Source organism: Actinoplanes sp. NBRC 101535, assembly GCF_030269225.1.
In the GTDB taxonomy this organism is placed as follows: domain Bacteria; phylum Actinomycetota; class Actinomycetes; order Mycobacteriales; family Micromonosporaceae; genus Actinoplanes; species Actinoplanes rectilineatus.
In genome coordinates this window covers 1-57,671 of the sequence record NZ_BSSY01000002.1, presented here as the reverse complement: position 1 = coordinate 57,671, position 57,671 = coordinate 1, and the positions used below count along the sequence as shown (strand labels likewise).

The window sequence follows — 57,671 nt, the reverse complement described above, 5'->3', positions numbered from 1 at the left end:
AGCAGATCCCGCATCCAGGTGCGCATCTCCGACCAGCGGGTCGAGGTGACGATCACGTGCACGCCGAACGACAGACCACGCGAGGCCAGCTCCTGGAACTTCTGCTCCAGGTCCTGGAAGTCCTGCTTCATCGTGTACCAGCCGTCGATGACCAGGAAGACGTGACCGAAGTTGTCCTCGATCACGCCCTCGGCCACCTTGGCCAGGTAGCTGGTCATCGAGTCGAGGCCGTGGCTGGTGAACTCCGCCTCGCGCTTCTCCATGACCTGCAGGACCTCTTCGACGGTACGCACCACGCGGTCGCGTTCCATCCGGGTCGCGATCGAGCCGACGTGCGGAAGACCGGAGATCGAGGCCAGACCGCCACCACCGAAGTCGAGCCCGTAGAACTGGACCTCCTTCGGGGTGTTCGCCAGCGACAGCGCCAGGATCAGGCTGCGCAGCAGGGTCGACTTGCCGCTCTGCGGGGCACCGGCGATACCGACGTGACCGTCCGCGCCGTTCAGGTCGACGAACAGCAGCTCGCGCAGCTGCTCGGCGGGCCGGTCGACGATGCCGACCGGGACGCGCATGCCGCCCCGCAGGTACGGGTCCTCGATGGTCATGCCCCGGACCGGGTCCGGCACCACGCTCGGGAGCAGCGAGTCCAGGCTGGGCGCGGCGGACAGCGGCGGCAGCCAGACCTGACGGGCCGGCGGGCCGGAACCGGAGAGCCGGTCCAGCAGCACCTCGACCAGGCTGGGGCCGTTGGCGTCGGTGGGCGCCTCCTCCACGACCGGCTCGTCGGCGCGGTCCGGACCGGGGTCGTGGCGGACCGCGACCTGCCGGGTGGTGAACGGCACCACATCGGCGGCCAGCTCCTCGGCGGCCTCCGTGGTGATCGCCGGGCGGCCCGAACCGGTGTAGTTGCCGGAGACGTACGCCGCCTTGAACCGGACCAGGTTGGTGGTGTCCACCTTCAGGTAGCCGTTACCGGGCTCGGGCGGCAGCTCGTACGCCGCGCCCACCCCGATGACCGACCGCGACTCCATCGACGAGAACGTCCGCAGCGCCAGCCGGTACGAGAGGTGACCCTCGACCCGGTTGATCCGGCCCTCGTCCAGTCGCTGCGAGGCGAGCAGCAGGTGTACGCCGAGCGACCGGCCCAGACGACCGATCGAGACGAACAGGTCCATGAACTCGGCCTTGCTGGAGAGCAACTCGCTGAACTCGTCGACGATGATCAGCAGTACCGGGAACGGCACCAGCTGGGCGCCGTTGCCGCGCGCCTTCTCGTAGTCGAACAGCGACGAGTACCCGCTTGCCCGCAGCATCTCCTGGCGCCGGGTCATCTCGCCGTTGAGCGCGTCCTGCATGCGGTCGACGAGCGGGAGTTCGTCGGCCAGGTTGGTGATGACCGCCGAGGTGTGCGGCAGCTTCTCCATGCCGATGAAGGTCGCGCCGCCCTTGAAGTCGACGAGCACCAGGTTGAGGATCTCCGAGCTGTGCGTCGCGGCGAGACCGCAGACGAGCGTACGCAGCAGCTCCGACTTGCCGGAGCCGGTGGCACCGATGAGCAGGCCGTGCGGGCCCATGCCGCCCTGCGCCGACTCCTTGAGGTCGAGTTCGATGACCTCGCCCTCCTCGGTGACGCCGATCGGCACCATGAGGCGGTTGCGCTGCGCGGTCCGGGTCCGCCAGAGCGCCTGCACGTCGAAGGTCATCGCGTCGCGGATGCCGAGCAGCGTGGTCAGCTCGAAGCTGGTCTCCATCGGCTCGTCGGAGACCTCGAGGGTGCCGCTGGTCCGTTTCGGCGCGATGATCCGGGCCAGGGTCTCGCACTGGATGTCGTCCAGACCGTCCCGCTGGGCCGTGCCGGTGGTGACGCCGGCCGGGAACTCGACCACGTCGTCCTTGACCGTCAGCCGCAGCACCTTGGGACCGCCGGGCATCGCGCCGGTGAGGTCGAGCAGCACCACGTTGCGGATGCCGGCGCCGAGCAGCCGGGAGCTGTCCGGCAGGTCGACCAGGTGGGCGATGATCACGACGAGCGGCTCGCTGGAGGTGGGCCGGACGTTCTTGTCGTGGTCGCCGCGGTCGGTGATCTCGGTGCCCAGCATGTCCATCAGGGCGTCGTGGGTGCCGGCGAACATCCGCGTCGGCCCGGCCGCGTCGAACGCGGTCGGGTGCGCGTTGTGCGGCAACCACTTGATCCACTCCCAGGGGCCGCGGTGCACCTCGGCGGCGAGCACCGCGATCCGCAGATCCTCCGGGGCGTGGAAGGTGGCCAGCTGCGCCACCATGGCCCGGGCCAGTTCGATGGCCGGATCGATCGCGCCCTCGAACTCGATGCTGGTGAAGCTGGTCAGACCGACCGAGGTCGGAATGCCGGAAACCGTCTGGTACGCCTCGGAGAACCGCCGCAGCGAGATCGAGGAGAGCGGCTCCAGGTCCTCGATCGGCTTCGTGGACGGCGGGTTGAACTTCAACATCGCCTTCTGCCGGCCCAGGCCGATCCGCACCCGGCCGAAGTCCTCGTGACTGGCCCGCCGTTCCCAGAGCCGGGGGCTCATCGCGACCGACCAGAGCCAGCTGGGCTGCGGGTTGTTCCACAGCACGAACCGGCGCTGCTGGTCGGCGGCCTCCCGGGCCTGCTTGCGCAGCTGACCGATGTAGCGCAGGAAGTCCCGTCGCTCGCCACGCATCTTGCGCTTGCGCTCGGAGGCGGCACGGCCGATCTGCATGACACCCATGAGCAGCATGCCGCCGGCCATCGCGCCGCCCATGACGTACATCATCGGGGTGCGGTTGTAGAGGCCGAACATGGCGAGCATCGCGCCCATGCCGAGGCCCATCGGCACGACCATCGCGAACGAGCGGAAGTCGAGCGGGGCCTCCTCCGCCATCAGCGGCGGCTCCTGCAGCTCGACGGAGCCCTCCGGCGCCTCCGGGCCGGCCGCGCGAGGCGGGCGCTTGACGGTGACGGTGCTCATCCGAGCATCCCCGAGTCGGCGTCGTTACCGCCCCAGGTCGTCTTCTCCTGGCGGAGCAGCTTCACCGAGTAACGGTCGTTGCGGTAGCGCTCGGCCGCCTTGACGTCGTCGTCCTCCTCGGCCTGCCGCTTCTTCTCCTTCTTCTTGGCCTCTTCCTCGTCCTTGCGCTTCTTCTCCTGCTCGGCCCAGTACGCCCGCGCCCGCGCCTCGGACTCCTCCTCCTGCTTGGCGAGCGACTTCATGAACTCGGCGTCACTGGCGCCGTCCCCGCCGCAGGTGCGCATCTTCTCCCGGTCGGCACTGAAGAACTCGGGCACACCGCCGGCCGGCGCGACCGGTTTCGGCGGTGCGACCCGCCGCCACACGGCACGGGGACGTTGCGGGGTCTCGGACATGCTCACCCTTCCGTACCGTCATCGGACGGCTTGTCACCGGTCAGCCAATCCGAGTCACTGGCGTCGTCCCACCCCGACATGTCGTCGGGGTCGTCGTCCGGCCGGACGAGCGGCACGTGATCGTCGGCCGCCGGCCGGGGGCGCGGAGTGCCGTCGCCACCCCAGGTGGCGTCGTCCTCCCGCAGCATCTCGGCGGAGTCGGGGCGAACGTCGTCATCCCGGTCGTCGTCATGATCGGATCGCCGAGGGACTGTACCGTTCCGGCCGTCGTCTGCGGGAGTGGCACCCGCTCTCCCGGCGCCCGCCGCGATGCCCACGCCGGCGACCCCGCCGACACCCGCCGCGACGCCCACACCGGGCACCACGACGACCTCCTCCTTGGCCGCCGCGGGCGCCTTCTTCGGCGTCGCGTCGGCAGCCGATGCGGAGTTCGCACCGGAGGGCTGACCGGGCTGGCTCGGGTGATTCGGCTGGCTAGGTGGGCTCGGCTGGCTCGGCGAACCGGGTTGGGCCGCCTGCGGTGCCGGGGCGTTCTGTCCGGGCTGACCGGGAGGGCCGACGAGCACCGGGGCGACCGGAGCGGTCCCGCCCGTCGCACCCTCGACCGCCGGAACCGGCGCTTCCACCACCGGCGATGCGGGCAGCTCAGCACCCGGCACGCTGGGCAGGTCGACAGCCGGGGCGTTGGGCAGATCGACACCGGGCGCGCCGGGCAGGTCCACCGCCGTGGGCAGATCGACCGCCACCGGCGGAATGATCACCGCTGGTGGCGGAGGAAGCGCCCCCGGAGCCGTCGCCTCAGGCACAGTCGCCTCAGGAACGGTCACTTCGGGAACCGTCACCTCGGGAACCGTCGCTTCAGGCACGGTCACCTCGGGAACCGTCGCTTCAGGCACGGTCACCTCGGGAACCGTCGCCTCAGGCACGGTCACGTCAGGTGTCGTCACCGCTTCGGGGATCTCCACAACCGGGACGTCCGGCGCGGGAACACCAGGCGCAGGAACGTCAGGCGCAGGAACGTCGGGCGCGGGAACACCAGGCGCAGGAACGTCGGGCGCCTCGATGTCCGGGACCCCGAGATCCGGGGCGTAATCCGCCGGAATGCTGATGTCCGGGACACTCAGGTCCGGCATCTGCGGAGCGGGAACGACCGGGTTCTCCAGCCCCGCGCCACCCGCCGAGGCACCGTTCGCCGATCCCGGCGTCCCCTCCACCGGCGCCGACGGCGACCAACCGGTCTGCTCCTGCTCCACCAGCGCCGACGCGTCCGTCGCACCGGGTGGCGTGACATCGCCCGCCGCATTGCTTCCCGGCATTCCCGGCATCGGGGGCATACCGCCAACCCCCGACGTGGCCGGGGTGGTCACTTCGGTTCCCGCTGAGGAATTCTCCCATTGGGGTACGCCGTCCGCGCTCGGCACCTCGAAAGAGGCTTCCGACCCGCCGGCACCGATGTCCGGAGTGGACCATCCCGGAGTCTCCAGGCCCGCCCCGCCCACGCCGGCTCCGGCCGGGGCGCTGGGCGTACCCGTGTTCGCCGTCCCGGACGGGTTCCAGTCGCCGGCGTCCGCACCGATCAGCCCCGAGGCCTCCGGCGAGTCCGGGACGCCCGATCCGGTTCCGGCACCCGCTCCGGGCGAACCCGGCGATCCGGGCATCATCGGCGTGCCGGCGCCCGGGGTCGTGGACGAGCCGGGAGTGGTCTCCACCCCGGGCGGGGTCTCCACCGAGGGGAAGTCCGGGATCACCGCGGACCCGGCCCCACCGCCGCCGGGTGTGGTGTCCACGCCCGTACCCCCCGACGAGGGCAGGTCCGGAATCTGCGGTGCGGTGACGCCTTCGAATCCGCTGCCGCCGGGCACCGCGCCACCGGGAACGCTGGGGATGCCCACGTCGAGGTCGGACTGCTGCCAGTCGGAGGCGTCCCCGTCGACCAGACCCTTGGAGTCCGGGGCGTCCGGCACACCGGAACCGCCACTGCCCGCACCCGCGCCGGGCGAACCGGCACCGGGCATGCCCGGCATCATCGGCGCCTGGAGGCCGCTGCCGCCGGAGCCGGGGGTGGCGCCGGACGACGAGCCCGGCACCTCGACACCGCCGAGCGACGGCGACTCCCAGTCCGACGCGTCCCCGTCCACCAGGCCCTTCGAGTCAGGAGCCTCCGGCACACCGGAACCGCCACTGCCCGCACCCGCGCCGGGCGAACCGGCACCCGGCATGCCCGGGATCTGCGGCGACTGGAAACCACCGGTGCCCGGGGTGGCGCCCGTCGACGAACCGGGCACCTCGACACCGCCGAGCGACGGCGACTCCCAGTCCGACGCGTCCCCGCCGACCAGGCCCTTGGAATCCGGGGCATCGGGCACACCGGAACCGCTGTTGCCCGCGCCCGCACCCGGCGAACCCGCACCAGGCATACCCGGGATCTGCGGCGACTGGAAACCACCGGTGCCCGGGGCCGCACCGGACGACGAGCCCGGCACCTCGATCCCACCGAGCGACGGCGACTCCCAGTCCGACGCGTCCCCGCCGACCAGGCCCTTCGAGTCTGGGGCGTCCGGCACACCGGAACCACCACCGGAACCCGCGCCGGGCGAACCGGCACCGGGCATGCCGGGCATGGACGGCGACTGGAAACCGCTGCCGCCGGTCCCCGGGGAGGCGCCACCCGGCGAGTCCGGAATCTCCACGCCGCCGATCACGCCGGGCTTGAAGTCGTCGTTGTTGCCGAGCAGGCCGTTCGCGTCCGGGGTGTCGACCTGGCCGGACCCGCCGCCGCTGCCGGTACCGCCACCTGAACCGGGCGAGCCGATGCCGGGGATGCTCGGCGCGGTGAAGCCGTTGCCGCCGGTGCCGGTGCCGGTGCCGGTGCCGGTGCCGGTACCGGTACCGGTACCGGTACCGGTACCGCTGCCCGGGGTGTCGAACGTCGGCGTCTTCACCGCGTTGCCGCCACCGGAACCGCCGCTGCCATTGCCGGTGTTGCCGGAGGTCGGCGCCTTGATGGTCGGCGGGATGACCGAGCCGGTGCCGAGACCACCGGTACCCAGACCACCGGTCGATCCGGGGGCGCCGATCTCCGGCGCCTCGAAGCCGGGAAGGCCGGAGCCGGTCCCGCCACCGGAACCGCCACTGCCGGAACCGGGGGCGTTGATCTCCGGCACCTTGACCGCGGAGTTGGTGCCCGAGCCGTTGCCGAGGTTCGGGCTGCTGATCGAGGGCGTGGTGATCGCCGAGAAGTTGCCGTTGCCCGGCCCGTTGCTGTTGAACGACGGCGTGGTCAGGTTGCCCGGACCGCCGTTGACGGTGGGCGTGGTGATGCTGTTCAGGTTCGGCGTCGTGATCGTCGGCACCGTGATGTTCGGCGGGGTCGTGATCACCGGCGTGGTGACACCGCTGATGTTGGGCGTGGTGAACGTCGGCGTGGTGAGCGTCTGGGTGGTGAAGGCCACGGTCGTGATGTTCATCGTGGTGGTCTTCGGCATGGTCGGCGTGCTGATGCCGGTGGTCGGCATGGTGATGCCGGATGTGCCCGCCTTGTCGGTGGCCATCTTGTACTGGGTGGCCACCGTGTCGACGACCTGCGCCATCTGCTTGGCCATCGGCACCTCGTACTCGCTGCCACTGATCGGCACCGGGCCGTTCCCCTCGCCGACGCCGTTCTGTCCGGCGATCGTCGCCCAGGCGCGGTCCAGGTAGTCGACCGTCTGCTGGCCCCAGGACAGGTAGTTGGCGGCGTCGTAGAGCTGCGACGGCAGCGAGTTGAGGTTGGTCGACGAGTTGATGTTGTTGGCGGCGGTGGTCGAATCCGGGATCGCGCCGCCGGCCAGGTGCTCGGCCTGCTTGCCCAGCAGGTCCGAGTAGTAGTTCATCTTGTCCTGGAAGGCGGTGGCCGCCGGGCCCTTCCACGCCTTGTCGTCGCCGATCATCGACTTGGTCGCGGCCCGGATGGTCTGCTCCATCCAGATCAGCAGGTCCTGCGTCGCCTGGAAGGCCCGCGCGGCCTCGACGACCGACGCCACGCTGACCCGCTCGGCGGCCTCGGTCGCACCCGCATCGGTGGTGATCGCCGCGCCACCGGTCAGGGACGCCTTGAGTTTGCGCCAGCCCCGGGTCTCGGTCGCCCAGGTGTTGTAGTCGTACAGGTCCCCCACCGGAACCACCTTCGGCGGGAAAGTGGAGGCCGGCTCCGCCGGGTCGTTCCACCCGTCGAGCTTGCTGTCACCGAGACCGTTGCCCATACCCTGTCCTCAATGCGAGCACTACCCAAAACGGCTCAACGCCGACGAACCTGTGAGACTGTAACGACCCGGCTAGTTGCCGTCGGTCTTGACAGTCTTCTGGCCGTACGTGCTCAGGCCGTCGAGACCCTTGAACGAGTCGCCCATGATCTCGGTGAGTTTCTCGGTGGTCATCGAGTTGAGTTCTTCGAGGTTCTTGTACTCGCCGGCCATCTTCAGCAGCGCGTCGGCCACCGCAATGAGCGCATTGTTCATGTTGTACAACATGTCCGCCATGTCGCCCCGGACGCCGCCGTCCTGGCCGGTCGCCCCGACGATCGCCTGGCGCAGCACCTCGGCCCGGGCGAAGGCGCCCGGCTTGGGGTCGATCGTCTTCAGTTGCTCCATCGTGGAGAGCAGGATGTTGCCGTTGCCGGTGAGCTTCTGCAGCACCTCCTTGGCGAACCACTCCAGCGCGGCGGTGTTGACGGCCACGCCGTTGGTCGACGCCGCGTCGCCGGTGAAGGTGCCGACCGTCGGCGGCTTGAAGCCGGAACCGGTGGGCGTGGCGTTCTCGTCGATCCAGTCGGACTGGTCGTTGAAGCCCGGCGGCTTCACGTTCGACGGGTCGGTGATGTTTTCCTTGTACTCCTTGACCAGGTTCTTCCAGCCATCGCCCACGATGTTCGTGGAGTACCAGTCGCGGGCCTCGACCCACTCCGGGTGTTCCGCCCGGACCTCGTCCTTCCAGTTGTCGAAGTCGACGCCGCTGTGGTTCGGGTTGTTACTCGAGTGCTTGTTGTAGTACGCCATCCACGAGTCGTACGCCGCCTGGGTGGTCCCGTCCGGGTATCCCTTGTCCGAGTCGTGTGTGGAATAGGCGTGCATAGCTTGGATTGCTTCGTCGTTCGGGTAGCCCCAGTCGATACTGCCCATGGCGTGACTCCACTCGTTTTCAGCGCACGAAAGAAATGCGGAAAGCCCAGCGGCCCGGGTCGTCTAGCACACCGGGCCGGGGTAGGACACTGAGGCTGTCGCGCCGACAGGCGCGACAGCCACGCGACGGGGGATCAGCCGCCGCGAACGTCGTTCCAGATCATCGAGTGGCGCTGCTCGGTGGTGCCGTAGTTGTCGGAGATGGTCAGCAGCGTCTGCCGAGCCTGCTCCAGGTAGATCACCATGTTGTCGGCGGCGCTGTTCCAGGCCTGCTTCGAGACGTAGTACTGGTCCCGGGCGGCACCGGTCCACTCCTGAAGGCTGGACTCGACCGTCGCCTCCATCTCGTCGAGCGAGCTCTGGATCTTCTTGTTGATGTTGTTCATGTCGGTCAGAACGGCGTCTGCCTGCACGAAGTCGAAGGTGTAGTTGGACATGTCAGTCCTTTCGGGGGATCAGGGATTCAGGCTTCGGCGCCGGCTCAGAAGCCGGGCAGGGCGGAACCGAACGACTGCGCCACGTTGGCGGCCTCGTCCTCGGCGGCCTGGTAACCCTTGGTGGTCACACCCATGACCTCGAGCATCTTCAGGAGCTCGTTGATGACGTTCTGGAAGGCGCGCTCCCAGTTGTCCATCGCCTGGTTGAAGCCCTGGGACGCCGAACCGGTCCAGGAGGCGAGCAGGATGGCCATCTGGCCGTTCACCGAACGCAGATCACCGGTGAACAAGGTCGCCTTGTCGGAAAACTCCTGGGCAGCCCTCTGCATACCCGGTTCGGTAGTACTAACGGCAGGCATCGTCACGGCCGGACTCCTCACATCGCGAACTTGGCAGTGAAGAGTCTTGATCGAAGGACCCACCCGACCACAACTCGGTTCCGGCCCCGATGTCCGAACGTCGCCGAACATTGCACGGCAACGCCCACCATCGGGCAAGCGGCCGGTCCGGGCGCAGGTCCCGACCCGGGAACGCGGGAAGACCGCCTGCACTTTCAGGCACTAAGAGGCTTCCCACAGTTCCGGTGGCAACAGCAAGGATCTTCACTAGACTGCGACGTCTTCACCAGACGGCGACGTCGAGGGAGTGGTCCGGGTTGAACTACAGCGAACGCATCGAAAGCCTGTTCCAGGAATACGAGAAGCAGCGCAACAGCCTCACCGACATGCAGGCGAAGATGAGCGCTCTCTCGGCCACCGCCATGTCACCACGACGTGAGGTGAGCGTGACCGTCGGGCAGAACGGCGTGCTGACGGACATCCAGTTCCCCACTTCCGCTCACAAACGCCTCACCACCGCCGATCTGACGAAGCTGATTATGGAGACGTACGGCGACGCCAAGGAGCAGGTGATGAACCAGGCCGCCGCGGTTCTGTCGCCGATGCTCCCGGACGGACTCGACGCCCAGAAACTGGTCCGCGGTCAGGCCGGTGCGGACGCGTTCCTGCCCAAGGAACCCCGCATGGTCACCAGCGTGCGGGAGATCCTGAACCGGGGCGGAGGCATCGAATGATCAACAACAATCCCGGTGGGCGCCTCTGGGTCGACCCGGACGGCGTGGAGGGCCTCGGTCTCGCGTACGAGGGCCACGTCGACCTCTACGAGTCGTACCTCGCCCAGGTCCTCGCTCTCCGCTCCCGGTACGCCAACGCGTGGGGCGACGACGACATGGGCCAGCAGTTCTCCACCAAGTTCCTGGAGGGGCTGGACAACCTCGAAGCGATCATCGGCGGGGTCAAGGGCACCCTGGCGTACACCGCTGAAGGTCTGACCGTGAGCGCCCGCGCCTACCGGGAGGCCGACGAGGCCGCCGCCGAGGGCACCAGCCAGCTGGAACGCAACTTCGAGAGCCTCGGAACCACCCAGGGTACGACCACCACGCCCGAGGAGACGCCGAAGACCGTGCTGCGCGGCGGGAGGGTCACCTCGTACGCGAACGAGGCGATCCCGCTCCAGCCGATGATGCGGGCCCGGCTGCCCCTCGCCGAAACCGACGAGGACGGCGAAGTCCCGCTCCAGCCGGCCATGCTGGCCCAGCGGACCCGCGCGGTCACCGCCGAGGACGGCACCGTCCCCCTCGAGCCGATGCTGGCCGCGCAACGCCCGCTGGAACCGCGGATCGACCCGGAGACCGGGCAGCCCCTGCTCATGCGGGCGAGGACCGTCCAGGGCAAGACCCTCCTGCCCGAAGGTGAGGAGGAGATGCACCCGCTGGAGCCGACCCAGTCGTTCCTCACGTCGCGGCGGCCGGCCGAACCCGGGCTCGAACCCGAGTTCACGCCGCAGATCCCGGCCGAGGAACGCGTCGCGATGCAGCCGCTGCTCCCGGCACAATCGAACTCGTACAGCGCGTCGACCCCGATGATGCCGGCCATCTCGTCGATGTACATGCAGCCGTCGTACTCGACCGCATACGTCGGCGGCGAACCCCTCCCCCAGGGCTACCAGCTGATCTCGCTGAACCCGTTCGAGGACGGCAGCACCCGCGTCGACGCCAACCTGTACGACACCATCACCCCGCTGAGCGGCACCGCCGTCACCAACCCCGACGGGAGCACCATCGACCCGGGCAAGGGCCAGTTCTTCGTCGTCAAGGAGAACCCGAACGTCGACCCGACCGCGACGGGCTACGAGCCGTTCGTGCTCAGCTACGCCCCCGACGGCACCCCCACCCCGATCTACGCCGGCTCCTGAGCCGCCGACCCACCCGCGCAGGACATGCCCGACTTTCACATCCCCAACGACCCGCAATGGCAGTGGGCGTACGACCTGATCCTCGTCGCCACCGGCGGTGAGTTTCCGAAGGCCGACCCCGCCGCCCTGCGGGCCATGGGCGACGAACTGAACACGCTCGCCAGCACCATCATCAACGGCATGGGCGCCACCGCCAACCTCGGTTACGGACTGGCGGGCAGCCTGCAGGGCCCGGCGATGGACGCGTTCCAGCAGTACCAGGTCGGCATCACCAAGAACATCCCGGCGGGTGGCAACATCTCGCTGGCCCTGGGCGGGTCGGCGTACAACTTCGCGCTCGACTCCGAGAACACCCAGTACAACATCATCATCGCGGCCTTCACCCAGGTCGTGGAGATCGCCATCGCGATGGCGACCGGCTTCGGCGCGGCAGCGGTCCCGGCGCTGATCAAGATCGGCCAGCAGATCGTTCAGACGCTGATCGACTTCCTCCGGATGCGCCTGCAGAACATGCTGGCGAGACTCGCCTGGGAGGCGTTCCAGGAGGGCCTGGAGGAGCTGTGGCAGAGCGCCGCCGCCAACCTGGCCCAGATCGCCGAGGGCAACACCAGCACCATCCGGTGGAAAGACCTCGGCATGTCCTTCCTCGGTGGCGCGGTCATCGGCGGCGGTGTCAGCGGCTTCCACATGATCGGCGGCAAGCTCTACCCGAACATCAACAAGAACCTCTTCACGCGGGAGGCGCTGTCCGCCGGCGCCGAAACCTTCATGGAGGGCCTGTTCACCATGATGGTGGGCGGCGGCGGCTTCAACCCGTGGGCCACCGTCACGTCGTCGCTGATCGGCGGTTACGCCCACCACTACGCCACCGAGATCGGCAACAGCTACGGCCCGAACGCGGGCGGCAACAACCCGCCCTCGATCGACTCCCCCAACAAGATCAATGTCCCGCCCGCCAACACCCCGCCCGCCACAGGCGTAGACGGTCCCGCAGTCCCCTCCGGCACCGGCACCCAGACCGGCGAAGGCCCTCAAACCGGTGGCGGCACTCAGACTGGTGGCGGCACCCAAACCGGTGGCGGCACTCAGACAGGCGGCGGCACCCAAACCGGTGGTGGAGTCCAGACCGGTGGCGGCACTCAGACAGGCGGCGGCACCCAAACCGGTGGTGGTGTCCAAACCGGTGGTGGTGTCCAAACCGGAGCCCCAGAGACCACCGGCGGCCAGGCAACCACCGGAACAGGCACGGGTGCCGGCGTCGGGACTGGCACTGGCACTGGCACTGGCAGCCAGGTCAACACCGGAAACCAGACCGGGACCAACGCCCCGGTCAGCGGCGGTACACAAACCGGAACCGGCGCTCAGACCGAAACGGGCACACAAACCGGGACGGGAGCGCAGACCGGAACGGGAGCTCAAACCGGAACGGGCGCACAAACCGGAACGGGAGCTCAAACCGGAACGGGAGCTCAAACCGGAACGGGAGCACAGACCGGCGGCCAGGTCACTACGGGCAACCAGAGCGGAACCCCGGCCACCGGCGTTGCCCCCGGCGCCGTCGGCGGCACCACTGCCCCGCAGACGGGTGGCGGTCTCCCCGGCTTCGACAGCGCTTCTCCTGTTGCTGCGCCTGCGACACAGCCTTCCACCAGCCCGGCCACCGGAGACGCCTCCACCGGCAACCCGGCCACCAACGCTCCCACAACCGGTGCTCCCACAACCGGCAACCCGGCCACCAACGCGCCCGTCACCGGCGCCCCCACCACGGGCAACCCCACCACGGGCAACCCCACTACCAACGCACCGGTCACCGCCGAAACTCCGGCTGCGAGCGCCCCCACCACAGGGAACCCGGCCACCAACGCACCCGTAGCCGAGGCTCCGACCACAAGTTCTCCCACAACGGGAAACCCGGCAACCAACGCACCGGTCACGAACGCACCCGCTACCGGGAACCCGGCAACCAACACACCGGTCACGAACGCACCCACCACGGGTAATCCGACGGCGAACGCGCCTGCGACGGGGACACCTACGACCGGTTCCCCGGCGACGAATGTTCCCTCGACGAATACGCCGGTCGCGGCCCAGCCCGCACCCCCGACCGCCGATGTCACCGGTTCCACCCCCACGTCGGTGCCGTCTCCCGTCGCCCAGACGCCGACGGTCCAGACCCCGGCCACTCAGTCCCCCAGCGTCGAGACCCCCACAACGCAAACTCCGGCTACCCAGACTCCGGTCGCCCAGACCCCTGTCAGCCAGACACCCAGTACTCAAACGCCCAGCACCCAGACGCCCAGCACCCAGACCTCGCCGAACACCCAACCGGCGTCCAACACCCAGACCTCACCCAGCACCCAACCGGCCTCCAACACCCAGACGTCGCCCAACACCCAGACGTCGCCCAACACCCAGACCTCGCCGAGCGTCCAAACGTCACCCGACAGCACGACCGATCGTTCGACGCCGCCACCAGCGCAGGCTCCGACCGGCGGCTTGACGGTAGACGTCCCCACCAGCGTCGACACCCCGGTAGCGGCAGCCCCGACAACGGAAACCCCGGCCACCCAGGTTCCCGCGGTCCAGACCCCGACGGCTCAGACCCCCACCGTTCAAACCCCCACCGCACAGACTCCGACCACGCAGACTCCGACGGCACAGACCCCCACCACGAACACCCCCACCACCAACACGCCCACGACGAACACCCCCGGCACCCAGGACAGGTCCCCCGCCCAGGACAAGCCGGGCACCCAGACTTCCCAGACTCCACAGGCTCCCCCGTCGGCCCCGACAGCACCGACGGCCGTGCCCACCTCGGTGGACATCCCCACGGAGGTTGCGCCCGCCACCGACCCGAAGATCGAACTGAAGCAGCAGCCCGCCCCGGCCACCCAGATCGACTTCAGCGGCGACACCGGCACGGACACCAGCAGCGACACCGACTCGATCTTCAGCAACGACAGCGACGTCGACAGCGACACCGACTCGATCTTCAGTCGGGACGGCGACTCCGACATGGACAGCGATCTCGAGTCGCTCTACGACAGTGACGACGACGCGGTGGACACCGCGCCGGAGACCAAGGCCGGCCCGATCGCCCCGCCCCCGGCCGTCAACGTCCACACCCCGTCGCAGGCGCCCCGGCGCGCCGCCCCCACCCCGGCGGGTCCGCGTCCGTCGACCCGTCCGATGCCGCAGGTTCTGGGTGACCGCGGTGGCCGCCCGTTCCAGAACTCCCAGAACATGTACCAGTTCAAGCAGGTCGGCGACCCCGTCACGCTCGGACGGCTGGGCCCCCGTAACGATCACACCGCTGACAAACCGGCCTACCTCGCCACGGTTCCGGTGGTTCCCGGGGACAACGTCGGCGACATCATCAACACGTACGCGCAAGGTTTCTCCCCGGACACGTCGAACGGCCGTTTCGGCCTGGTCATCGGGGTGAACGGTTTCGCCCGTCCAGGTTCGGAGTCCTCGGTCGAGTCGCGGATCCAGCAGACGATCGATCAGGTCCGTGACTCGAATCCGCCGTTCCCGGTCACCATTGTCGGCTTCACCTGGAACAACTCGCGGATCGGGCCGAACGATTCGCCGGGCCAGGACACCATCCCGTACGCCGCGATCCGCGAGACCCTGGTTCGGCACCCGCAGTCCGAGCAGTTGCTGAACAGTCTGCAGGAGCAGGCCGGCGACAACCCCACCTTCATTCACACCGGTGACGCCGACGTCGCCTCGATGACGAATCTGTTCAACAATGCCGACACGGCCATCAACAGCCGGCCCGATCTGCAGATCATCAGTGGTGGTTACACCCTGGACAGTGCGCCCACCCCGGCCGCGAATCAGGCGAACCATCGGGATCAGCAGGTTCGTCAGGCGATGGCCGGTGTCGATCCGCGTTCGGTGTACATGCCCGAGCCGAACACGTTCGTCCGGGTCGACAATTCCAGCCTGGAAACCGACATCACCTTCGGCGTGCGTAACGACCCGCAGGGCGACCTGAAGTACACCTCGAAGGAGGGCCGCGGCCTCGCCCAGTCGGTCGCTCAGCAGCGACTGTTCCAGGGCATGGATCCGCTGGCTTTCGGCGCTTTCGATCCGAGTGTCTCCATCGAGACGCAGGCCGACCGGTTGTTACAGAACTACGATCCGGCGAATCCGGATGCCATCCCGCAGAGTCACGCGGACCGGGAGACCTGGAAGAAGCAGGTCCAGAACTACATCCAGACGTTCTACCCGGGTATCGACGCCAACAAGGCGAACGGTCTGACGCAGCTCGCGTTCAAGAGTGTCGAGCCGATCAGCCCGACCACGCAGAAGAACATCCTGAACGATTTCAAGGGTGATCTGGGGAACGGCGCGAAGACGCTGATCCAGGTGGCGGGTGCGACGCACAGCGCGTTGTCCAGCAATCCGCACACCACGTCGCAGGCCCCTCCGGACGCGACTCCGGTCGCGACGCCGATCGACACCCGGGTCGACGTTCCTACCGACAGCACGCCGGATCGCCCCCAGGGTCCGGACACGTCCAGCAAGGCCTGGCAGGACGCCTACGACAACGCCGAGCAGAAGCAGCTGCGGACCGAGCGGTACAACCCGTCGAAGGACACCATCGTTCCGGGTACGCACCTGCTCCGCGGCGAGATCACGACCATCGACTTCACCAGCCGCGATTTCACCGTCGACGGCAAGGACTACCGTTCCTTCGAGGTCAAGCTGGATCTGACGTCCCGCGACGACCAGATGACGCCGGAGCAGCTCCGGGACTTCGCGAACGACATCCAGAACACCATCGACCAGATGGTCAACGGGCAGCACACGCTCCCCGGCGGCCGGGAACTGCACGTGCGGCTCGACGTCGAGACCAAGCCCTGGTCCGAGAGCGCGACGACCGACGACTGGCAGGACACTCCCGGTAGCCGTCCGCCGGTCGAGATCACCTCGGCGCCGCTGCCCGACCCGGACAACCCGGACGACCACACCAACGACGGCAACACCACCAACCAGAGCCGGTGGAACACCAACAACAATCCGGCCGTCATGGTGCACGAGGTCATGCACTACCTCGGTGTCAACGAGGGCTACCGGGCGGACCATCATCTCTTCAACACCCAGGACCGCCCCGGTGTCATGGGTCCTGAGGTGCACAACCTGCCCGCCACCAGCGCGGACATCACCAACGACGTCCCGTCGCAGTACCTGCACGACAAGGACCTGCAGTTCATCCAGAACGTCTCCGACACCGCGGGACCGGTCCGGCAGACGGCGACCCCGACCGGGGACACCACCACCAGCACCACCACCGACACCACTGGCACCACCGCCGACACCGACACCGACACCGACACCGACACCGACACCGACACCGACACCAGGAACGACGCGCACACCGACTCGGCCGCGCCCCGCACCCCGGCGCCGACGACCCAGTCGATGCAGGACGTCCTCACCGATCCCGATTCCGGCCGGCCCAAGGGCAGCCGCTCGTTCCAGAACGCGGTCCGCACCTATGACCTGAGGCAGGTCGGCACCCCGGTCACCGTCGGACAGCTCGGTCCGCGCAACCCGGAGACCGCCGACAAACCGGCCTACCTCGCCACGGTTCCGGTCACCCCCCACGACGACATCCAGAACCTCATCACCGCGTACGCCCAGGGCTTCCGCCCGGGAACGTCGGACGGCCGTTTCGGCCTGGTCATCGGCGTCAACGGCTTCGGCCGATCGTTCTCGGACACCGCCATCCAGAACGCGGTCAACCAGGTCCGCAACGCCAACCCGCCGTTCCCGGTCACCGTGATCGGCTTCTCCTGGAACAACTCGCGGATCGGACCGAACGATTCACCGGGCCAGGACACCATCCCGTACGCCGCCATCCGCGAGACGCTCATCCGGCACCCGCAGTCCGAGCAGTTGCTGAACAGCCTCCAGGAGCAGGCCGGCGACAACCCCACTTTCATCCACACCGGTGACGCCGACGTCGCGTCGATGAACAGTCTGTTCAACAACGCCGACACGGCCATCGGCGGCCGCCCGGATCTGCAGATCATCAGTGGCGGATACACCCTGGACAGCGCGCCGTCCCCGGAGGCGCACCAGGCTGTTCTCCGGGATCAGCAGGTCCGCCAGGCGATGGCCGGTGTCGACCCGCGTTCGGTGTACATGCCCGAGCCGAACACGTTCGTCCGGGTCGACAATTCCAGCCTGGAAACAGACATCACCTTCGGCGTGCGTAACGACCCGCAGGGCGACCTGAAGTACACGTCGAAGGAGGGCCGCGGCCTCGCCCAGTCGGTCGCTCAACAGCGACTGTTCCAGGGCATGGACCCGACCGCATTCGGCTCGTTCGACCCCGGCATCGCGATCCAGACGCAGGGTGACCGGCTGCTGCAGAACTACGACCAGTCGGATCCGGACAACATCCCGCAGAGCCACGCGCACGCCGACACCTGGAAGAAGCAGGTCCAGAACTACATCCAGACGTTCTTCCCCGGTGTCGACGCGAACCGGGCCGACGCCCTCACCCAGCTGGCGTTCCAGAGTGTCGAGCCGATCAGCCCGACCACCCGGACCAACCTGCTGAACGACTTCGGGGACCTGCCGAAGGACACCCGGTCCACGCTGGTCAAGGTCGCCGGGAAGACGCACCAGGCGCTGGCCGCCAACCCGCACACCCCGTCGCAGGCGCCGCGGCCCTCCCGGTCGGCCCCGGCGACGAGCAGCACGCCGGGCACGGTGCCGATGCAGAACGTGCTGGGCAACCGGGGCAGCCGGTCGTTCCAGAACGCCGTCACCACGTACCAGATCAAGCAGGTCGGAAGTCCGGTGGTCGTCGGGGAGCTCGGTCCCCGCAACGATCACACCGCCGACAAGCCGGCCTATCTGGCCACGGTTCCGGTGGTGCCCGGCGACAACGTCCGCGACATCATCGCGAAGTATTCGCAGGGGTTCACCCCGAACACCGCCGACGGGCGGTTCGGCCTGGTCATCGGCGTCAACGGGTTCGGCCGGTCGTTCTCGGACACCGACATCCAGAACACCGTCGACCAGGTCCGCACCACGAACCCGCCGTTCCCGGTCACCGTGATCGGCTTCTCGTGGAACAACTCGCGGATCGGGCCGAACGATTCACCGGGCCAGGACACCATCCCGTACGCCGCGATCCGCGAGACGATCGTCCGGCACCCGGAGTCCGAGCGGCTTCTGAACAGCCTTCAGGACCGGGCCGGCGACAACCCGACGTTCCTGCACACCGGGGACGCCGACGTCGCGGCGATGGACGGCCTGTTCAACAATGCCGACACGGCCATCAACAGCCGCCCCGACCTGCAGATCATCAGTGGCGGATACACCCTCGACAACGCCCCGTCGCCGCAGGCCGATCAGGCCAACCACCGGGACCAGCAGGTACGCCAGGCGATGGCCAAGGTGGACCCGCGGTCGGTGTACATGCCCGAGCCGAACACGTTCGTCCGCGTCGATCACCGGAGCCTGGAGACCGACGTCACCTTCGGCGTGCGCAACGACCCGCAGGGCGACCTGAAGTACACGTCGAAGGAGGGCCGCGGCCTCGCCCAGTCGGTGGCCCAGCAGCGCCTGTTCCCCGGCATGGATCCGCGTCTCTTCGGCTCGTTCGACCCGAGCATCGCCATCCAGACGCAGGCCGAGCGTCTGCTGCAGAACTACGACCCGGCGAATCCGGACGCCGTCCCGCAGAGCCACGCCGACCGGGAGACCTGGAAGAAGCAGGTCCAGAACTACATCCAGACGTTCTACCCGGACATGGACGCGAGGCAGGCCGACGTCCTGACCCAGCTCGCGTTCAAGAGCGTCACCCCGATCAGCCCCGCCACCCAGCAGAGCATCGCCGACCAGCTGACGAACAACCGGGGTTCCGGCACCAAGACCCTGATCCAGGTGGCGGGCGCGACGCACAAGGCGCTCGCCGACAACCCGCACACCCCGTCCCAGGCGCCGCCGGCCGCCGCTCCCCGGGACGTGGCGGTCCCGGCGCCGGTCATGCAACCGCAGCACAGCCAGGCCTGGCAGGACGCGTACGACAACGCCGAACAGAAGCAGCTGCGGACCGAGCGGTACAACCCGTCGAAGGACACCATCGTCCCCGGCACCCACCTGCTCCGCGGCGAGATCACCACCATCGACTTCACCAGCCGCGACTTCACCGCCGACGGCAAGGACTACCGGTCGTTCGAGGTCAAACTCGACCTCACCTCCCGCGACGACCGGATGACCCCGGACCAGCTCCGGGACTTCGCGAACGACATCCAGAACACCATCGACCAGCGGGTCAACGGCCAGTACACCCTCCCCGGCGGCCGCGAACTGCACGTCAAACTCACCGCCGACACCAAGCCCTGGTCCGGCGAGCTGACCGATGCCTGGCAGGACCAGCCGGGCGGGCGCCCGCCCGTCGAGATCACCGGCAATCCCGACGACACCACCCACCAGGCCCGCTGGAACACCAACGACAACCCGGCCGTCCTCGTCCACGAGGTCATGCACTACCTCGGCCTCAACGAGGGCTACAAGGCGGACCACCACCTCTTCAACACCCAGGACCGCCCCGGCGTCATGGGACCCGAGGCACTCGACCCCGACGGCCCCTCCCGCTACCTGCACGACAAAGACCTGCAACTCATCCAGAACGTCTCGGACACCGCCGGACCGGTCAACAACCTCACCCCGGCGAACACACTCCGCAACGACGTGCACACCGACTCGGCCGCGCCCCAGAACAACCGGCCGACCATGCTTCCCGGCAAGGGCAGCCAGCCGTTCCAGGACGCGCTCCGCACCTACCAGTTCAAGCAGGTCGGCACCCCGGTCACCGTGGGACGGCTCGGTCCGCGCAACCCGGAGACCGCCGACAAACCGGCCTACCTCGCCACGGTTCCGGCGACCCCCGACGACGACATCCAAGACATCATCGATGCGTACGCCCAGGGCTTCCGTCCCGGAACGTCGGACGGCCGTTTCGGCCTGGTCATCGGCGTCAACGGCTTCGGCCGATCGTTCTCGGACACCGCCATCCAGAACGCGGTCGACCAGGTCCGCAACGCCAACCCGCCGTTCCCGGTCACGGTGGTCGGCTTCTCCTGGAACAACTCCCGGATCGGACCGAACGACGCCCCGGGCCAGGACACCATCCCGTACGCCGCCATCCGGGAATCGATCGTGCGGCACCCGAACGCCGAGCAGATGTTGCAGGACCTGCAGGAGCAGGCCGGCGCCAATCCCACCTTCCTGCACACCGGGGACGCCGACGTCGCGTCGATGGACGCCCTGTTCAACAAGGCCGACGCCGCCATCGCCGACCGTGGCGAGGTTCAGATCCTCAGCGGCGGCTACACCCTCGAGAACGCCTCCGATCAGGTCAGGCAGGCGAACCACCGGGACCGTGAGGTCCGTAAGGCGATGGCCGGCGTGGACCCGCGCTCGGTGTACATGCCCGAGCCGAACACGTTCGTCCGGCTGGACAATCCCAGCCTCGAGAACAACATCACCTTCGGGGTACGCAACGAGCCCGAGGGCGAACTGAAGTACACCTCGAAGGAGGGCCGCGGGCTCGCCCAGTCGGTCGCCAAGCAGCGTCTCTTCGGCGCCGACGACACCGACACCCTGCTCGCGTTCGGCGCGTTCGACCCGGACGTGTCGCTGGAGACCCGGGCCGGCCGGCTGCTGCAGAACTACGACGCGACCCGCCCGGACGGCATCCCGCAGAGTCACGCCGACCGGGAGACCTGGAAGAAGCAGGTCCAGAACTACATCCAGACGTTCTACCCGGACGCCGGCGTCAACCGGGTCGACGGCCTGACCCGGCTCGCCTTCCAGAGTGTCGAGCCGATCAGCCCGACCACCCGGACCAACCTGCTCAACGACTTCAAGGATCTCCCGAAGGAGACCCGGTCGACGCTGGTCAAGGTGGCCGGCAAGACGCACCAGGCGCTGGCGACCAACCCGCACACCCCGTCGCGGGCACCGGTGCGGCAGCCGTCGTCGTCGCCGGTCACCCCCGTCGAGGGGCCGGCCGCCACGGAGACCGGCCCGCAGGACACCGGTCCGGTGTTCACGCCTACCCGGGTGCCGGGTGCGCGGAACGCCGCGTTCGACGCGCTGACGCGGGACACCCGGGACGTCGGTCCGGGCAACTACCGGCAGGAGACGATCGACCTCAAGAACAGCAGGGCGCCGATCGGCTTCGTGGTCAACTCGATGATGCCGGCGAGTGACATCGACCGGATCCCGGAGGTGATCACGTCGATCACCGCCGGGCTCGGACCGGACACCAAGGTCGCCTTCGTCTTCGGCGTCAACACCACCGACTCGGCCCCGGACGCCGCCTTCCAGGAGAAGATCGCCGAGGCCGGCCGGATCGTCGAGAACCTGGCGGAGCAGGGCATCGACGTCCCGGTCGCGGTCAACGGGTACGCCGTCGGCACCAAGAACGGCAAGTTCCCGTACGGCCGGACCCGTAACCAGGTGATGCGTGACCCGGACACGGTCGCCGCGATCACGGGTCTCGCCCACGGGGACGCCGACCGCGAGGGCAAGCGGTACCCGTACATCTCGATCCAGGATTTCGACGACGGCGCCCGCACGCTCGAGGACGGCACGCACGTCTTCGACCGGATCGACACGGCGACGAGGTTCGACCCGGCGAACACCGGCACGCAGCAGGAGCCGCCGGCCCGGCCGATGATGATCTCCGGTGGATACCGGGTCGGCGATCCGGACGCCCTCGTCGAGCGCACCCGCGAGCGCCTGGAACAGCGTGTCGAGGAGCACGACCAGAAGATCACCGAGCTGGAGGCGAAGGACGACGCGGAGTCCGCGAAGGAACTCACCGTCGAACGTCTGAAGCTCAAGGCCGCGCAGAGCGGGCTGGAGCGGCTCGCCACACCGGCCGGCCGCGACAAGTTCGTCCGGGACTTCGGCATCGCGGTCGACGAGGACATGCGCTCCCGGGACCGGCAGGCCGCGTCGCACCCGATGCTGCCGTACTCGCCCGAGCCGAACCTCTTCGTCGACGGCCTGCTCACCCTCGGCCGCCCGGACGTCCGGTTCGGTGACGCCGGCGCCGAGTTCCTGATGCTCAGCGAGACCCTGCACGAGAGCTACGGCCGGGAGCTGGCCGCCTCGCACGGCAGCGCCACCCTGGACGGGCTGTCCGACCGGGTGCTCTCCACCGAGGTCCAGCTCGACTCGCAGAACAACCGGCACCCGGACCGCGACCAGGCCTTCATGACCGATTTCGTCGGTTCGGCCACGCCGACGGACCTGTCCCGGCTCGCCGCCGACTTCGCCGCGAGCAACTTCCTGCCGCAGTCGCACGCCGTGCCGACCACCGTCAACCGGCAGCTGTTCAACACCGTCGGCACCGGGTTCAAGGAGTACAAGGCGGAGCTCCGCAATCCGGAGCTCGCCACCGGGAAGCCGTTCACCGCGCCGGTCGACCACACCGACGGCGGCGATCGGGACACGTGGCAGCAGTCGCTCACCGACCGGCAGGCCAAGCAGCTCGGCGCGCAGCGGCACAACCAGCTCGTCCCGGCCGTCTCGCTGCCGGCTCCGGGAGCCGCCCCGGCGCCGGAGCCGCCCCCGGCCGCCGACAAGGAGACCTTCACCGGCGTCGACCCCCGGGTCACGTCGACGGACCCGGCCCGGACGGTCGGCATCCCGGACAGCCAGCGTCTGGTGGCCGCGCACCTGGTGGCGACCTCCAACGACTCCGGCACCATCCAGCAGGAGTTCGCCGCCGCGACGGTGATGGCCGACCGGGGCGGGCTCAGTCTCCAGCCGGGTTCGCTCTATCACGCCATCGCCGACGTGCTCACCACCGTGGCGCCCGGGACGACCCCGGAGAGCCTGCGCACCGACACGCTCCGGTCCGGCCGGGACCGGGTCAACCTGGACACCGCGGCCGAGATGCGGCGGGCCAACCCGTACGACAACGGTCACCTGGTCCGGGCCGCGCTCACCCCGGACATGCCGACCTCTCAGCAGCGCACCGATCCGGCGGACAGCACCGAGATCGCCCGGATCGCCGCCGCGCACGACGTGGTGGAGCTGGCCGCCGCCACCGGCACCCGGGTCGCGCTCACCGTCCACGACGGCAGCGGCAACCCGCCGCGGACGTACCCGGTGCAGGGCGCCCGTCCGCTGGGCCGGGTGGAGTTGCAGCGCACGGTCGACGCCCGTGGTCAGGTCACCTACGCGCCGTACACGCCGCCGCCGGTCGCGGTGGCGCAGGACGCCGACAGCGACGACGACGGCCTCGGTTTCGACATGTTCGGCGACCAGGACGCGGACGACAGCGACGACGACCGCGGCGGCATGGACATGTTCGGCTCGTTCGCCCCGGCCGCGGGGCCGTCGACGGCGACCGGCATCCCGGCGGCGCCGTCCGAGGTCGACTCCGGGATCGTCGTCGCCGATCCCGGCGACACCAGGACGCAGCGCATCGCCGAGTCCTATCCGGACCGGCCGGACCGCTACCACGTGTTCGGCCACGGTGAGCCGTACGCCCTGCGCGTCGGCGACACCCGGGTCACGCCGGCACAGCTCGCGGCGCAGATCCGGGCGGACGGCGCCCGCCGGGCCGACCGTCCGGTCGTGCTGATCGTCTGCGACACCGCCGTCGACCGGCAGAACGGTTTCGCCGCCCAGCTGGCGCGGGAGCTGCCCGGCGTCAAGATCATCGCGCCGAACGGCACGGTGTGGTCCGGACCGACCGGCCACGCCGTCGTCACCGAGTCCGACCTGCGCGGGCCCGACGGCGAGCCGCTCACCCCGCCCGCCGAGGGCTACCGGTTCGTGCAGTTCGAGACGCCGGCCACCGACCCCGGCCGGCTCACCGTCACCGACCTGCCGCACGTCATGGACACCCACGCGACCGTCGGCGACTTCGATGTCGACGCCACCCGGATGGCTGCCGCGATCGACCAGCTCGCCGGCTGGGCGCAGTCGGACGCCACCCGGATCGCCGAGGACACCCGGGCCGCGGTCGACACGATCGCCCCGGCACTGGCCGACGTCGCCCCGGCCGAGACCACGCGCGAGAACGCCGCCGACATCCACCGGGACGCCGCCGCCGGTCACGCCGACCTCTCGGCCGGACGCCGGCAGATCGAACAGCGCGCCGACCAGGCGCCGAAGCTCGCCCAGGCCGGCGTCGACGCCGCGAACCGGGCCGGGACCACACCCGGCGCACAGCAGCTGCGGCAGCTCGCCACCGAGACCCGGGACCACGTCCGCAGGCAGAACGGGCCGGTGGGGACCTCGCTCAGCCAGGCGGCCCGGGAGGCCGCCACCGTCCGCGACTTCCGCGACGACGCGGCCCGCGCGCACACCGCGGCCGACCGCGCCGCCACCGACCTGCGCTATCTGCAGTCGGCGCACGACCGGCTCACCCGACTGGCGACCGAGGCACAGCAGCGGGCGGACCGGGCCGCACAGGCCGCCGCGGACGCCGACGCCGCCCGCGCCCTCCCGCCCGGGCCGCAGCAGAACCTCGCGATGGCGGATGCGCTGCTGCGCGCGTACCCGGCGGTGAACCGCACCTCGGAACACCTCAGCGAGTCCCGTGACCTGCTCGCCGACCTGGACACCCTCGGCGCCGACCTGACGTCCGCGGTCGACGACATCCGCGCCGACGCCCGGGACGCCGCCGACCAGGTCGCCGACCTGACGTTCCGGGAACCGGAGTCGAACGACGCGCACGCCGCCGCCACCGCCCACCTGGACGCCGCCCACGAGTCGCTGACCGAGTCGGAGAACCGGCTCACCGACGTCTACGACCTGGCCGACCAGCTCGGGGTGTCGCCGGAGACCCCGGCCGGCGACACCGACTCCGACCTGGAGCCGCCGGCCGACCTGATGGCCGAGGTGACCCTGGACGACTCGGACTCCGACTCCGGGCCGCCCAGCGACCTGCTGGTGGAGAGCACACCGGACCCGCGCGGCGAGATGGCCCCGTTCGGCACGCCGTCCCCGCAACCGCCCGCCCCGCTGCGCCCGAAGGACGCGCAGGAGTCGAACCAGCAGTTCGAGCGGCGTCTCGGTAACCACCTCTCGCAGTCCCCGCAGGTCCGCGACACCGCGGTCAAGGTGGCCGCGCGCCTGAACGAGGTGCTGAACGCCGCGCGGGCCAAGCCCTCGCCGACCGGTGCACCGGGCAAGGCGTTCCTGCAGCGCAAGGCGGACAGCGCGGGCCAGGTCGGCACCGGGCTGAAGGACAGCGAGACGGCCGCGCTGCTGCGTGACGGCAACCTGCGCGAGGTCATGACGGCGCTGTACAACGCCGCGTACTACAACAAGAAGCCCGGCCCGGGCGAGACCACGTTCAAGCTGCTGGCGCTGGACATCATCCGGAACAAGGACTGGAACCGGTCGGATCAGCTCGGTCTGAACACCACCGATCTGAAGGCGTACGCCGCATTCCTCGACAATCCGGTGCGTCTCGCGGTCAAGCAGGAGCTGCCCGCCGAACCGGATCGCGACGGCGACGACGACCCGTTCCGGGCGTTCAACCTGATCGCCCGCTTCGGCGACCAGCAGCGGATCGACCTCGGAATCCGCGAGCAGAACGAGAGCGGCCGGACCGCGCGCGGCTCCCGGGAGCAGGTCCGCGGCCCGTACGCGGTCACCCCGCGCCAGCTCCGGCTGGCCGGCACCGACCTCGGCAGGTTCGAGGCGGCGTTCCTGAAGAGCAAGGCCGCCGGTCCGTTCACCGTCGACGTCATGTCGTCTGAGGACGTGCCGCTGGACCAGGTGAGGTACGGCCCCGACGGCAAGCCGGACCTGAGCGCCGTGCTCGCCACCAAGAACACCGCGTCGGTCTCCGTCGAGTTCGGACCGGAGGTGGACGGGAAACCGACCGTCACCCGGGTGACCCGCGAGGTGTTCGGCGCCGCGAAGCACCCGGAGCCGTGGAAGACCTGGCTGGGCGCCGACGAGCAGGGCCCCGAGCTGCCGCTGCCCTGGGTGAGCGGTCGCGGGTTCTACCGTCTCGACCCGGACAGCCCCTGGTTCCAGGACGTCAACCAGCAGCGGGAGATCCCGGTGACCTCGGGGACCTCGCTGACCGCCGCCCGCCTGCTCACCACGTTCCGGATGCTCGACGTGCCCGGCGTGACGGAACGGGACTTCCTGGCCGCCACCACCGCGTGGATGCTGGCCGCCGACAACCACTCGCTCTACGAGGTGCTGCGCGGCGCCGAACTGGCCGGGGTCCAGCTCACCGGCACGCCGGCGGCGGACATCGCGTCGGCCGAGCAGCTCTACGACGAGGTCCGCGAGGCGGGACTCGACATGCCCGCGAACGACCGGCCGGCCACTCCGGAGCCCGCGCGGCCCGCGGAGCCGCTCGCCGAGCAGACTGTCGTGCGTACCGTGGGAGGCGACCCGGCCGACGCACCCACCGTGACCGCACCGCCCGGGCACTATGTGCTGGTCCCGGACACCGCGCCGGACAACCGTGCGCCGATCACCGCGGAGCGGATCGCCGCGCGGATCACCGCTGACCCGGCCTGGACCGGTCAGCCGATCACCCTGGTCATCAGCGACTCCGGCACCCCGGATGGGCTCGCTCAGCAGCTCGCCGACCGGCTGCCCGGCACCGAGGTCCACGCGCCGGACGGGCCGGTGTGGACCACGCGCGGCGGCGAGGCCTTCGTCAGCACCGCTTCGGCCTACGGTCCGGACGGCCGGCCGAAGCCGCCGCAGCTGCCGCCGACCGGCGCCTGGCGCACGTTCCTGTCGTCCACCGCGAGCAGCACGGACGGCCCCTACCTCTCGGGTGCGACCGCGAACCAGTCGCTGACCCTCGACCTGCACTTCGCCCAGCAGCAACAGCAGCGGGAGCAGGCGCCGGAGCCCGCGGCGAGTCCGCACACGCCCTCGCAGGCGCCCCGGTCCCGCACGACGCCGACCGCCGCCCCGGCGACCCGGGAGATGCGGGAGGTCCTGCGGGACAAGGGCAGCCAGTCGTTCCAGAACGCGGTGCGCACGTACCAGTTCAAGCAGGTCGGCACCCCGGTCACCGTCGGCCGGCTCGGTTCACGTTCCGGCACGGACACCGACAAGCCGGCCTATCTCGCCACGGTTCCGGTCACCCCCGACGACGACCTCCAGAACCTCATCACCGCGTACGCCCAGGGCTTCCGCACCGGGGATCCCAGCGGTCGTTTCGGCCTGGTCATCGGCGTCAACGGCTTCGGCCGATCGTTCTCGGACACCGCCATCCAGAACGCGGTCAACCAGGTCCGCACCACGAACCCGCCGTTCCCGGTCACCGTGATCGGCTTCTCGTGGAACAACTCGCGGATCGGGCCGAACGATTCACCGGGCCAGGACACCATCCCGTACGCCGCGATCCGCGAGACCCTGGTCCGGCACCCGGAGTCCGAGCAGCTCCTGAACGACCTGCACGAACGCGCCGACGGCAAGCCGGTCTTCCTGCACACCGGGGACGCCGACGTCGCGTCGATGACCGGCCTGTTCGACAGCGCCGACACCGCCATCAACAGCCGCGACGAAGTCCAGATCATCAGTGGCGGTTACACCCTCGACAACGCGCCGGCCGCCGCCGACCGCGGCAACCAGCGGGACCGGGCCGTCCGCGCGGCGATGGCCGGCGTGGACCCGCGCTCGGTGTACATGCCCGAGCCGAACACCTTCCTGCGGGTCGACCGCGGCCGCCTGGAGAACGACATCACCTTCGGCGTGCGCAACGACCCGCAGGGCGACCTCAAGTACACCTCCAAGGAGGGCCGCGGCCTCGCCCAGTCCGCCGCCCAGCAACGCCTGTTCCCCGGCATGGATCCGCTCGCGTTCGGCGCGTTCGACCCCAGCGTGTCGTTGGAGACGCGTGCCGACCGGCTGCTGCAGAACTTCAACGCGGCGAACCCGGATGCCATCCCGCAGAGCCACGCCGACCGGGAGACCTGGAAGAAGCAGGTCCAGAACTACATCCAGACGTTCCATCCCGGTGTCGACGCGAACACGGCCGACGGCCTGACCCGGCTGGCGTTCAAGAGTGTCGAGCCGATCAGCCCGACCACGCAGAAGAACCTGCTCAGCGAGCTCAAGGACGTCCCGAGAGACTCCCGCGCCACCCTCGTCCAGGTCGCCGGGGCCACCCACAACGCGCTGTCGAACAACCCGCACACCGCGTCCCAGGCACCGTCGGCCGCCGCTCCCCGGGACGTGGCGGTCCCGGCCCCGGTCATGCAGCCGCAGCACAGCCAGGCCTGGCAGGACGCGTACGACAACGCCGAGCAGAAGCAGCTGCGGACCGAGCGGTACAACCCGTCCAAGGACACCATCGTCCCCGGCACCCACCTGCTCCGCGGCGAGATCACCACCATCGACTTCACCAGCCGCGACTTCACCGCCGACGGCAAGGACTACCGGTCGTTCGAGGTCAAACTCGACCTCACCTCCCGCGACAACCGGATGACACCGGACCAGCTCCGGGACTTCGCGAACAACATCCAGAACACCATCGACCAGCGGGTCAACGGCCAGTACACCCTCCCCGGCGGCCGCGAACTGCACGTCAGACTCACCGTCGACGCCAACGGCGTCCCCGTCGAGATCACCGGCAATCCCGACGACACCACCCACCAGGCCCGCTGGAACACCAACGACAACCCGGCCGTCCTCGTCCACGAGGTCATGCACTACCTCGGCCTCAACGAGGGCTACAAGGCGGACCACCACCTCTTCAACACCCAGGACCGCCCCGGCGTCATGGGACCCGAGGCACTCGACCCCGACGGCCCCACCCGCTACCTGCACGACAAAGACCTGCAACTCATCCAGAACGTCTCGGACACCGCCGGACCGGTCAACAACCTCACCCCGGCGTTCTCGCCCCGCAACGACGTGCACACCGACTCGCGGGCCATCGGCGTCGAGATCGAGGGCCGTCGCCACCAGCTGATCACCACGGGCAAGCTGGACTACAACGACGTGCTGGTCAAACACGTCAGCGGCAACGTCGAGATCAAGGTCGACGGTTACTACGCCCGCGACAGCGAGGGCAACAAGATCCCCGGCAAGGTGTCCATCGGTGAGGTGGTCAGCGCCCCGGCCAAGGTCCTGCCCCGCGAGGACCGGCCGGACCGCTCCGAGGTGATGTCGCTGACCCGGGAGGCCAACCGGCGTCTCGACGGCATCACCCCGGGCGAGCAGAAGCCCCTGCACGACCTGTTCCCGGCATCCGAGGGCTGGCAGGTCACCAGCGAGGGTGAGCGGGTCGAGGTGCTCGGCCGGGTCCTCAACCCGAAGAGCCAGCCGTACACCCAGTACACCGTGGGTGTGCCGATCGCCGGCGCGACGAAGCTGATGAGGTACGTCGCCGAACGCTCGTCCCGAGTCGCCACCGACAACGCGCCCCGCAGCCGACGCGGCATCATCGAGGACGGCCTCGACGTCGCCGCCGACGTCGCCGCCAGGTACCGCGCGTGGGCCGGTCCGGACGCGAAGAACCTGGACGCCGAGGAGATCTCCGGTGTCATCGCGCTGATGTACCCGCACGTCGCGGCGCTGTCCTACAGCCACGTCGCCGACCTCGCCGACCAGGACGTCCGGATGGTCAAGAGCTACCTCGCGGTGGCCTCCCGGACCGCTCCACGGGCCCTGCACGCCGGCCTGTCCGAGAAGGCCCGCGAGTTCCTCGACGAGAACTCCAGCGAGGTCAACGACCTGATCAACCAGAAGTTCGGCGGCACCCTGGCCGGCGACCCCGCCGTCGTCCAGGTACTCAGGGACAACTTCCTGCTCGACGAGGACGGCACGTACGACGTCACCAGCGGCCGGGTCGACATCCTGGACGGCGCCACGATCCAGGACTACCTGGACAACGCGCTCCTCGGTGAGGACTCCAGCGTCGAGTTGGACCAGTCGACGTTCCTGGAGACCCATTTCACGAAGCTCGACGACAACGGTGGGCGCCTCACCGACCACCCGCTCGTCGTGGTGGAGCTGCGCGCCCTCGCCGCCCACCAGGACCTCGACGGGGTCGAACGGTCCACCGAGGACCTGGCCGCCCTGGTCGCCGAGATCAACCGGGACGTCCCGGTCGCCGACGCCGACCGTCTCACCCAGCAGCTCGACCAGGTCGACGGCGAGATCGCGGACGGCGCCGACGCCCTCCAGTCCCTGCGGGACGACGTGGCCACGCTGGCCGGCCCGGCACCGGACTGGCTCACGACCGCGGTGGACTACGCGGACAACCCCCGGATCGAAGGTGCCCGGCTCGACGACCTGGCGGACCGGACCCGGCGGACCTGGCACACGTCGGCGCGCGAGCTGGACGCCGCCCGGGCGGACGGCGCGGTGCTCGACACCGTGCTGCAGAACGCCCGGGCACAGGGGGCCGACCTGAACAGCCCGGACGTGCAGCGGTTCGTCGACCTGGTGGCCCAGCACCGCCTGGCCCTGCGCCGGGCGGGCAACGTGGCCGAGGACGTCCAGGACGATCTCCGCGACGTCGAGAAGCGGATGCAGGACTTCGAGGGCGTCGCCGACCGGGTCAAGCGCGACATGGGCATGGTCGCCCGGTCCGCCTCGGCGCTCCGGGACCTCCAGCCGATGATCGACGAGCAGGCGGACGGTGCCGAGCGCCTCGCCGACCGCGCCGATTCCGCGCTGGCCACGGTCCGCACCGCGATCGCCGACTACCGCGCCGATCCGGCCAAGGCCGATCGGGCGGTCGCCGGCCTGCGCCAGGCGGGCACGGCCGCGGGCCAGATCGAGAGCCGGATCGACGCGGTCCGTGACGCGGTCGGGGCCGCTGTCGGCCGGCGTCCCGGCGATGTCGGTGACCTGGTCGGCCGGATGGAGGAGGCCGTCGAGGAGCTGGAACAGCGTGTGGAGGACGCCACCGACTCGCTGGACGCCGCCGAGACCGGACTGGCCGCCGCGATCACCCGAGCCGGGCACGGCAGCCGCTACCTGGCCGATGCCCGTCCCGTGTTCGAGGACGCGATGGCCGCGGCCGAGAGCCTCGGCTACCTCGACGACTCCGACTCGGACTCGGACTCCGACCCGCAGGACTGGGCGGACCGCTCGGACGACGAGGACGCCTTCCTCGGCCGCCCGTCACCGCTGGGCCAGGGCCGGATCGAGAACGGCCGGACGGACCCGCGGGAACCGTCCTGGGGCCCGGACACGGTCCCCGCCACCACGATCGACGACCTGCGCTCCGGTGTGACGCCACGCCGGGCCGACACCGCCGCCTACGACGTGGTGCACACCGGCACCACCGTCGGACCGGTGCCCGCGATGGTGGCCGAGTCGTACGCCGCGGCCGGCCTGGACCTGCCCACCACCGGCGCCGTCGCCCGGCCCGCCCTCGATGCGGTCACCGGGCCGATCGCGTACGACCACCGCGTCCTCACCACCGGCGACGGCCGCACGGTCCACGACTTCACCGTCAAGGTGTTCCTGGACGCCAGGGACCCGGCCGCCGACCAGGCGAAGGACCAGGTCGAACGGCGGGCGAAGGCGGCCGTGGCGGCGGTCTTCAACAACGGCTACCGGATCGGCGACGGCCAGTTCAACGTCGCCGTCGACTTCGTCACCGACCCGGCCGACGCGCACACCGTGATCGCCCTGCACGGCCCGGACGACGCGCCGGCGACCACCCAGACCACCTGGTCGACCGCCTCGGACGACCTGGACTTCGCCCACGAGATCGGCCACTACCTCGGCCTGTACGACGAGAACGTCGACAGACATCTGACCGACGCCGACGGCAACCCCGTCCAGCGCATCCTCAACCGGGACGCGGGATCCGCGCACGTCTTCGCCGACAACTCGATCATGACGTCGGCCGACCCGGCGGACCGTCCCCAGGTGTTCCAGCGGCACCTCGACCAGATCGTCCGGATCCGGGACACCGCGCTCAGCCCGGATCGCGGCGACCTCGGCCCGGATCCGGCGCCCCGGATCGACCGTCCCGGCGCGCTCGGCACCCGCCCGGCCGGTGGCCTGGAGACCGAGGGCCGCCGCCACGAACTGACCTCGGACGGCGACATCGGCTACAACGACGTGCTGGTCAAGCACGTCAGCGGCAACGTCGAGGTGAAGGTCGACGGCTACTACGCCCGCGACGCCGACGGTAGGAAGATCCCCGGCAAGGTCTCCATCGGCGAGGTGGTCACCAGCAAGCCGTTCGCGATGCTGGGCCGCGAGAACCGCCCGGACCGGGCCGAGGTCGTCGCGCTGCACTCGGACGCGGTCCGCCGTCTCGACGGGCTGGCCGAGGGCGAGCAGAAGTCGCTGGCCGAGGTGTTCCCGGCGGACGAGGGCTGGGTCGTCACCGACGCGGGCAAGGACGTCGGGGTCAAGGGCCGGATCCTCAACCCGAAGAGCGAGCCGTACACGCAGTACTCGGTGGGTGTCCCGGTCGCCGGCCTGACGAAGCTGCTCAAGCACGTCGCCGACAACTCGTCGAGCATCGCGACCGACAACGCGCCCCGCAGCCGCCGCGGCATCATCGAGGACGGCCTGGACGTCGCCGCCGACGTGACGGCGAAGTACCGCGCGTGGGCCGGCCCGGACGCGAACGCTCTGGACGCCGACGAGATCGCCGGTGTCATCGCGATCATGTACCCGCACGTGGCGGCGCTGTCGCACACGTACGTCTCGGAACTGGCCGGCCAGCCGATCCGGATGATGAAGAGCTACCTCGCGGTGGCCTCCCGGATCGCGCCGCAGGCCCTGAACGCGTCGCTCTCCGAGAAGGCGCGCGAGTTCCTGAGCGACAACGCGGACGACATCAACGATCTGATCAACCAGAGGTTCGGCGGCACCCTCGCCGGCGACCCGGCCCTGCAGGACCTGTTCCGGCGCGAGGGCATCCTCGACGACGACGGCCGGTACGACTTCAGCGACGGATACCTGCACAACCGCGGCCGGACCACGATCCGCGACTACCTGGACAACGCCCTGCTCGGTGAGGACGCCGACGTCGAGCTGGACCAGGAGATCTTCCTCAGCACGCACTTCGCGTCGCTCGACGACAACAACGGACGTCTCGCCGACCGGCCGCTGGTCGTGGTGGAGATCCGGGCCCTCCGCTCGCACCAGGAGATCGAGGGCGTCCAGCGGTCCGTCGAGAAGCTGACCGACGTGATCAACCAGATCAACCGGGAGATCCCGACGGCCGACGCGGACCGGCTCGACGACCAGCTCACCCGGGTCGCCCCGGCGATCACCGAGGGCGCCGACGAGCTGACCCGCCTGCACGAGGGCGTCACCGAGCTCGCCGGCACGTACGAGAGCCTGATCGACTACGCCCGGGAGGGGCACGCCTCCCGGTACACCGCGATCCGGGCCGGGGTCGCGGATCTGCCCGCCCGGGCGACGACGCTCCGCAACGACTTCATCGCGCGGATGGACCAGGTCGCGGCCGAGGGGAACCAGCTCCTGGAGACGGCCCGGTACGCCCGGGCTCTCGAGATGGACACCCGCGATCCGGCCGTCCGGCGGTTCTTCGACCTGGTCGACGGTCACCGGCAGGCCTACGTCCTGGCCGACCGGGCGTTCCGGGGGATCCAGCGGGATCTGGACACCGTCCCGCGGGAGATCAAGCTGGCCGACCGGGCGTACGCCGACACCCGGGACCGGCTGATCCGCTCGGCGGACTTCGCCACCAAGCTGGTGGGCGTCGCCGACACCCTCGCCGAGCACGCCGACGTCACCCGCCGCCTCGCCGACCGGGCCGGCGCCGCCATCGACAACGCCCGCGCGGCGATCGACGACTACCGCGCCGACCCGGCGAGGTCCGACCGGGCGGTCCGCGGTCTGCGGCAGACCGGCATGGCCGCCGGCCAGGTCCGGGACCGGGTCGACCAGGCACGGACCGCGCTGGGGGACATCGCCGGAGGACAGCGTCTCCGGGGTGACCTGGGGGATGTCGTCGACTCGCTGGTGACCGCCATCCGCAGCGACAAGTCCCGGATGCACAACACCGGCAACCTGCTGCTCGATGCGGAGACCGCGTTCGAGCGGGCCGACGGGAACATCCGGGGCACGCTGCAGTCGCTCGACGACCGTCTCGACGGTGTCGCCGGCACGGCGCTGGCCATCGCTGAACGGCTGGGCTTCGGGCCGGAGGCGCAGGCCCGGGCCGCGGAGTCGGACGACGACCCGATCGTGCTGTCCGACTCCGACGACGATCTGCTCGTCGGCTCGGACGACGAAGGCGACGCGAGCGCCGTGGGCGACGCGAGCGCCGTGGGCGACGACCCGGGGCGCTACCGGTTCGCGCCGGACGAGACAACCGTGGAGACAGCACCGGACGAGACAGCCGCGGGGACAGCACCGGACGAGACGGCCGCGGAGACAGCACCGGAAGCGCAGCCGATGCCGGCGGCCCAGCCGCAACGGGTCGACGCCGGCATCCTGCTGGCCGGGCCGGACGACACCGCCACCCCGAGGATCGCCGCGCGGTTCCCGGCGAACCCGGAACGGTTCCACGTCTTCACGCACGCCGACAGCACCAGCCTGCGCGTCGGATCCGACCGGGTCGGCCCGGACCGTCTCGCCGCGATGATCAGGGCGAACCCGGACTGGCACGGTCAGCCGATCGTCCTGGTCGCCTGCGACACCGCGGTCGACTCGGCGAACGGCTTCGCGGCCCGGTTGGCCCGGGAGTTGCCCGGCACCCGGATCGTCGCGCCGCGCGGCATCGCCTTCGCCGGTGCCAGCGGCCACGTGGTGGTCTCGAACCCGGACACCTACGACGAGTTCGGCATGCCGATCGTGGGTGAGGTCACCGCCGACTCCCGGTGGTTGTCGCTGGTCGCCGGGCCGGACCCGGACGCCGCGGTGCAGGTCACCGAACTCGGCCACGTGCTCAGCCCGTCCACCGCCCTGGGCGAGCCGGACCCGGACGGCCTCGCCGCGGTGATCGACGAGTACACCGCGACGACCACCGCCGACCTGGGCTCGTTCTCCCCGGAGGCGCAGCGGGTCGTCGACCGCATCGGCCGGGTGCTGCCGCTGGCCGGGAACGCCCAGCAGTGGCAGGAGACCGCGAACGCCCTCACCGGCACTGCCGAGGCGATGTCGGCGGAGGTCCGTACCGGCATCGCCGAGCTCCGGCAGGACCCGCACGCCGGTGACCCGGTGGTCCAGCGGTCGCTGACCGGTGCACAGCGGGAACGCACCACCATCGACGGTTTCCGGGAGAACGCCGTCCAGGCCCGGCACCTGACCGCCCGGACCACCGCGATCCTGGACTCCCTCGCCGAGGTGCACCACGACTTCGACCGGGTGCTGTCCGACGGCCGCCGGTACGCCGCCCAGGCCACCGAGGCGGCCCGGACCGCGCAGCAGGCCCGCCGGGACCTCGACGCCACCCCGGCCGACCAGCCCGAGCAGCGGGCCGTGCTGCACCGGACGATGGCCGAGGCGTTCGCCCGGTCCAACTTCGCCGCGGCGCACACCCGCGAAGCGCGCGACCGGGCCGCGGAGCTCGCGGCCGCGTTCGCGCGCGGTCCGCTCGCCGGTACGCCGGAGACGATCACCGCCCGGCTCGAGAACACCCGGGCCGTGGTCGAGGACCTGGTCGACCAGGAGGCGGCCGCCCACCGTGCCTTCGACCGGGCGGCCGGCCGGATCGAGGACGCCGGCGACCGGCTGACCGATCTGAATCAGCCGACCCCGGACCCGGAGCCCGCGCCGACGACCGAAACGGATCCGACGACCGCGGCCGAGACCGCAACGGACGCGGAGACCGGACCGGAGGCGGAGGAGACCGGCGACACCCCGCTCCCGACGGCCGACGCCATCCGGGCGAACCTGCCGGACTACCTGCGGGACAGCCACACCCTCGGCATCGCCGAACAGTTGCTGGCCACCGAGGACCTCAACCTGGACGCCGCGCTGCGGACCCTCGGCACCCGGCTGTCGAGCACGATCATCAGCCGTACGCAGGACGACGCCGTCGACGACGTGGACCAGTTCCTCAGTGGCCGGCCCATCCCGGTCACGATCGACGGCCGTCCGGCCGAGCTGCGGGTGAAGGGCACCTTCGACTGGGACGCGATGACCGTCGTGAAGGTCCGCGACACCCCCGGCAAGATCAGCTCCAAGGTGCAGGAGACGGTCACCCACAGCCTCAAGCACAACCGGGACCGGCGGATCGACCCGAAGGCGACGGTCAGCGCCGCACCCGGCCTGGTCGTCGGGGTCGGCGGCTCGGTGCCGGTGGCGCCCGCCGTCGAACACTCCACCGCACACAAGAGCAAGTACACGTCCACCACCACGGTCAAGGTCGCCGACCTGGCCGAGGTCCGCGTGCCGATCACGTTCACCGCCCAGTTGTCCGAGGCCGGGAAGCCACTGTCCGACCCGGTGGAGGCGACCGGGACCGTTCTGCTCGGCGTACCGTCGAATCTGACGAAGCCGGCGGCGAACGAACCGGCCGATCCCACCACGGTGTTGCCCGCGCCGGTCCCGGCGCAGTTCGGTGTGGAGAGCGTCCGCAACCGCCCGGCGCAGCCGGAGGAGACGTTCTTCGACCAGGTCGAGGCGATGCTCATCGCGGACGGGCTCGGCGACCTGGTCCGGGTCGGCGCGCCCGGTCGCGGCACGATCCAGCAGCTGTTCAGTGCGGCGAACTTCTCCGGCAACCTGGCGAAGATGGTGGTGACCGATCCGGACAACCGCCACGACGGCTGGATCCGGTCCGGTTCGCTGCCGCGGGCGGCCGAGAAGGGCTGGCGGCGCTACTTCCCCGGTCGCAGCCGGCAGATCGAGGTCCGCCTGGTCGCCCGCCGTCTCGACGAGGTGGAGAGCGTCGCCGAGGCCTCACACGTCGACACCTCGGCGCTGTCCGGGGAGAGCACCGACACCAACGCCGCCAAGCGCCTCTGGAGCGTCTGGGGTTCGGTCGGTGGCGGTCTGGACGTCGCCCCGCTCAGCCTGGTCATCGCCCCGCGACTGGGCGGCAGCCACGAGCGCGGCTTCACCCAGTCGATCGTCGAACAGACCGGTGACAAGCAGATCCTGAAGGCCACCGCCCCCGGCGTGCGCTACCAGGGTGAGTACGGCGTGCAGGTCCGCGTCCTCGGCCGGAGACCGACGATGTTGGCCGGCCTGGTGGAGACGTTCCAGTGGACGACCCGGGACCGGGTCCGCGACACCGCCCTGGACCCGCGGGCGCGGGAACGCGCCGAGCAGTGGCACGGCCGGACCGGCCGGGCCCGCACCCACTTCGCGCCGAACCGCATCGAGCGCGGCGACTCGTTCGGTGGCGCCTTCATCACCCGGCTCGGCGACGGTGGGCTCTACGACGCGGTGGCCGACACCGTGCGGTCGCTGCCCGGCAACGACGACTTCCGCCTGCCGAGCCCGGACGAGCTGCTGCGGCACTTCGACGACCCGGAGTTCGCCGGCGGTCTCAGCCCCGACGTGCAGGCGGCGCTGGCCCGGGACGCGGAGACCCGGACCCAGCTCTCCCCCGAGCAGCTGCGCCACCTGGCGAACCGGATCGTCGGGCCGGGCCTGAAGATCCCGCTGGTTCGCAAGGGCACGTTCCTCGACTACACCACCGTGGTCACCATCAAGGGCACGCTGAACAGCCTGTCCGACGGTGACGTGATCGACCGCGGCACCAGTGAGGCGTCCGACAAGAAGCGCAGCAAGACCACCGTCACCGGGGTGACCGACACCAGCAAGTCGGTGGACCTGAGCCTGGAGACCCGGGTGCTCGGCCCGATCGGCCGGGCCGCCTCCACGCTGCTCGGCGGACCGCGGGCCGGCGTCACCTGGGGCGACACCGACGAGCACGGGCTCACCGGTGGTCAGGCCGCGGAGAGCAGCCACGGGCCGTCACTCGACGAGAAGGGCAAACCGGCCGGGGTGCCGCTGCGCGAGTTCGCCGGCAGCCTGGATCTCAGCATCTCGACGCAGACGTACGTGCGGGCCAACCAGGCCGGCCGGTCGCTCTCGGTCGGTTCCTACGGCCGGGGCGTGCCGACCATCATCGGCGCGATGCAGCAGGCGCCGCGGACCAGCCGCCTCGACGTCCGGATGCTCATCCCGGAGAGCAAGGTCTCGCAGACCCGTCCGGACCTGCGGCCAAGTCCCCTGCCGCGGGACCGGGAACGGATCGAGCACCCGCTGCCGATCGGCATGATGACCGGCGGTTACCCGCACGACCTGGACGGCCGCCGGGTGGAGTCGTTCGTCGGCGCGGACCGGCTGCAGGACGCCGTCATCGAGACCCTCGACGAGGCCAGCGACGACGCGATCTACACGTTCGAGGACGGCCGGATCTCCACGGTCATCGCGGACGAGCTGTCCCCGGAGCGGCTGGCCGGCGACGCCGAACTGTTCAGCCGGCCGCTGACGCTGAGCAACCTGTGGCACGGCCGCCGGGCCGAGGACGCCAGCGGTGACGTGCGGGTCCGGCTGCGGCCGACCAACCCGAAGGTGCTGGAGGAGACCGAGTTCTCCCGGATCAAGCGGACCTTCGCCGGCGGCTCGTCGAGCAAGAGCAAACACGGCCGGTCGATCGAGCTCAGCGCCTCGGTCTCCGGCACGGCCGTCGCCCGCGGCCCCCGCGCCGACCACGGCGACAGCACCACCACACCGGGTGCCGCCGTCACCCTCTCGGTCACCCCGTGGCGCCGGGTCTGGGGCAAGGTCCAGGAGAAGAGCCTGGCCGGCGTCTCCAAGCTGCGGATCAGCGGGCGCCCGGAACGCGAGCTGCTGGTGCAGGTCGACGTGGACGCCGAGATCATCGCCGAGGCCCGGCACGACAGCAACATGCCGCTGCGGCTCTGGCCCGCCTCGCCGACCAGCCGGGCCGGCCAGCGGCTCACGCTGCCCGGTGCGGTGATCATGCGGATGACGCCGTCCGAGCTCAAGGCGATGCAGGACCGCGACCGGATGCGCAACCACCAGTTCTCCGACGTGCGCCTGCAGCTCCAGCACGCCGAACGTTCCGAGGCCCTGCGCGCCGCGCATCTCGAGCAGCGCACCCGTCTGTCGCAGGCGCAGGCCCGGGAGTCCGGGACCCTGATGCGGCGGCAACGAGCCGAGACCAACAACCTTCATGGGTACGCGGCGCGCATCGACCGTGATCTCGTCGGGCGTACCTTCACCGAGCAGTCCACCCGCCACCAGCGCGAGCAGGACCGGCTGACCACCGAACACACCGAGGCCACCCAGCACCTCCACGACGTCCAGCGGCTGGAACGCGACGTCCTCACCGCACACCAGCAGACCGAACGCGACATCGTCCGCAACGAGCAGGAACGGCAGAACCGGGACGCGGCCGCCACGAACGTCCCCGCGCACGCCGCCCAACCGCAGTTCCGGCCGGGACCGCAGCGTTCCCTCGGCATCGGCGGCGTCGCCACCCACGTCGACCTCGGCAAGCGCATCCCGCACCTGCGGCACCGGCTCGCCGAGGCGACCACCGAGGAACTCGCCCACGCGATCCTCCCGGTCGAGCTGGGGCGCAGCGCGTACGACAACGTGCGGGCGATCAGCGGCAGCAGCTTCATCGGCGCCGCCAACCTGCACCTGAGCAGCGCCCTCAACGGCGGGCGGACCGAGACGGTCCGGATGGAACGGCGGTTCGGCGGTTCGGCGTACCAGGTGACGCTGACCGCCGAGCCGATGCAGGAGTCCCGGTTCACCGGGATCACCATGGTCGACGAACTGTCGATCACCGACCGCAGCACGATCGGCAGTTCGGAGACCAGCTCCAGTTCCCGGACCGTGGGCGCGGTGACCGTCAGCGCCCGCGGGCAGGGCACCGAGACCGACAAGGTCGCCGGGGACGCCGCGAACACCACCGGGCCCGGCGCGACCAGCACCACGGTGGGCGGCGGGCTGACCGCCACCGCCGCCCTGGACGAGCGTGGCGCCAAGGAGACCCGCGGCGGCGATCACACCTTCGAGCAGTCCCTGACGGTGTCCGGCCCGGTTCCCACGTACCGTGGCAAGGTCCGTTTCACGGTGACCGTGACCGGTCCGGGACTGCCGCCGACGGGTGTGTCCGTCCAGGACATCCACGAGGTCACCTCGCTGTCGGCGTCCGAGGGCCGGCCGCTCGCCACCTCCGACCCGGTCACCTCGATCCCGGTGTCGCAGACCTCCGAGGTGTCCCGCCGGTTGTGGCGCGAGGCCGACGGTTTCGACCGGCTCCCCGAGCCGGGCCGGTTCGCCGTCGAGGACGTCCTGGTCGACCTGCCCTCGCTGCACGAGGCCGCCGCGCAGGCGCTGACCGACTCGGGCGCCGAGGTCGACGCCGAGACCCGGGCCGCGATCCGCAACGCCCTGACCGTCACCCAGGCCAAGGCGCTGCCGGCCATGCAGGGCGGCGTGATGCAGCTGCCGATGCCGACCTCGCTCGGCCGCGACCTGCACCTCGACGCCCGGCTGGTGGCGAAGCCGAAGCCCCTCCGCGCCGACGCCGGCGTCACGATCGGCGGCTCGGCCAAGCGCAGCCGGGAGACCAAGGCCGAGCAGACCGCCGGGCACTCGTTCACGCTGCGGATGAACGGGCCGATGGTCACCTCCGGGGCGAACCACCCGGGCGGGGCGAGCAAGGTCGGCGAGCGGGAGACCTTCAATTCGGTCACCGGCACCACCTTCATGGAGCAGCAGCTCTACCGCACCGATCCGTCCGATGTGGTCAAGGACGAGAACAAGATCGAGTCGGTGAAGGCCACCGCGAAGGCGACCGAGCAGGCCGACGACGACAACAAGGTGACCCAGGCGCTGGAGTACGGCGTCGAGTTCCGGTTCGTCGCCACCTCCCAGGACAAGCTCGGCAAGCACCGGGCCGGCACCGAGGTCCGGGTCCCGGGCGGCTACGTGATCCGGATGGACGACGCCGCGGCCACCGCCCGGACCGGCCGGGAGGTGCCCGCCGAACAGCGGGCCACCGCCCTCGCCGTGGCCGACGCGACGAAGACGTGGACGACGGCGGCCGCCACCCTGGACGGCGTGGACTCCCGGGGTGACGACCGGGCCGACGCCGAACGCGCCTACGACGACGCCGAGAACGCCTGGTGGGACGCGTACCAGGCGCACGAGGCCGAGGTCGCCAAGCCGGCCGGGACGACCGAGCCCCGGGAGTTGAGCCTCGACGAGGTGGTCACGGTCCCGCTGCTCAACGCGCGGGGCGAACTGGTCGGCACCGGCTTCCCCAGCCGCGACGGCGACGCCACCACCATGCCGCGGTTCGCCTCCGCGGTCGACGACGCGGACCTGGGCACGTACCGGCGGTTCGAGGAGGGCCCCGGTTCCGGGCACACCGACGAGGCCACCCCGTGGAAGGGCCGGCCGGTCTACTTCGACGTGCACGGCAGCCGGGACGGCTTCGCGGTCCAGCTCCGGGACGGCAGCCAGGTCAGCCTCACGGGTACGCAGTTCGCCCGTCTCGCGGCGCAGAGCACCGCCCTGCGGGACGCCCGCAACGGCACCCGGTCCCCGGTCGTCCTGCTCTCCTGCGATGTCGCCGCCCTCTCCGAGCAGGGCGGTCCCGCCTTCGACTTCTCCGCGCAGCTGCGCGACAACCACCTGGGTGAGACGTACGCGTCCACCACCCGCACCTACACCAACCCGATCGGGCAGGGTCAGGTCCATCTGGCCGTCGGCGACGGGGGACGGTTCGTCCGGTTCGGCGACACTCCCGGCAAGCGGGTCGGGTTCGCGGCGCCCGCACCGGAGACCGCGCGCCCCAAGGGTCCGGCCGACTCCCCCGAGAACGTGTGGACCGACCGCGCCCAGCCCTCGGTCCCGCCGGACCCTCGGCTGCCGATCGCCACCAACCTGTCGCTCCGCGACGTCATCCACGACACCCGCCGGGACCGGTACGGCGACCCGCTCGGCGTGTTCTTCCCGCTCGACATGCCCACCGACCGGATGATGCGGCGGGCCGCCGACTTCTCGTACGACAGCACCTACAGCGTGCCGAACCCGTACTACCCGGGCACCTTCGACCGGGTGCCGACGCCGTGGGCCGGGTTCACCATCCCGCCCCGGACGGTGAACGCGGTCAGCGGCGGCACCGGTTACGCCGTCATCCGCCTGCAGAACCAACGGCTGGTCCAGGTCAGCGGCGCCGACCTGGCCCGTCTGGCGATCGAGGCCGGACTGTACGACGGACCGGACGGACCGGAGTCGTCGGTGGTGCTGTGGGGCGGCTTCCAGGGCCGCGACCAGTTCCCCGGCGGTCTGGCCCACGACTTCGCCGAGTACGCGTACCGGCAGGCCGGCCGCGAGGCACCGGTCTTCGCGGCGGACGCGATGACCGACTTCACCACGTTCTCCAGCATGGTGCTGCCGCAGGGCGGTTCGTTCCAGCGGTTCCGGCCGGCCGCGATGGACTTCGAGATCGAGAGCGTGACGGCGACCAGTGTCGTCTCCGACTCGCCGAGCGACGACACGGTCGTGCCGGACGCGTACACCACGCCGGCCGAGCCCACGCCGCCGTCCCGGGTGGTCGCGGACGCCTCCGGCACCCCGGTGGTCTTCTCCACGGTCACCGACCCGCAGCTGTCCCGCGAGGTCACCGCGTTCGCCGGCGACCTGCGCGACTCCGGCATCCGGCACGTCGTCCTGGAGACGTCGCTCGGCGGCGGCCAGGTCGACCGGCAGATGCTCGGCTCGCCGTGGGGTGCGGACGCACACCGCGAGGCGGGCAAGCCGGTCCCGGTGTTCCTGCAGCGGTCGGCGGACGGCACCGGCTTCTCGATCAGTTCCCCGGACGGCACCCCCCGCGTCGTCCAGCCCCGGGACCTGGCCCGGCACCTGAACGCCGACCCCGCTTTCCGGTCGCTGGACCGGTCCGGGTTCAACCGGCCGCTGGTGCTGGTGGTGCTCGGCCCGAACGGCGGTCTCACCCAGGCCGAGGCCGACGCGGTCCTCGAGGGTCAGATCGAGGCCGGCGGCTACCGGCGGATCTTCTACCCGCGCGGCGCCGGCGTCGCGGTACGCGTCGGCGTCCGGCCGTCACACGGCACCGTCCTGACCGTCAGCGAGGGCGCGTTCGGCCTGGCCCGCCCACCGCTGCTGAGCGACGTCGAGGTGTCCGGCCTGCCCGGCGACCGCGGTGTGCGGCTGCCGAGCGGGCAGCCCGGCGACACCACGGCCGACGCCGCCGTCCACACCGGAGCCCGCGACGGCAAGGACTTCGGCATCGCGGTCGACGGCGACGGCACCCGGGTGCGGGTCAAGCCGCCGGGCGGCCGCACGGTCGAACTGACCGGTTCCGAACTGGGCCTGATGCTGGCCGACCACCCCGCGGTCAGCCGGGTGGTGGCGACCGAACCGGATACCGGGTTCGTCCTGCTCTCCCCCGACGCCGGCCGCGTCGACCTGCCCGGCAACGTGGGACGTGACCTGGCCGACGCCCTGCCGATCGACCCGGAGATCCGTGCCGTCTGGGCGATCCCCGGCGACGTGCGGTGGCGTGCCAGCGGCCGGCTCGACGTCTCCGGTGCCGGCCGCCCGGTCCGGATGGCCGCCGGACGGTTCGGCGGCGACAGCGGCACCACCGACTTCGACGCCCGGCCGTCGTACTCGGCGCCGCCGCCACCGGTCGCCCCGCAGCCCGCCGCTCCCGCCGTGACCCCGGTCGTCCCGTTCGAGGCCCGTCAGCTGCGCGATCGGGACGGCACCACGGTCGCGTACTCGGCGGTCACCGGCGACCGGCACGCCGAGGTCGCCGCGTTCACCCGCAGCCAGCGGGCCGGTGGGCTGAACTCGTACCTTCGCGACAACCGGCTCGTCGGCGCAGCCTGGTCGCTGAACGCCGACCGACCGGGTGGACGGCCGATCACCGTCTTCGTGGAACGCTCCGCGGACGGCCGGGACTTCCTGGTCCCCGATCCGGACGGGAACACCCGGCGGGTCGCGGCGGCCGACCTGATGCGGACCCTGCACCGGGAGACCGGGCTGCCCGCGATCGACGACGCGGCCTGGGCCAGCCCGATCGTGCTGGTCGTGCTCGGCTCCCCGGCCGGGCTCACCGACCGCGAGATCACCGACATCACCGCCGGCCAGTCCGAGGAGGGTTACCGCCCGATCTACGCGCCGACCGGCGACCGTGCCCGGATCACCCTGACATCCGGCTCCTCGATGCAGCTGACCGGCGGCGAGTTCACCCTGCTGGCCGAGCCGGCCCGGCCGGACCTGGTGATGCATCCGCTGCCCGGCGGGCGTGGTCTCGCCATGCCGCTGCACCGGCACGTCGGCGACATGGTCCCGATGGCCATGGTGTCCGGCACCGACCGGGGCAACGCGCCGTTCTCCATCGCGGTGAACGGTGACGGTGTCCGGGTCTGGGTGATGACCCACGGCAACCGCAAGCTGGAGATGACCGGTTCCGACTTCGGTCAGCTCCTCGCCCAGCACCCGGCGCTGCGCAAGGCCCTCCGGAACGACCCGTCCCTGCGGGTCCTGCTCGCCTCGCCGGAGTCGTCGCGGACCGGGCTGGGCCGGCACTTCGCCCAGGGTCTGGGCCTGGCCCCGTCCCATCAGGTCCTCGGCCTGCCCGGACCGGTCTTCTGGGACGAGAACGGTCACCTGGACGACGACCCGGAACTGGCGCCCGTCCCGGTCGACGGCAGCACCGCAACGCCTACACCGCCCCGCCCGGCGACCCCGCCGGCGCCCGCTCCGGCGCCGACCGTCGACACCGTGCCGTCGCCGGAGCCGGACTCGGTTCCGTTCTCCGGGGACAGCCAGGACCTGCTCCCTCCGCTCGAACTGCGCGACTCCACCGGGCGCGTCTTCGGCATCAGCTACGCGCAGAGCCGGACAGTCCGCGACCAGGTCGCGGCCTGGGCCCGCACCCAACCGGTCGAAGCCCTCGGCAAGGTCGACACGTACGACGCGGAGATCGGCGCGGGCACCCCGTCGCGGCACACCGCCGGCTGGGCGCCGAGCCGCGGGCGACGGCCGTTCGTCGTCCACTTCGACCAGTCGGACGGCGTCGAGGCGTACGCCCCGACCCTCGGCGGCGACAGCCGGACGCTCTCCGCCGACGACATCATCACCAGGATCAACGACACCGGGCTGTTCGACGTCCGGGGTGCCGGCACGGACGCGTCACTGGTGCTGCTGTCGCCGTTCCCCGGCTCGCACACCACCCCGGGCAACCTGGGCCACGACCTGATGGCCGCCGCCCAGCGCCGCTACGGCTACCGCGGTGACCTGTACGCCCCGCAGACCGCCCCGTCGTTCACCGGCGGCAAGCTCGCGCTCGACTTCGGCGGCGACTTCGCGCACTTCTTCGCGGGCCCGGCCGGGATGTCGTTCGACGACGACGCCTCGGACAGCGACTCGGCGGCGCCCGCCCCGGCACCGAAGCCCGACCCGGAACCCGAGCAGGCCGACGAGGAGGCGGAACTCCGCGCAAGCCGGGAGATGCACGACGAGGAAGTGATGTTCGACCCGCCGTTGCGTACCCCGGCGGACTTCCAGGACCCGCTGCAGGGCAAGCCGCCGGCCCCGCCGAAGTCCACGATCGCCGAGGCCCGGCCGGTTCTCGACCCGCTCGGTGAGGTCTTCGGCATCTCCCTGCTGTCCCGCAGCGAGGACCGGGACCGGCTGCGCCAGTTCGCCGAGGACACCAGCTATTTCGCACTGGACATGGTGCACTCCACCGTGGACGGCAAGGACAAGGCCCGAGCCGCGCCGTGGGCCCGGGACTCGAAGCGCGAGGGCGGCCGTCCGCTCTTCGTCTTCGCCCGCAACGGCTTCAACAGCCAGGAGATCGAACTGCCCCGGCGGGACGGCACCGACGACCGGATCCACCCCCGGGACCTGGCTCGTGAACTGGCCAGGAACCCGGACTGGCAGAAGGTCGACAGCGGGCCGTTCAACCGGCCGATCGTCCTGGTCCTCATCGGCGCGATGGGCGCTCCCGTGCCGAAGCAGGTCGCCGAGGACGTCCTGGACGGCATGATCGCCACCAGCGGTTACCGCAAGGTCTACTACGCGGCCGGGCAGTCGTGGCTGCCGAAGAACAAGACGGCCAGCTATCTCTATCTGGACAACGGCAACTACGAGCTGGTCCGTGGCCCCCGGGCGTCGGATCTCACCGTCGAGGCGCTGCCGGACGGCCGGGGTGTCGTGCTGCCGTTGCCCGGCGACGCCGCCGACGTGGCCCCGGCGGTGCGGTCCTCCTCGGCCACCGCGCACGGCGGGACCTTCCTCGTCGGCGTGGCCGGTGACGGCCACCGGATCTGGGCGGCCACCGGCAACGGCGGCCGCCGGGTCGAGCTCGACGGCGACACCTTCGCCAAGGCGCTCGCCCAGCACCCCGACGTCAGCCCGGCCCTGGCCAAGCCACCCGCCGGTGGCATCAAGCTCGTCTCGCCGCTGGCCGGGGCGCGCAACGAGGCCGACTCCGCCGGGTACGACTTCGCCAACGGTCTGGGCGTGGACACCAGTGATGTCCGGGTCACCGCGACCGTCGGTGTTCTGCCGGCCAGTGGGCCGTCACAGCGGATGGCCGAGGTCAAGTTCGAGGACGTTCGGGCCATCAGCCTCACCAGCAAGCAGTCCTACACCGGGCCGGTCGGCGCCTTCTTCCCGTCCCCGAACGACTACCAGTACATCCTGCCGACCGAGACCGATCAGTGGCTGGAGCGCGTCAGCGACTACAGCATGGAATCGTGGGCGGACGAGAGCGGTTTCGTCTCCGACAAGAAGACGCCGTGGGGCACCGCCCTGCCCGCAGTCCTCAAGCTCGGCTCGACCGACAACCAGACCATCGCGCTGCGCGACGAGAACGACAGCGAACGGAAGATCACCATCGCGCCCGGTGACGTGGGGCGGCTGGCCCTGGCCTCCAAGGCATTCCTCGAAGCCGCCGCCGAGGACAACGGTCACCTGATCACCAGTGCCTCGGCGACCGGCGCGAACCTCCGCGAGATCCTGGTGCTGCTGCCGGCCGGGTTCTCCGAGACCGCCGCCGCACAGGTGGCCGACAGCGTGCGCGACGACATGCGGCGGCACGGGTTCTACCGGACGGTGCACACCGCCGTCGGCACCCGGATGACCGAGTTCGGCCGGCTCACTCTGCCGACCTGGATGCGCACCGACCGGCCGAGCCCGCTGACACCGCGGGACGTCGAAATGCGCCCGCTCTACTACGCCGACCGGCAGCTTGCCGGTGTCTCCCTGCCCGCCAGCCTGGACGACCCCGGCCTGGACCGGCAGTTCGTCTTCAACACCCTCCCCGGCGGCCCGCTGAAGTACACCAGTTACATCGGCGAGAGTTCGTCCGGCGCACCCGAGTACGACCTGCGCCGCAAGGACGAGAAGTGGGACGCGCTGATCCTGACCCACGGCATGAAGGCCGCGTTCTGGATCCGGATGCGCAACGGCAACCGCCCGGACCGGTTCGGGGTGAACGGTGACGTCCTCGCCGACCTGCTGAACAACGGCCGTTACCTGGCCAAGTTCACGCCGGACAAGTTCCGCGGCTACCTCGGCGTGGTCTGCCACATCGGCAACGAGCCCTGGCCGGACGGACCGGCCTCGGCCTTCGGGCGGCGGCTGCACGAACTCGGCGACAAACGCGGCATCACCGCCGGCAGCGACACCGTGTCGATGGGCTTCGTCCACGGCACCCTGGGTGTCTACCGGTCCGGCGTCTACACGGCGTTCCCGCCGGCCGGGGTGGTGCACCCGACCGACCCGTCCGGGCCGGGCATCCTGCCGTCGCTGCCGCCCACCACCCGGACCGGGCCGGCACCGGACAACCAGAACGGCACCGCACCGGCGCCCGAACCCGAGACGCCGGCCGTGCGGTGGCGCGACGGCCTCAAGATGTCCGAACTGCGGGTCGTCGCGTACGTCGACGCCACCGGGCGCATCAACGGGTACGGCTTCCCGATCGGCGACGACATGGCCCAGCGGTTCCGGAGCAACGCCCGGGGCGCGGAGGCGACGACGTACGAGTCGTACTCCGGCGGCTTCGGGGTAGGACGGGTGCAGACCCGGCAGGTGCCGTGGGCCGGGCAACAGCCGCACTTCTCGCTCTTCGTGCCGCCGACCCGCAACGACACCGGTGTCCGGGTGATGCACCGCAAGGACGGGATCATCGAGATCCCCCGGGAACAGCTCAGCGCGATCATGGTCCGGGGCGGCCTGTTCAAGCTGCCCGGCGTCACCAGGTACACGCCGATCGTGGTGTGGACCTCCGCGGCGAACGCCGACCCGTCCGCCGGGCCGGTCCAGGAGATCGGCGACGCGCTGCGCACGCTGGGCCACCGGGGCCAGGTCTTCGGTCCGACGACGGACCTGCGGATGAGCCGGACCGGCGCGGCGCTCAGCGGTGGTGGGCGGATGCGGGCGTACGGCGACGCCCCGGGCGACGACGCGATCACCGGACCGGAATCGGTCATCATGCCGCAGGTGACCGCGACGGACGACGACACGGAGCAGGTCTACCCGTGGCGCGAGGACGCCGCATTCCGGCCGACGCCGGAACCCACTCCGGAGCCTTCGCCGGAGACGACGCCGGAGCCCACGCCGGTGGCGACCCCGGTGCAGTCCGACGACGAGTCCGACAGCGACGACGACGCGGGCCACACCGGTCCCCAGGCCGACGAATCGGACAGCGATTCCGATGACGACGCTGGTGACGACGACGCGGCCGAGGAGAGCGACAGCGACGACGACCAGCCCACCTATCAGGACGAACCGCCCGCGCAGTCGATCAACTACAACCCGCCGCGCCCGCAGACGCCCCCGCAGGACGACAGCGACGACAGCGACGACGAGTCCGACGACTCCGGCAGTGAGAGCGACGACGAGAGCGACGACGACCAGCCCACGCCTCAGCCTGCCGCCCAGCCCGTCTACCAGGACGAACCGCCCGCACAGTCGATCAACTACAACCCGCCACGTCCGCAGACACCCCCGCAGGACGACAGCGACGACAGCAGCGAGAGCGAAAGCGAAAGCGACGAGAGCGAGGACGAGGCCACGCCTCAGCCCGCCGCCCAACCGGTCTACCAGGACGAACCGCCGGCCCAGTCGGTCAACTACAACCCGCTGCCGTCGCAGGCGCCCACCCCCGACGAGGACGACGTCATCGTCGTCATCGAGGAGAGCGAGAGCGAACCGGAGCCCGAACCCGAGCCGGAACCCGCACCCGCTCCCGAGCCCGAGCCGGTGGTCACGCAGGTCCCGTACAGCATCGTGACCCTCGTCGACCGGCACGGCCGCACCTTCGGCTTCGGCATGCCGTACGCCGGTCGCACCAACGACGACGTCCAGGCGGACGTCAGCCGGATCAACAGCGGGAAGCACAGTTCCTACGCCCGCCTCGACCGGCACGGCCAGATGACCACCAGCAAGACGACCCCGTGGGGTGGCCGGGACATGGCCCGGCCGTTCTGGGTCGACACCCGGAACCTGCTGCGCGACAGCGACCCGGATCTGAACGTGGTGGCCAACTCGGCGAGCGGGGCGAAGGTCGCCGACCTGCTGATCAACACCGTTCCGGAATTGACCGGTGCTGATCAGCGCAAGCCGATGGTTCTGCTGGTCGGGAACATGGGCCACAAGGACGACGACCCCACGGCTCCGGCCCGGCGGTTCATCCGGCGGCTGCGGGAGCTGGGCTATCTCGGCACGGTCTACGGCCCCACCGGCGACCTGCGGTTCAAGCCGGAGTCCCGGTACGCGGAAAACTGGCTGCGCATCCAGGACGGCAGGTTCGTCCGTCTCGAGAAGGAACCGGCCCCGCCGCGCAGGACGAGAAGGTAGGAATCCGTGAAGGACGGGCAAGTGCCCCCGGCGTCCGGCCGTCCGGCCGCCGCGGTGTGGTCGAATACTTCCGGACGGAGCCGGGCGGGAGCGGGGGGAACGGTGAACGACGACGACGCCGTGGCGCGGTCGCACCGGATGCTCCTCGGGCTGGCCGGCCGGGTGCCGGACGACGTCCTGGCCGCCGCCCGTCTGCGGCTCGCCGACGGGATCCGGACGTCCCTGGCCGACCCGGTGGATCGGGCGCACTCGTTCTCCGCCTCCACCGATCCGGACGGCCCCGCCCTGCTGGACCTGACCGGGACCGAGCAGCCGGATCCGGTCGACCGTGTCGCCGTCGAGACCGTCGCCCGAGCATCCGGGGCGCGGGCCCTGTGGCGTTCGTGGCGGGCTCCGGCGCCCTGGGAACCGGCCGGGACCGCGCCGACCCGGGTCTACCTGCTCGAGGCGGCACTCGACGGCGCCCCGCTGGCCCGGCTGACCGCCGCCGTGATGCGGGCCCTCGTCACCGCGGGCCTGGAGTCGCCGCAGTTCGAGGCGTACCCCATCGGCTTTGATCTGGGCTCCTATCACCGTCTGGCCCGCAGCTCCTCCGCGCTGCTCTGGGCCCACGGTGATCGGCGGCCGCTGCGGCTGGCGCGGGTCTTCGATCGTGGCGGCGCGGCCGGCGTGGGTTTCGACGACAACCACGAGATCCTGTCCGCGACCGAGACCGATCAGATCGCGGGTTATCTGGAGGGCGGCGAGCCGATCCTGGTCACCACCCGGACCGCCGGCGATGTCCTCGCGCCGGACCGCGGGCCGGTCGTGCCCCTGAGTTTCCGCACCGACGGCCAGTGGATCTGGACCGAGACCGTTACCTACTACCTGCGGGAATACTCGCTGGCCCCGGACCGTGAGCTGCTCGGCCACATCCGGGCCAACGGGTACGCCGCCGTCGACGTCGACGCCGCCGCGGAGCACCGTGCGCTGGCCGTGCTGCTGACCCGTGCCTGATCGGAGAATCATGACTGACCAGCCGGACGAGACCTATCTCCTGCTGATGGACCCGGAGTGGCAGCGCCGCGAGGGGGACGAGACGCCGCCGATGCGGTCCGTGGTCGGCCTGTGGCCGTTGTCCGCGGACGGCGTGATGGGCCGGTTCCGCAGCAACCCGGAATACATCCCGCTGCGCCCGGAGTCGCCGACCGACCCGATCGACGCGCTGCTGCGGCTGGCCATGCGCGGCGACGCGACGATGGAGCAGGTGCAGCTGGTCCTCCGGGACACCCTGCTCGACCTGGCGATGAACGGCGACGGCCGCCCGCTGGTGGTGCGTTCCCCCGACGACGTGCCGTGCGTGGTGGTGGCGACCTCGGCACAGCATCAGGCCCGCACGTTCGCGCCGGAGTGGCACCGGATCGAGCTGGACACGCTGATCGAGCGGCTCGCCGACGGCATCGACGTCATGATCAATCCGAACGGCCCGGCCTCGGTCCGGTTGACCGGCGACTTCCTGCGGCACACCGCCACCCTCAGCGCAGAGGAGGTCGCCGCGTTGCAGGCGACGTTCCGTGGCGAGGAGAGCGTGACGGTCGTGCCGTGGGAGATGGGCGCCCGATGACCACCGAGAACTACCTGCTGCTGATGGACCCGGACTGGCCGTCGGACGAACTCGCCATGAGTGCCGTCGTCGGCATCTGGCCGGTCGGCGCGGACGGGGTGGTCGGCGCGTTCCGCACCAACCCGGACTACCGTGCCCGCGACGCGGACGCGGTCGCCGACCCGGTCGACGCGCTGTTCCGGCTGGCCCTGCGCGGGCAGGTGCAGGCCGAGCAGATCCAGCTGGTGCTGCGCGACTCGCTCTTCGAGGTGGCCCTCAACGGTGACGGCCGTCCGCTGGTCATGCGCTCGCCGGACGACGTGCCGTGCATGGTGATCGCCACCAGTCAGCCGCGCCGGGAGCAGGCCAGCGCGCCGCAGTGGCGCCGCATCGACCTCACCGAGCTGGTGTCGCTGCTTCCGGACCGGGTGGACGTGCTGTTCAACCCGGGCAGCCCGGCGCCGTTCCGCCTGATCGGCGACTTCATCCGGGAGACGCTGATGATGAGCGACGAGGAGATCACCGAGGCGTACGAGGTGGTCCGCGAGTCCCTCGGTGAGCGGCAGCTCGAGGTCGTGCCGTGGACGCTGTGAGCGACGATTTCCTGCTGCTGATCGACCCGGCCTGGGCGGACGAGGACGGTGATCCGCCGTTCGAGGCGGTGATCGGTATGTGGCCGGTCGAGGCGGACGGTGCGATGGGCCGGTTCCGCAGCAACCCGGAGTACTTCCCGCGGTTCGAGGACTCGCCGTCCGACCCGGTCGACGCGCTGCTGCGGCTGGCACTGGACGGCGAGGTGGAGATGGCGCAGTTGCGCACGGTCCTGCGCGACTCGACGTTCGACCTGGCGATGAACGGGGACGGTAACCCGCTGGTGGACCGTTCGCCCGACGACGTGCGCTGCGTGATCGTCGCGACCAGCGCGCCGCACCGGCAGCGGGTGGCCGCACCGGACTGGCGCCTGGTGGACCTGGACCAGCTGCTGGTGATCACCGCGGACGAGGGTTACGACGCCCTGGTCAACCCGGGTGGCCCGGCACCGGTCCGGCTGGCCGCCGACTTCCTCCGGCAGACCGCGCGATCATGAGCGCCGGTCTGCTCCACCTGCTCTGTCTGCGTGCCGCCGGCCGGATCCCGGACGAGGAGCTGGCCGAGCTGCGATCGCTGGTCGCCGCCGGCGACGGGACTGCCTGCGCGGCGCGTCTGCTCGGCGCGTTCCCGCAGGCCGAGGAGGAGATCGCGGCGCTGGCGACACTGCTGCCGCCGGGCACGCCGCTGCCCACGCCGGCCCCCGACGACGCGGTGGACGCGCCACCCACCACGCCGTTCATCCCGTTCCCCCCGGCTGACCTGCCGTTCTACGGCAAGAGCTCACCCCTGGTGGTGGACGAGACGGTGGGCGGGATCGTCGACGTGTTCGACCAGGCGCTGCTCGGCACGCTCGACCAGCGGCGGACCACCGGGGTGTGGCGCAGCTGGCGGATCGACCTCGGCCCCGGCGACCAGGCGACCGCGGTCCGGGTCTACCTGGTCGAGACGATGCTGCCCAACGACGAGCTTCCGCAGGCCGCCGAGCGGGGGCACCGCGCGCTCGCGGCGGCCGGGCACGCGGGCCTGGTCGAGGTGTTCCTGCCCGGTCTGCCGCTGCCGGCGTTCCAGCGGGCGGCGTTGTCGCGGTCCGCGCTGATCTGGGCGCCGTGGCCGGCCGGGGAGGTGCGGACGGCCGCCGGCGGTCCGGCCACCGCGGTCCTGGACGACGACGAGATCCTGCCGGTGGTCACCTATCTGCGGTCGGCCCAGCCGATGACCGCCGACCTGCGGACCGACGGCGCCTGGGTGTGGCCGTCGACGCTCGCCGACCGGGTGCTCGAGGAGGGCGCGATGACCGATTCCGATCTGCTGCGTCATGTGCGGGCGCGGCTGCTCGATCCGGAGGACCCGGCGGACACCGTCGCCGTCCACCGCGCACTCGCCTCTCTGGTACGCGCCGGAGCACTCCCGTGACCGCCACCCCGGTCCTTCCCCGCCTGCACGTGCTGCTGCTCCGGATGGCGGGCTGGACGCCCGACGACGTCGTCTGCCGGTTGCGTGCCCAGCTGGCCGAGGGCCGGCTGTCCGAGGTGGCCCGTTCGATCGTCGACGTCGTGCACCGGGAACGGGTGCCGGTCCACCCCGACGACGCCGGTCTCCTGGCCGCCGTCCTCTCCGGCGCCCCGGAGATCGCCCTGCTCGGCGGGGCCGTTCCGGCATCCGGTGGGGTGCGACCCGCGCACGCCTTCACGGCCGGGCCCGCATCCCCGTACGATGCGATCGCCGTGAATGCCCTCGAGCAGATCGACCGTCCGCTGGGTCTCTGGAGGTCGTGGCGTTCGACGGTCCCGGTCTACCTGCTGCACACCGGCGCGGAACCGGCCGCCCTGCCCGGCGCGACCGACTGGCTGCAGGGTGAACTGGCCCGTGCCGGTCTCGCCGAGCCGCAAGTCGAGGTGTGGGCGCCCGGCATCGCACTGCCGGACTACCAGCGTCTGGCCCTGGACCACGCCACCCTGCTGTGGGCCGCCGAGCCGGAACACCCGGTCACCGTGGCCCGGGTCTTCGACGGGTGGGATCCGGTGCAGGGCGGCCGGTTCGACGCCGACCATCCGGTGCTCTCCGCCGGCGACGAACTGGCCCGGGTGCTGCGCTACCTCGAACAGGGCCGGGTGCTGGTGAGCACCCCGGCCCGGGAACCGGACGTCTTCGACCCGGACGCCGGCGGCCTGATCCCGATGACCTTCCGCACCGACGGCCGCTGGATCTGGACCGACGCGGTCATGCACTACCTGAGCATGTACGCGCTGAGCCCCGACCCGGAGCTCCTCGACCACATCCGCGGCCGGGAGCACACGTTCACCGAGCCGTCCGAGGTGGCCACACATCGGGCTCTCCGCTCCTTGATATCCGTGCCCTCATGACGCGCCTTCATGAACGGGTAGGAAGATCGGTCCGTTGGGGCAGGAGACCCCCCGCGGTCTCTCTCCTCGATCACCGGCATGGTCGAATGCGGGGATGACCGACCAGGACCAGCTGCACACCGCCCTGTTGAACCTCGGCGGCCGGGTCCCCGACGCGATGCTGGCCGAGGCACGGCTGACGCTCGCCGACACCGGCACGGTGACGCTTCCCGCGCCGGAGAGCACGATCGAGCTGGCGTTCACCTTCACCGCCGCCAAGCCGGGCGAGCGGGCCTTCAGCAAGCAGGCGCCGCCGCTGACCGACCTGACCGGCCTGGACGGCCTGATGGACGAACCCGACCGGGTCGCCGCGGCCACCACCGCGCAGCTGACCGGGACGGTCGCCCTGTGGCGCAGCTGGCGGATCGCCCCCGAGTGGGCGGCGCAGGTCATCCCGCCGGCCCCGCTCTACGTGCTGGAGACGAACGGCCCGAAGGCGCAGGCCGCAGCCGCGGTGATGCGGGCGCTGGCCGCGGCCGGGATCACCGCCCCGCTGGTCGAGGTGTACTCGTCCGGCGAGAAACTTCCGGCGTACACCGCCGCGGCCCGCAACTCCAGCGCCCTGATCTGGACAGACCGGGACACCGGCCCGATCCGGCTGGCCCGGGTCTTCGACGTGGTCGACGCGGCCGGCGCCCGGTTCACCCCCGACCACGAACGCCTGACCGGCGACGACCTCGCGCAGGTCGCGGCCTACCTGGACGCCGGTTCGCCGGTGCTGGCCACCACGTCCCGGGTCGCCGACGTGGTCGAACCGGTCCGCGGTGACGTCGTCCCGATCTCGTACCGCACCGACGGCCACTGGCTCTGGCCCGAATCGGTCGGCTACTACCTGCAGGAGTACGGCCTGGCGCCGGAACCGGAATTCACCGCCCACATCCGGTCCAAGGGCAGGCTGTTCCCGTTCACCGACCCGGCCGACGAGCACCGCGCCATCGCCGTCCTCTTCCAGTCGCACGCGGTCTTCCCGGTCGCATGACGATCTTCGTGGCGATCGCGTCGTACCGCGACCGGGAACTCGTCCCGACGGTCCTGGACTGCCTCGCCAAAGCCGCGAAACCGGAGGAACTTCGGATCGCGGTCTGCTGGCAGCACCTCGGTGACGAGGACGTGTCGGCGATCCGGGACCTGCCGCAGGTCGACATCTACGAGTACGACGCCCGGGAGAGCCGGGGCGCCTGCTGGGCCCGGGACAAGACGTTCCAGCAGTACGGTGGCGAGGAGTGGCTGCTCCAGGTCGACAGCCACACCCGCTTCGCCCCGGACTGGGACGTCCGGCTGATCCGGATGGCCGCGGAGACCGGCGTGGAGAAGCCGATCCTCACCGCGTACCCGGCAAGCTACGAACCGGACCAGGAGTTCACCGGCGAGGGCGAACCCGCCGAGATCACCGTCAACACGTGGACCGACTTCGGGGTTCCCATCTTCGGCCAGCGCCTCATCGAAGGCGCGGAACCGGGCGTACCACCCAAACCGGCGATCTTCCTGGCCGCCGGTTTCCTCTTCGCACCCGGCTCGTTCGCGGTCGAAGTCCCCTACGACCCGAACATCTACTTCCACGGCGAGGAGATCACCCTCGCCCTGCGCGCCTTCACCTGGGGCTACGACCTGTTCCACCCGACCGAGGTGCTGACCTGGCACTATTACATCCGCGAGGACAAGCCCCGGCACTGGAGCGACCACGCGGCCGAGGACTGGGCCCGGCTCGAGGAGCTGAGCCGCCGCCGCGTCCTCTACATGCTGCACAGCCCGCCGGTCGACCGGCTCGGCATCGGCCCGGTCCGCACCCTGCGCGAGTTCCTCGAACACTCGGGCTGCAATTTCGCCCGCCGTTCCTGGACCGACACCCTGGCCCAGGAACTCGTCCCGCTCTGACCCGTCACGGACCTGCGACGCACTCCGGCGCCCCGGAGAGGGCTCATCCACCGAGCCCGAAGTCATCAGCAATCGCGGCGTTGGTTTCCGGGGAGCCTCCGGTCACAGTTGTTTCGGATACAGCTGGAGCTGGAGGACGAGATGGCGCGTTCGAGCGTTTTGAGCGAAGCGACCCGCGTTGAGCCCACCTCCGACGATCGTGATCGTGCCGCCGAGATCAACCGCGCCGGGGCGGAACTCTCCCCGGCGATCCTCCGGCTCCCCAGCGGGCAGGAGATCGCGCTGTCCGAGTCCTTGGTGGCCGTGCTGATCGCGTCCGCAGGGCAGCTGTCGCAAGGGCATGGTGTCACGCCTGAGCCGATCCTGGACACGCTCCGCTGGCTGTGCGGCATCGAAGCCAACCCTGCGGAGGTAGATGATGAGGCATCGCCTGGTGCTGAGCCATCCAGTTCCGACGACATCCCGGATGAGGACGAAGATTTTCCTTACCAGACGCTGCGACCCGATCCCGACAGCTACCTGGCCGGCGGTGACGTCGCTCGGCTGCAACGCCAGGTCCGCGGCTTCAACCATGCTGGCGAGATCCGCGAGTGGGGTTCTACGCCCGTACCTTCATGCTCGATGACGACATGGGCGAGATCTACCGGATCCTCGAACTCATCGCGCCATACGTCTCCGACGACGGCTACGGCGGCCATGAGCGGGAGGAACACGACACCGAGCAGCTGTCCCTGTACCTCTTCAGCGGCGGCACAGTCTCGATCCGGCGATAGACGAGGCTGCTACTCGTTACCAACACCACGGCCCAGGGCGCGGTCAACAGCGGAGCGCCTACCTGGACTGACCCAGCTGACCGCAGCCTGGACCGCGAACGACGACTGCTCGGTCATCCCGAATGCTCAGAACTCCAGCATGGTCGCCAACGGCCTCGGCATTCTGGACGACCTGGTCAATCAATGCCCTCGGCAACCGGACCGGCCAGGTTCAGCATGCCGCCGGCAGCCAGACCAGCGGCCCGGCGGGCCAATCGCCGATCAGATGACCTGATCACCGCCGTGAACAGCAGTTACCCGAGAACGCAATGACCCTAGTACTCCAGCAGGAGATCCGTTTTGAGCTGCTGTGGCGGTGCGGGTTTGTCCGTGGACAGCAAGCAGCCACCGCTGAGTCTCGGTGGTTGTGTGGACCCCGAAATCGGCGGTGGCTGCCGCCTACAGC

The 57,671-nt window shown here is 70.7% G+C and carries 19 protein-coding genes (1 of these 19 running past the window's edge); 12 read left to right on the top strand and 7 right to left on the bottom strand.

Features of this window, described 5'->3' with window-relative positions:
• The 6 genes from QSK32_RS05295 to QSK32_RS05270 all read right to left on the bottom strand — a co-directional run.
• On the bottom strand, positions 1 to 2,972 hold the 5' portion of the coding sequence (locus QSK32_RS05295) for a type VII secretion protein EccC (protein WP_045747097.1). 991 nt of this gene lie to the left of the window's left edge; 2,972 of the gene's 3,963 nt are visible here — the first part of the coding sequence; its start codon is at positions 2,970 to 2,972; the stop codon falls past the left edge of the window.
• Positions 2,969 to 3,367: a hypothetical protein gene (locus tag QSK32_RS05290; protein ID WP_045747096.1), complete on the bottom strand. Its 399-nt coding sequence runs from the start codon at positions 3,365 to 3,367 to the stop codon at positions 2,969 to 2,971. The genes QSK32_RS05295 and QSK32_RS05290 overlap by 4 nt, the downstream gene beginning before the upstream one ends.
• Positions 3,368 to 3,369: 2 nt before the next feature.
• Positions 3,370 to 7,608 (bottom strand): hypothetical protein, encoded by a 4,239-nt coding sequence (locus QSK32_RS05285; RefSeq protein ID WP_285471353.1) that lies wholly within the window; start codon positions 7,606 to 7,608, stop codon positions 3,370 to 3,372.
• 72 nt (positions 7,609 to 7,680) lie between these two features.
• Positions 7,681 to 8,523 carry a hypothetical protein gene (locus tag QSK32_RS05280; protein WP_285471352.1) on the bottom strand — a complete coding sequence of 281 codons (843 nt, stop codon included), beginning with the start codon at positions 8,521 to 8,523 and terminating at the stop codon, positions 7,681 to 7,683.
• 134 nt (positions 8,524 to 8,657) lie between these two features.
• On the bottom strand, positions 8,658 to 8,960 hold the full coding sequence (locus tag QSK32_RS05275) for a WXG100 family type VII secretion target (protein ID WP_045748353.1): 303 nt from the start codon (positions 8,958 to 8,960) through the stop codon (positions 8,658 to 8,660).
• A gap of 44 nt (positions 8,961 to 9,004) precedes the next feature.
• Positions 9,005 to 9,325 carry a WXG100 family type VII secretion target gene (locus QSK32_RS05270; protein WP_052721286.1) on the bottom strand — a complete coding sequence of 107 codons (321 nt, stop codon included), beginning with the start codon at positions 9,323 to 9,325 and terminating at the stop codon, positions 9,005 to 9,007.
• 290 nt (positions 9,326 to 9,615) lie between these two features.
• On the opposite strand from QSK32_RS05270, the gene QSK32_RS05265 reads away from it, so the two are divergent.
• The 11 genes from QSK32_RS05265 to QSK32_RS05215 all read left to right on the top strand — a co-directional run bounded on the left by QSK32_RS05265 (position 9,616) and on the right by QSK32_RS05215 (position 56,453).
• Entirely contained in the window at positions 9,616 to 10,032 is a 417-nt protein-coding gene (locus QSK32_RS05265; protein WP_045748355.1) for a YbaB/EbfC family nucleoid-associated protein, read from the top strand.
• On the top strand, positions 10,029 to 11,213 hold the full coding sequence (locus QSK32_RS05260; RefSeq protein ID WP_045748356.1) for a hypothetical protein: 1,185 nt from the start codon (positions 10,029 to 10,031) through the stop codon (positions 11,211 to 11,213). The genes QSK32_RS05265 and QSK32_RS05260 overlap by 4 nt, the downstream gene beginning before the upstream one ends.
• A gap of 24 nt (positions 11,214 to 11,237) precedes the next feature.
• Positions 11,238 to 50,003, top strand: coding sequence for a DUF8616 domain-containing protein (locus tag QSK32_RS05255; RefSeq protein ID WP_285471351.1), 38,766 nt, complete (start codon positions 11,238 to 11,240; stop codon positions 50,001 to 50,003).
• A gap of 102 nt (positions 50,004 to 50,105) precedes the next feature.
• Positions 50,106 to 50,999 carry a hypothetical protein gene (locus QSK32_RS05250; RefSeq protein ID WP_285471350.1) on the top strand — a complete coding sequence of 298 codons (894 nt, stop codon included), beginning with the start codon at positions 50,106 to 50,108 and terminating at the stop codon, positions 50,997 to 50,999.
• A 10-nt stretch (positions 51,000 to 51,009) separates the two neighbouring features.
• A complete protein-coding gene (locus QSK32_RS05245; protein WP_045745379.1) occupies positions 51,010 to 51,606 on the top strand; it encodes a type VII secretion system-associated protein in 597 nt (198 codons plus the stop codon).
• Positions 51,603 to 52,178, top strand: a complete 576-nt coding sequence (locus QSK32_RS05240; protein ID WP_045745378.1) for a type VII secretion system-associated protein — start codon at positions 51,603 to 51,605, stop codon at positions 52,176 to 52,178. Before QSK32_RS05245 ends, QSK32_RS05240 begins: the two co-directional genes overlap by 4 nt.
• Entirely contained in the window at positions 52,175 to 52,672 is a 498-nt protein-coding gene (locus QSK32_RS05235) for a type VII secretion system-associated protein (protein ID WP_285471630.1), read from the top strand. The genes QSK32_RS05240 and QSK32_RS05235 overlap by 4 nt, the downstream gene beginning before the upstream one ends.
• Positions 52,669 to 53,589, top strand: a complete 921-nt coding sequence (locus QSK32_RS05230) for a hypothetical protein (protein ID WP_285471349.1) — start codon at positions 52,669 to 52,671, stop codon at positions 53,587 to 53,589. Before QSK32_RS05235 ends, QSK32_RS05230 begins: the two co-directional genes overlap by 4 nt.
• Positions 53,586 to 54,539, top strand: coding sequence for a hypothetical protein (locus QSK32_RS05225; RefSeq protein ID WP_285471348.1), 954 nt, complete (start codon positions 53,586 to 53,588; stop codon positions 54,537 to 54,539). Before QSK32_RS05230 ends, QSK32_RS05225 begins: the two co-directional genes overlap by 4 nt.
• A 94-nt stretch (positions 54,540 to 54,633) precedes the next feature.
• Positions 54,634 to 55,557, top strand: coding sequence for a hypothetical protein (locus QSK32_RS05220; protein WP_045745375.1), 924 nt, complete (start codon positions 54,634 to 54,636; stop codon positions 55,555 to 55,557).
• The gene (locus QSK32_RS05215) at positions 55,554 to 56,453 is read left to right on the top strand and encodes a GlcNAc-transferase family protein (protein ID WP_045745374.1); all 900 of its coding nucleotides are present in this window, start codon (positions 55,554 to 55,556) and stop codon (positions 56,451 to 56,453) included. The genes QSK32_RS05220 and QSK32_RS05215 overlap by 4 nt, the downstream gene beginning before the upstream one ends.
• Positions 56,454 to 56,555: 102 nt before the next feature.
• Here QSK32_RS05215 and QSK32_RS05210 read toward each other — a convergent pair whose 3' ends face one another.
• On the bottom strand, positions 56,556 to 57,026 hold the full coding sequence (locus tag QSK32_RS05210) for a hypothetical protein (protein ID WP_285471347.1): 471 nt from the start codon (positions 57,024 to 57,026) through the stop codon (positions 56,556 to 56,558).
• Positions 57,027 to 57,067: 41 nt separating this feature from the next.
• Here QSK32_RS05210 and QSK32_RS05205 point away from each other — a divergent pair, with 41 nt between their 5' ends.
• The gene (locus QSK32_RS05205) at positions 57,068 to 57,226 is read left to right on the top strand and encodes a hypothetical protein (RefSeq protein WP_169792497.1); all 159 of its coding nucleotides are present in this window, start codon (positions 57,068 to 57,070) and stop codon (positions 57,224 to 57,226) included.
• Positions 57,227 to 57,671 lie beyond the last annotated feature (445 nt).

Excerpts from the sequence above, each read along its gene's own strand:
- QSK32_RS05220 (WP_045745375.1), top strand. The coding sequence starts at position 54,634 with ATGACCGACCAGGACCAGCTGCACACCGCCCTGTTGAACCTCGGCGGC.
- QSK32_RS05210 (WP_285471347.1), bottom strand. The coding sequence starts at position 57,026 with ATGGTTGAAGCCGCGGACCTGGCGTTGCAGCCGAGCGACGTCACCGCC.
- QSK32_RS05260 (WP_045748356.1), top strand. The coding sequence starts at position 10,029 with ATGATCAACAACAATCCCGGTGGGCGCCTCTGGGTCGACCCGGACGGC.
- QSK32_RS05275 (WP_045748353.1), bottom strand. The coding sequence starts at position 8,960 with ATGTCCAACTACACCTTCGACTTCGTGCAGGCAGACGCCGTTCTGACC.
- QSK32_RS05280 (WP_285471352.1), bottom strand. The coding sequence starts at position 8,523 with ATGGGCAGTATCGACTGGGGCTACCCGAACGACGAAGCAATCCAAGCT.
- QSK32_RS05240 (WP_045745378.1), top strand. The coding sequence starts at position 51,603 with ATGACCACCGAGAACTACCTGCTGCTGATGGACCCGGACTGGCCGTCG.
- QSK32_RS05205 (WP_169792497.1), top strand. The coding sequence starts at position 57,068 with ATGCTCGATGACGACATGGGCGAGATCTACCGGATCCTCGAACTCATC.
- QSK32_RS05290 (WP_045747096.1), bottom strand. The coding sequence starts at position 3,367 with ATGTCCGAGACCCCGCAACGTCCCCGTGCCGTGTGGCGGCGGGTCGCA.
- QSK32_RS05215 (WP_045745374.1), top strand. The coding sequence starts at position 55,554 with ATGACGATCTTCGTGGCGATCGCGTCGTACCGCGACCGGGAACTCGTC.
- QSK32_RS05245 (WP_045745379.1), top strand. The coding sequence starts at position 51,010 with ATGACTGACCAGCCGGACGAGACCTATCTCCTGCTGATGGACCCGGAG.
- QSK32_RS05285 (WP_285471353.1), bottom strand. The coding sequence starts at position 7,608 with ATGGGCAACGGTCTCGGTGACAGCAAGCTCGACGGGTGGAACGACCCG.
- QSK32_RS05230 (WP_285471349.1), top strand. The coding sequence starts at position 52,669 with ATGAGCGCCGGTCTGCTCCACCTGCTCTGTCTGCGTGCCGCCGGCCGG.
- QSK32_RS05255 (WP_285471351.1), top strand. The coding sequence starts at position 11,238 with ATGCCCGACTTTCACATCCCCAACGACCCGCAATGGCAGTGGGCGTAC.